Consider the following 42415-nt stretch of genomic DNA (forward strand, 5'->3'; position numbering starts at 1 on the left):
GTTCTGGCTCTGGCTCTGGCTCTGGCTCGGGATCAGGATCTGGATGAGGCGGCTCGCCGCTATCTGAACTATCCAGCGTGGTCAGCCATTGTGAAAATGCGGGACCATACTGTTCACCATAATCCTTTACCAAGTTCGACCATTTTTCAAAGTGTCCAGCTCGGCCGGCTGCGAGCAACGCATTGACAGCTTCTGGGTGCTTTTCAAACAAGAAGCGTACCGCCAAATATCCCCAGCGATAAACGCGGTTCACATCGTGCTGATAGGTGGTGGCAAATACGTCACTGAGTGAATAGCCGCCTTCTTTGCCCAAGCGTATGGCGTCGGCATAGTCATCGCCATGGGCCATGTATTCAGCAAAGCCTTCTAGCCACCATACGGTATGACCGTGGCGAAGTACGTCGTTAAAGTCGCCATACATATTAAAGCGCCCATCGAGATAATGAACGTACTCGTGCTCGAGGTTCCAAATTGAAAGCGATTGGCCATTATCATTGCGGTAAGCGATAAAACGGGCTTGGTTGTCTGGATCGGCAGGATTTCCTTCTAGGTATTGGCCGCCATTATCGGTCGAGTTACCAAACAAAAAGGCTGAATAGGTTTTGTAGTCCGATGGGTTATCAAACACCACGACTTCAACGCTGTCGTTCAGATCGTCGGTGACCGCTTGATAACCTGAGTTCACGGTTTGATGAAAGGCCACTTCTTTATCGTGCAGGCTTTCACATGCCTGCTGCGATTGCGCTTGTGTCATGCTTTGTGAACGAATAATGGCCGGGCCGTCACATTGATGGCGATAAGGCACCACTTTGGCTTCCAGTGTTGCTTTGGCATCAGACAAACCTAATTCCGTCACCTTGTCGGGGGCGTAAGCATCCACCATTTCTGCCATGCCCACCCATACGGCGTCGTTTTTGCCGCCTAGCGGGAAACGCGGTAATAGATCACGATAATGGCTAATCACACGATCTCGCACGCTGGCTTGGGGGGCCATCAATAGCCGTCCCATTTCGCGGACAGTGTTTGATACCAATAACGCCCCATGGTCGCTATTGGATAGCTGAGGATGATTAACAACGAACTGATAAAGGCGGTCAATCAAGGAGAGATCGGCGGCGAGCACATCGTAAAAGGCTTGACGAGACTGGTGACCTGCCATGGCACGGAAAAGGTTGTTGAGCGCATCGGCGTAACGGCGGTCGTCTAGGCGGTCTGGGTTGAGGTTTTCCAGCAGTTGAATTTGTAGGTCCAAAGTTTGCGGCAAGCGCTTGATGCTATCGGCCATCAGCGTTAAGCCATGCAAGGCATCAGTTTGGGCGCGACCTTTTGCCGTGGCGTAAGGCGAGCGTAAAAATGCATTGATGGTATCCGCGAGGCGATCGTCTAGCGCATCAGAAAAATCAGCGTTCGCTTTGTCACCGTAGAAGCGTACATAGTAGGCCGCGCGCACGTACTCGGCTAAATTAGCAATTTGGCGAGCTTGGCTGTCATCACCCTGATAATGGGTAATGGTCTGCGATAAACGCTGTGCCACTTTACTCACAAAGGCTTCTTGGTAGAGATTGTTATATCGAATAGACGCGGTGTCATACCAGCTAGTAAAGCAACCGCGTTCCGCATCCATAATCGCTTGGATCGGCGTGTTGTTGGCCGCCAAATCGGCAATATCACATTGAGCGCTAGCCCATGCACTGGTGCTGCTAAAGGCGGCAAGCGCAATGAGTGCCGATAGCGGTTTGGGTCGGGAAGGAAATAGTGTATACATTTCAAGCTCCTAGATGTTTTTAGGCGGAGCCGTTATAACTATTTTCCCGACACTATGGGCTTAATAAGCCTAAAAATTAGGGCTTGGTTCCGTTTTCTCTTAAAAATTTGCCAGTAATGTATCATTGCGAGTCTTTTTCGCGCAGGTGTAATTTGGCGATACGTTTTGTCACTGTATACACACGTTTCAAAGACTCAGTCCACTCCATCTCAATGCTGAATAGCTGTAGACGGTTGGCATCATGCTCGATCAAGCGCTCGGCTTGGTGAGCCAACACTTTATCTAATAGGGCGTTGAGCGCACGTTTGGTGTGCAGTACTTGTTTCGCGCGGTTATTATCGCCACGCCGAATGGCATTCACACTATCTAGCAGTGCGTGAGTGACTTTATCTTGAATCGTATCAAGGGTCTCCCGCATCTCATCGCTGATATCGATCTCGGCATGCAGTGATTTATCCATGATAGGAACCAAAGTGTCCTCAATCAGGTCAGCAATGCTCTCGAGTTTATCAGTAATGCTAATCAGGGTGATCTGTCGGTCACTCTGTGCTTGTGTGAGTGGCTCTTTACGCAATCGACCGAGATAAAAAAGCACATGTCCGTGCAAAATATCGACTTGATGCTCAAGCTCGTCGATTTTTTCTAATGCATGAGTCGCCGCATCTCGCTCTTGCTGGGAGGCTAATTGAGAAGTGAGAGGGGGGAGCGTATTCATCATATTGCAAACCCGGCGTCCGATGCGGCCAATTTCGAGCTGGGCTTGATCCATGGCGATATCGGGTGTCATCAGCAGCTCTTTAGAGAGATATTTGGGTGAAACACTCGGGCGTTCACTTGGGACAGGCTTAGGTTTTTTGGGGATGATTTTCTTGGCGAGCCAAACAAACCCGCCGACAAACGGCAACATGACCAATGTATTGACGACGTTGAATAGGGTGTTGGCATTGGCAATTTGGCGAGGCAATTCGGCGCCTAAGCGCTCAACCCCCGTGAGGTCAGGATGACTTGGCGACAGTGCGACGCTCCAATCACTCAACACACTGATCAATGGAAGCCATACCAACACCCCGATAATGTTAAACAGAATATGTACGCTGGCGGTTTGTTTAGCCTCTCGCGATTTCCCAATCGCGGCGAGAAGAGCGGTCACACAGGTGCCGACGTTGGCACCCATCGCTAATGCGATCCCGCCCTCAAGGGAGATAAAGCCTTGCCCCGCGAGGACGATGACAATCCCGGTTGTGGCAGATGAGGACTGCACTAGCGCGGTAAACAGGGCCGCCAGTAGAATGGCAAAAAAAGGATTGTGCATTTTCGCCATGGTATCAATAAACGGCTGATAATCGCGCAGCGGTGACATTGCCTCACTCATCACGTTCATCCCCGTAAAGATCAATCCCAACCCGAATAGCATTTTACCGTATTGCTTGGTTTTATCGGCCTTGGCGGTAAATTGAATAAAAAAGCCGACGGCAACCATCAGATAGGCGGCTTGAGTGATTTTAAAGGCGACAATTTGGGCGGTAATGGTTGTCCCGATATTGGCACCCATGATCACGCCTGTTGCTTGCGCGAGCGACATTAACCCCGCAGAAATAAATCCGATGAGCAGCACAGTCGTGACAGAGGAAGACTGAATGGTTGCGGTCACCCCGGCCCCTGTGAAGACACCGGCGACTCGGTTAGTGGTGAGTTTGGCTAACAAGGCTTTAAGTCGGCTTCCAGCGGCGTTTTTTAGTGCTTTGGACATTTTATCCATGCCGTATAAAAACAGCGCCAGGCCACCGAGCAGCCCCATTAACATTGTGAGGGTATGGAGCGAAGACGCGTCCGTGTTCGCTGCCCATGTGAGGGAGGGCAGCAAAAATAAGAGGGTGGCCAAAAAGCGCCACTGCCAAGTATGACTCAACGCGGTTAGTCGCATTTATCGCCTCTAGGTTGCTAGATTATGACCAATAATCATTAACATAGATGCAATAAAACTGTAATGCGAGTGGCGCAGTGACGTTAGGTGAGGCATTGACGGGAAGAATCGCTAGGGGATCACACTCTTAGAGTAACGTGAGACGGTGTTAACTCAAATAAAGCGGCCGACAAAAGGTCGGCCGCAGAGCACTTAGCTTTGGCAGCTGCCTTGATACTGCCAAACCCATTGGTTAGTGAAAGGGTCTATGCCCCAGTTGTCTTGCGTGGCCTGGAATAGATGCCCTTGATACTGAACGGTGACGCCTGCTGGATAATAGTTGTATCCACCCCAAGTCGGCATATTGGTACAGCGGTTGGTCTCAACCCCGCGATCGTCAAGGCGTGCTAATACGTTGGTCGCATAGTCACGCGCCCCCACCACTGTGACGTACAGATCCATGCCCTGAATTTGGCTAAAGCCACAGTACTCTTCGTTGCCTACATTGGTTGAGGCGCAATCGTTGTCATTGACAGTTGCAGGGCGACCTACCGCGGCATATAAGTCTACTTCGCCGTGACCACGATAGGTTTGTAGCCAAACGGTGCCGCGAGGCGCATTTTTTACCACGAACTGGTAACCAGCGCCCGCACGCCCTTGGATTTGCACCGGCTGATCGAGCGTCAGCGGCAAAATCTCTGGTTCAGGTTGTGGCTCTGGGTCTGGCTTAGGGTTTCCTTCCGTCCCTTGGCAGCCCTGAGGTTGAATGCCCACTTCGGCAAAGGCTTGGCTTACTGCTCCGGCTGGGTAGTTAAGGTCTTTAGCGGCTTCGCAAACCCCATTCGCACCTTGTTGGAAACTGGAATTCGGACGCCAATAAAGCTGATTCGCTGTCGCAAATGCTTTAAAGGCCTTTTTGATATTCCATTGGTCGCTGGTGGCGAGATGGTAAAACGCTTTGTTGAAGATACCTGAGCTAAAGTGCACGTCGATGCCAGAGTAATAGCGGTCGACATGACCAATGGAGCGTCCATCTTGGCTTGGGTTGATGAAATAACGCATGGCTTCGCTATGTTTCATCACGTCTTCACCCATTTTCCAGTTAAACTCACCAAACACGTACTGTCCCAGAGCCGCTGCGGCGACATCCGAGAATGATTCATTCATCCCACCGGACATACCACGGTACTCAAGACCTGAGTTTTGCTCGGTAAAACCATGACTCACCTCGTGAGCAATGACATCCCACGTGGTGAGGGGATACATGCTGCGATTACCGTCACCAAAGGTCATTTGCCGGCCATCCCAAAAGGCATTGCCGTAACCTTGACCGTAGTGGACGCGCATGGTGAGTTTCTGTCGAATCGGACGTATACCGAGCCAGTCTTGGTACATATCAAATACTTTCTGACCAAAAAACTGCGCATCATTCATTGGCGCATAAGCACCGTTGACTTGACGGTAGGTGTTTTGTGGGCAATTAAACTGATGAACCTCTCCGCCCCATTCGCGGTTATTCATGTTTAATGTCACCACGTTGGGGCTATCCATTTGGCAGTAGCGGTTGACCTCAAAACTGCCTAGCTGGGTATTGGGACCGAAATTAAATCGGCCTCTCTTTTGGTTACCGCCGGGGCCACCCGCCTCTAGGTGCGCGATGCCCTCCCAGCTGTCAAGGATATCGCCAGACTTCGCATCAATAATTTTGATTGGACGCGATGGGTGACCATCGTCGCTGGCGAGGTAGTCGACTTTGTAGACCAGGCGGGCTGTTTGTTGTTTATCCAGCCAGACCAAAAGCTCTGTGTTTGCATCCGCTTGGTGAAAATGCTGACTGCCTTGGTGAGTCTGGCCTTGTGCAATCGCGATAGCCTGCTGTTGATTAATCATGGGGAGTGTACCACCGATATCTTGTTCGATATCAGTGACAACGTCACCTTTAACGCTGGGCGCAAAGCCGCGTGCGGCGGTATTTTCAACCACCGAATAACCGTAAACGGGAACGCCATGATGTAGCTGCTGCTTGCGCACTAAGGCTTTGTTGCCCACTTGTAGGCGTGACTTTTCACGAAAGCTTAATGCTGGCGATGAGGCCACCATCGTGCGAGGTTGATCATCATTTAATGCCGCGCTCAAATCTAAGCTTGAGGCGTCGACCACATTGGCAGCCTGAGCAGGTATCGCTAATGGAAGGGTTAAAGCGAGTAGCGTTTTACGCATAGTGTCCTCTTCATACTACAACGAGTTAAAAATCCTTGGTTACTATCCATCGTGTGCGTCTCAAGCGGGTTTTCGAGCAGTGATAATGAGGATTTGGTTCAAAAAGTGTCTAGAAAAGTGGAACTGGTGTTCGATTTTTACGTTATGTGCACAAAATAAAAGACAGCGCTAGCGTGTGTTAAAAAATGATTTAAGCGTTGTAATTTCGTGACTATGCTAGCTAGGGGATTCGATATTGGGAGTAATGCTGTGAGTCACTTATACTCGCGCCTTTTTCTGCGGGCAGTATTATTAGGCTTTTGCCTAACCGTGACGCCTGTGATGGCAAACCAACAGGCTTGGCAGTCGCCTGATTATATTGTTGAGGCATTTTATCGTATCGCATTTCAGAGCGAGTATGTGCAAGGTGAACAAGGCGTCCGCAAGTGGGATGGCCCGATCCGCTATCATGTGGCGCATCCGATCAATGAGAGCCAGCTGCATGATGATCTTGTCACATATCATGTTGCACATCTTGAGACGCTAACCGGGATCGACTTTATCTCAACGCCGACTCCGCAGCGTGCCAATCTAACGATTATGTTCACCAATCATGAACGTTTTTTAGATGATGCGCGCAAACAGTTTAACAATGCCGATGTCTCACCATTACATGATGCCGTGTGTGCGGCTAACTTTCGAATCAATCAACATGGCGCGATTCATCATGCAGCGGTTGTTATTCCCGTTGATTTAGCACGCTCCAAAGGGAAACTCGTGGCCTGTGTGGTAGAGGAGCTGACACAAATTATGGGGCTGCCTAATGACGATGATCGGGTTTTCCCATCGATTTTTAATGACCGCACGCCACAACAGCTTTTGACTGGGCTAGATGGCTTATTGCTCAGGCTGTTATACCTCGACGAAATAGAAGCCGGGCAAGATTGGCAGACGGCACAGACCATCATTCAGCCAGTCGTTCAACAGTGGGCAAGTGACGGCACCATTGACAATGCACACCGCAGTGTCAAAACCGGTGAGCTTTATCGTTTACTGGGCTGGTAGCCGAGCGATTAACGCCATTCGTTTTCCATTGATTTGCTCAATAACACAAATTGTTTAAAGTGATTTAGACATTTCGCCATCTTCGACAACACTTAAAGAACAGGACAGCAAATTGTCATGACGGTCAAGGGAGGCGACATGGAGTCGATCACTGTTAAAGATTATATGAACAAACGCCCGGTAACCTTTTCACCGGATATGCCGCTTTCTAGTGCACTGGAAAAACTGCTTCGTAGTCAGCAAACGGGTGGGCCTGTGGTAGATGCCAATAAGCGGTTGGTCGGGTTTATCTCCGAGCAAGACATGCTGCAGCAGTTGCTACGTGACAGCTATCATTGCCAAGATTCACACGCCGTGGCGGATTGTATGACCAGCAACGCGTTGGCGGTTGAATCCGAGGACAGTATTATCAAGCTTGCGGAAATGATGGCGCCCACCAAGCCTAAACTGTACCCAGTGGTCGACGAGGGCAAATTGGTGGGTATTATCACCCGTCGAGATGTCTTAAGAGCGATCAGTATGCAAATGGGTGAATGTCTGACCCATCCAGTTTGAGGTTTTTCATTACGCGCACCTTACTATTTGGGTAAGGGGCGCTTATTTGCTATCGCCACCAAGATGGCATCGCCTTTCTTGTTTCCCCTCCCATACTGACGGCTGTCCTTCCGCGCGTTGTGGTTGGCCGCGTACAAATATTGAACGAGTTGTGGTTATTTTTCATTCAGTCTTATGTGCTGGTCAATCAATTTTAATCCTGCTTATTTAAGTAGTTACTTGCCATGGGGCAACATATAGTTCGATTATTAGTGTTCGTTTTGCGTTTTTCTGCTATTGTGCCGCCCGTTGGTAGCGGGCAGTTATCGCGAGGTTGAGGCGTACAAAAGCCCAAGCGCGGCAGCAAAACGATAAGCAGGATGCTGGAGTATCGTGACGTGTGGCTAACCCGTATTAACGTCAATGTGAATGTAAATGAGGTAACACAAAGGTCAAATTAAACAATCAGGGAGGATGAGGTGAGAGAAACAAAGAGGTTATATGTATCAACTCAATTCAATTGGTGCGCTAGAATCATTCCTGATTGCCATCGGTGTCCTTTTTTTAGGCCATTTTGTTAATTCAAAAACACCCGCATTAAGAAAATTTAATATCCCAGAGCCGATTGTGGGCGGGTTAATTATTGCGTGTGTTATTTCTATATTACACTACAACGGTATTGATTTTAAATTTAGCTTGCCGTTAAAAGATACGTTTATGCTGATGTTTTTTGCGACCGTTGGTCTGGCAGCAAATTATAAACAATTAGTAAAAGGCGGCTTAAAGGTGTTTTGGTTTCTTGCCATCGCTTCTGTGTACATCATTATACAAAACGCTATTGGTGTCAGTTTTGCGTCGATGCTTGGTTTAGATCCATTGATGGGGCTGGTCGCTGGCTCGATTACCCTGTCTGGCGGGCACGGAACCGGCGCGGCTTGGGCCCAGATATTGACCGATGAGTATGGTATTCAAAGTACCCTGGAAATTGCAATGGCGTCGGCAACACTCGGTCTGGTGATTGGTGGTATTATTGGTAGCCCAGTTGCCCAGCGTTTGATTAATAAACATCAGCTTGAGTCTGAATATGGGCGTGGCACCACAACACACGAAAAATATCCCGAACTTGTCACGTACAATGAAAATGAAGAAGATAAAGTAACCGCCAAGAAAGTCATTGAAGTCTTATTTATTTTACTGCTGTGTATTACGGGGGCTCGCCATTTATCTGAGTGGGTAAGCGGGTTTAATATTGAATGGCTAATGGTGCCTGACTTTGTTTATGCTCTCTTCTTGGGTGTAATAGTCACCAATACGCTTGAGGTTTTTAAACTCAGAAAGCTAGAGTCAGAAACCGTGGATATGGTAGGGACTGTCTCTCTATCATTATTTCTAGCGATGGCGCTAATGACGTTGAAGCTATGGAACATTCTCGATTTAGCGGTCCCATTTTTAATTATTCTGGCGATTCAATCGGTGGTTATCGGCTTATTTAGTTACTACGTCACGTTCAAGTTGATGGGGAGTAATTATACAGGGGCCGTGATTGCTGGCGGACATTGTGGTTTTGGCCTCGGCGCTACCCCGACCGCGGTGATGAATATGGGCTCAATCGTGAATCGTTTCGGCCCCGCGCCTCAAGCCTTTATGGTGGTGCCGATTGTGGGGGCTTTCTTTATCGATATCGTCAACCTGCTAATTTTACAGGGCTATATTTTTATTATCCAATAGGATCATTGCGCTCAGCCATCATTGCTGAGCGCATTTTTTCTGCTGTCGCGCAGCGTTTGGCAAACTCAATGAGCGTTGTTTTGATAAGCGCTTGACTCTGGAGTGGGCTCCAACCCTTATACTGACCACAAGTTAATGACACACCGACCAAAGAAGGAGTCGATTATGTGTAAGCATTGTGGACATCACCACTGTCATCAACCGCATCACCAAACGGTGTCTCCGTCTACGCAAACGGTAACGAATACCTGCCAAGCGTCGAGCTGCTGTTCCAGTCACCAAGAGGGTGAGGGTAGTGCGGGCGATGATGACCCCGACAGGCGACAAACCTCGTGTCACCATACCTGCCAGAGTTCGCCCTCGGCGTCATCTCCTCAGTTATCCTCCATCACCCATGAGTGGGTGGTTACTGGCATGGATTGCCCAAGCTGTGCCGCTAAACTTGAAAAAGCAATTCATGCCACGCCGGGTGTAGAGAGCGCACAAGTGCTGTTTGCCACTGAAAAGCTACGAGTCGCTTTGACTCACGATGCCCCAACGGAGACGCAATCTGCCATTGAGCAAGCGGCTAAAAAAGCCGGTTTTCCGCTCGTTACCTTGGATCAAACCGCCACTGTGCCTTCTGGTTGGCAAAAATGGCGCGATGACGCCCTGCTGTTTGGTTTAATTGGCATTATGCTGGTCGCTTGGGGGCTGCATTACTGGTCCGCTTCTTTATCTGATTGGCTGTTTACTGCAGCGACAGTCGTTGGCCTCGCTCCCATTGTGCTTAAAGCGGGTCGATTGGCGCGTCAAGGATCGCCGTTTTCGATAGAAACCTTGATGAGTATTGCGGCCATCGGTGCGTTATATCTTGGAGAGACCACCGAAGCGGCAATGGTATTAGTGTTGTTTCTCATTGGCGAGCGGTTAGAAGGGTATGCGTCCACGCGCGCCCGCGATGGCATTCAGTCGCTGATGGCATTGGTGCCAGAAACTGTGACGCGAATTGATAGCGACGGTTCACGTGAGACCGTGGCGGCCAGTGATCTACAGCCAGGTGACCGGATTGAAATCAGTGCCGGTGAGCGACTCCCCGCGGATGGGCAGCTAATGGACGCTGCGGCGAGCTTTGATCAGAGTGCACTGACAGGCGAACCGATCCCTGTCGATATCGAAGCCGGTGACACCGTGATGGCGGGCAGCCTTGCAACCGATAAAACGGTACAGCTAAATGTGACATCCGCACAGGGCGAAAATGCCATTGACCGTATTTTGCGCCTTATTGAGCAGGCCGAATCGAAAAAAGCGCCGATAGAACGGTTTATCGATAAATTCAGCCGCTGGTACACGCCTGCAATGATTGGGCTCGCCGCGCTAGTTGTGGTGATTCCACCCCTGTTCTTTGCCGCCAGCTGGCAAGAGTGGTTATATCGAGGCTTAGCACTGCTATTGATCGCCTGTCCATGTGCGCTCGTGATTTCGACACCTGCGGCGATCACCTCTGGGCTGGCCACCGCGGCCCGTCGTGGCGCTTTGATCAAAGGTGGGGCAGCACTGGAAACACTGGCGAGCGTCAATGCCGTCTCATTGGATAAGACAGGTACCTTGACCGAAGGTAAACCCATGGTGACCGATGTGCGCGCGTGGCACAGTGATGAGAGCGCTCTGCTTCAAGCGGCGACCGCCATCGAGCGTGGTAGCCATCATCCATTGGCAAAATCCTTGGTCCTGTATAGCGCCGAGCGTGGCATCTCGGTGCCGGATGCCTCGCATATCCAGGCGAATGCCGGTCGCGGCGTGCAAGGCATGGTTGAGGGACAAGCCGTCAGGTTGGTTGCGTTAGACAAGGTGGGTGAGTCGACGTTAAATCATGCGCAATATCAAGAGGCCAAATCGGTGGCCGAGCGCGGGGTGACTGTCGCGGTTGTGCTCATTGACGAGCAACCACAAGGGATAATCGGCTGGCGAGATACACTGCGACAGGATGCGCGAGAAGCCATCGAGCAATTGCGTGCGATGGGTATTCAGCCTGTGATGCTGACGGGTGATAACCCGACCTCCGCCGCTGAAATTGCCCGCGAACTGGATATTGATTACCGCGCGGGCCTATTGCCGGAGAATAAGGTTGAGGCGGTAGAAACGCTGGCGGAGCAATACCGCATCGCAATGGTTGGCGATGGCATCAATGATGCACCGGCCATGAAAGCATCGCACGTCGGGGTGGCAATGGGAAGTGGTACCGATGTGGCGTTAGAAACGGCCGAGGCGGCATTGAGTCATAACCGGCTGGTCGAGTTACCCAGAGTCCTGCAACTGGCGCGCGCGACCCAAGCGAATGTGCGGCAAAACATCACCATTGCATTAGGGCTTAAAGGGGTGTTTTTAGTGACCAGTGTACTCGGTATCACAGGACTTTGGGTCGCGGTGCTGGCTGACAGCGGTGCTACCGCGCTGGTCACGCTGAATGCGCTACGTTTACTTCGTGACTAGTGCTGAAAAACAGGGCAAAGGCTGTCTGCTTTTGCCTTTATAAAGTGATAACGATCTCTAAATTTTGAAATCTGTAATATATAATATAGTAATAGGTCGATGATGGTCACACAAAAGATGGCAAAATTGGGTATCCTAAATGCATAACCAATAACGAGTTCGGGCCTCATCAGCAAGGCCCACATTAATTCTAATGCGGATAAATGCATCCAGCGAGGAGACGAATGATGTCTGATACCCCTGTATTTCACCTTGGCGTAACAAAAGCGGATCTTCAAGGCGCAACCACGGCGATTATTCCTGGCGACCCGGCGCGCGTTGAAAAAATTGCTAACTTGATGGAAAACCCAACCTTTCTCGCCTCGCAGCGTGAATATGCTTTGTATCTTGGTTGGCTCGATGGCAAGTCAGTGGTGGTTTGCTCAACGGGTATCGGTGGCCCATCGACCTCTATCGCGGTTGAAGAGTTGGCACAACTTGGTGTGGGCACCTTCTTGCGTGTAGGCACCACGGGGGCGATTCAGCCGGACATTAATGTCGGCGATATGATTGTTACCACCGGCTCTGTACGCCTTGACGGCGCAAGCAGCCACTTTGCGCCAATGGAATTCCCAGCGGTGGCCGATTTTGACGTCGCCACGGCCATGAAAGCCGCCGTTGATGAAGATGGCGCCACGGTTCACACTGGCGTGACGGCATCCAGTGATACCTTCTATCCAGGTCAAGAGCGTTACGATACCTTTAGCGGCCGTGTAGTGCGTCGCTTCCAGGGTTCAATGCAAGAATGGCAAGACATGGGCGTGCTGAACTTTGAGATGGAATCAGCCACCTTGCTGACCATGTGTGCTAGCTCTGGCTTGCGTGCAGGTTGTGTGGCCGGTGTGATTATCAACCGTACACAAAAAGAGACCCCAGACCACGCGACCTTGAAAGAGACGGAAGCGCGCTCAATTAAAGTGGTGGTTGAGGCAGCACGTAAGCTCCTGTAAACAAGCGAGACATCGTTTTCCTACTAAAACGCGGAGCCCGAAGGCACCGCGTTTTTTAATTGTCGACCGTTTAGCGAACCTGTCCTATTGCTTCGCACAAGCGATTAACTCGTTCTTACCTCAATCGTACCGCCCGCTGCGATAAACCAGTCATAAAGATGGGTTCGCAGGTTGGCGAGTTGGTCGGGGCCAATAAGAGCCAAGCCTAAATCGGTGGCACGGGTAATATCGTGATGTCTTAATGGACGGAAGCTCACCAACATCGCGCGCGCTTGCAATCCTCCGAGTAAATCACGCAAGGACTCCAGCTTGTATAGGGTATCGTCGCCATCACTCGACATGCCTTTGGTTTTGCATTCAATAATATGCAGCTTGTTATTCACCACCATGGCGACATCTAACTCATTGCGCACCTCGCGCTCACCGATTTGGCGATAAACCTGCAAGGAAAGTGCGCTGTCTTGGATGGTGGGAAGCTCTTGTTGGATGGAGGTGACAGTATGGTGCACGTAGCTTTCTAACCACTCGCCATTGGCAAAACGTCGCGCTTCTTCACAGCTAAATGTCAGCACCCCTTGCTTATAACTGGCTAAGCCAGCATCCGAGAGATCGTCGAGTAGAATACCAAGCTCGCGATAACCTTGCTGTTTTTCACTGAGCGCGACGTCTAAACGCTGCTCTTTACGACAGGTGGTTGCGAGGTAGTTCAACGTGGCCAGGCCAGGGCCTAGCTCATAGGCATTACTGGCCCACTTTTCTCCCAGCCGATAAATGTCATTGGTTAAACACCCTGTGACTTGGTCATCTTGGTGCTCACAGCGCGCACCGAAAATCGTTAGATACTCAGTGAGACTAATATGATCTTCCACTTGTTGCTGGGGTAGGCCGTCAGGGTACAGCCAACAAAGCTCGTCGCTATAGGGCTCAATCACATAGCTGGGCCACTGATAGGTACGAAATACTTCATAGGCGGAGAGTAATTGGTGGCGCAGGCCACAGCTCGCATTAAAAAGGATGTCTTCAGAAGAGTGACTGAGCTGCTCGGCAAGACGTTTTACCTGACTTTTCACCTCGCGGATATTGATATCATCCGAGATTTCAAAAAACTCGGTTTCAATCCCCTTGGGCGCCAGCACACGCGTTAAACGCTCAAATTCCAGATCTTGCTCCAGCGTGCCAATGAGTATCAGCTTACTGACAGGCAATTGCTGATGCAAAACAGGGGTAACGAGACGGACGGGGTCAGAGTCGATGATTCCTACATGAATAGCCATAATTGCTCCAGGCGGGCTATGAGGCGGCATAAGGCCGCTTAATTATCGGTATAGTTGCCAGCCTCAACAGGTGGCGTAACTATTAATATCCGGCCTCGTGGTCAGGCTTTCAACCACTCGCTGAGTAAATAAGTGTAATTTTACACAGCGCTGACGTGATACCCGTTCTATTAACCCCGAAGTAACTCGCCCCTTTTTTGTGACAGTGCCGCGCTAACCTTTGTGTAACCGCTTTGCTTCCCTTCTAGGCGCGACTTTGCTTGAGTGCTTGCTGACGCAAGGTCTCGGTTAAACTATTTAGCTCAGGCAACATGCGTTGAATTAAGTGTAGCTGTTGTAGCACCATGCTGAGTGGCGCGTTATCAACAGGCACGTAAGTAGGAGACTGTGACTCGATGGTGGCATTGGCGTGGTGCTCATCAATGCTCACTGGCTCGCCCGTGGGCGTCTTGGTGCCGGTTGAGGGCACTTGTGCGGGTAATTCTGCAGGCAATGCTTGCCCCAAGCGCTCAGTCAACGTGTTGAGGGATTGATGAATTTCACGATGGAGCTGCGCCATCTTTTGATGATTAACCTCATCATCCATCCGGCTGCGATGCGCGCCCAAGGCCGAAATGTAACTGAGCATGGCATTGTTCAAGCACAAAAACCGGAAGGTCTCTTCAATATTGGTGCGATAGCGTCCAGGCTCCACCAGCATGTTACTGATCGCGGTGGTCAGCTCGGCATCGGCATTATGGGCATGTCGACGCGCGATCCGATAGGCAAGGTTGTCCCGCTTACCCACTCGATATTGCGCAATCACATGAGCCAAGTAGTCACGGTTAGCTTGCAGCGCTTCAGTCATGATCCCACGCAAGCGGTGGGCTTGCCAGTCGGGCAGTACATAACGGACGGCGGCGACGGCGATCAAACAGCCAATCACGGTATCGCCAAGGCGAGGAAGAATAACCGCGAAGCCTTGACCAAATTGGCTAAAGCACATCAGCACCAGCAGGGTAATAAATAAAGTGGCGAGCGTGTATTGCACGGTACGAAACGCGAAAAACAGCACCCCAGTGATCACCATTAACGCCAATTGACTGCTGGGATCAGGGAAAAGGTAGAGTGCGGGCACTCCCAAGAGTAAACCGGCGACCGTCCCTAAAATGCGCTCTTTAAGCTTACTGCGCGTCGCAGAGTAGTTGGTCTGACACACAAATTGAATGGTCATCAAAATCCAAAAGCCGTGCTCTAACCCAAGCCCTTGGATCAGTGCATAACCGGTCAGCAGTGATAAGGACAAACGCACCGCATGACGGAAACGCAGTGATTTAACCGTGAGCTGCCGGCGAATGCGGTAAGCCATTTCCCCTAACGAGTGTGCATCCGGGTCGGCCAGTTCACTTTCTTGGAGGTTGTCCGTGCTGGCTAAGTGGCTCAAGCTGGCCAGTTGTTGTTCCACTGTCTCCAAGTTTTTGTAAAGAAAATCGAGTTGTTGCAGCAGCGCGAGGCGAGTGCTGTCTTGCTCCTCTTGTGCCGACAAATAGGCCATCGACTGTTTGATTGCCATGAGGGCTTGGTGGCCTGTTTTCGGGTGATGGTAGTGTGTACCGATCGACATCGCTTGCGCAACATCCCGGCAGGCTTGCGCTTGCGCGTTTAATAAGGCTTCAAAGCGAAAGAGGATATCGGAATGAAAAAAATGCGCCGCCAGATCCTGGTAACGATAATGGGATGAACTCACACGTTCGTGAATATCTTGGGCAATGAAATAGGTTTGTAGCAAGGTTTGATGTCGCTGTGTGAGTCGACCGCGTCGAGCACGGGCCAGTAATGACGCTTTCGCTTGATTGAGCGCGGCCACCACTTGCGCATTTTGGTTGGCGGCGGCAATACGCGTCGGTTGCGGAACCAACTCGGCGACCGGATGGAACAAACTGGATTTGGTTTCCATATAAGTGGCGGTTTGACGAAACACCGCAGCCAATCGGTGCTGAACCGGGCGGTGAGGCCATATCATGATCCAAGCCAGCGACAACAGCCCATACCAGAGCGCCCCAGATAACAGCATCATCGGCTGTAACCACATATCACTGCCTTGCTCCATCCCCAGCATGGTGTAAACCGCCAAAAGTAACGAGGCAAAGGCGATGGTGCCATAGCGCTCACCGATCGCGCCCAGCATGATAAAGCCAAAGCTGGAGGTCGTCAGGCCAATCGCGAATAGCCAAGGGGTGTCGTACAGTAGCTCGACCGAGAAGGCCGCGACGGTAAAGCAAACAAGGGTGACACCGAGCGCACGCAACCGCCCCCAAAAATGATCATCCACTTCCGCCAATGCCGAGGCAATTACACCGAGCACCAGTGGCGTCACAATATCTGTGCGTCCGGCGTATCCCGCGTACAACGCCACACCCATCAGGGCAATAAGGACGCGAATACTGTCATTAATACGATGGTTCGCCCAATACTCACGCACGGCGAGCGGCAGGAAAGGTAAACGTGGCAGAGAAAAAGGCATAAGTAAGGGTGATCGGCCAACAATGTTGGCAAGATAGCAGAAATGGAACCAGAAACTAAGCCTCAATGAGGGATTTTCTCGGGGAATAAGAAAAGGGTTGCGGCAGGTCAATTTCGTGTTGTCAGCGCACTGCGTAGGCAGTGGCATCGCGCTAGTAAATTGATTTATCGAGCATTGAGAAGTAGCATGCCAAGCATCTTTTTAGGGCACGACGCGTGCGCTATTCGCTGAATAACGTTGAGATATGAAACTTACAGCCAATCGCTGGGCACAATGGCTTGTTTACGGCGATCATTATAGCTTGCAGCTTGAAGATGATGGCTTACTGCTCGAATCTCGTCATCATCGACAATACATTCCTTTCTCGGCATGGGATGGACAGCTAACGGTATCGCGTGGGTTGCTGTGGGGGACGATTTCGTTAACCGGTTATACTGACGAAGGCGAACCACTGCCATTCGAGGTCTTTGGCTTGCCATGGGATCACGCCCAACAAGCGGGACAAACGATTTACCGCCACTATCAAGCCTATATCGCCCGTTATCAAAAACGGCTAGCGATGATTCAGCCTAGTTTGTTGGCCGAGTTTGATGCACTGGTGAATGCGCCAGGTTATGCGCGTGTCGCCCAATTACGCAGCGCCCAACAAACGGTATTGAATAAGCTGGAAGGCGAGGGGATCCCTGCCTCGTTCTTGGCCAATTTGGACGAAAGCCTTGCTACCACACTATCGCCTGTGCTGCAGGCCGACTCAAGCTGGCTGAAAGCCCGCAATCAACAGTGGCAAGCGGCGATGCTTAACCAGTGGCAAACCTGGTTTGATACCATTGAATCGTCGCCATTGAATGCCGGGCAGCGCGAGGCCGTGCTTACCGATGAATCCCATACCCTGGTGGTGGCGGGCCCTGGCAGCGGCAAAACCAGCGTATTGGTGGCACGCGCCGCGTATTTAATTGAAAGTGGTCAAGCCAAGCCTGAGCAGCTTTTGTTGCTGGCCTTTGGTCGTGATGCTGCGACAGAGCTTAAAACGCGGATAAAGACCAAAACGGGCCATGAGGTGAATGTCACCACTTTTCATGGCTTTGCCCGTCAGCAACTCGCCGAGCACCAAGGACAGGCCCCGGTTATTTCGCCGCTCGCCAGTGATGAGACGGCCAAAGCGGCGTGGCTGACCCAAACACTCGCCGAACAGTGGCAACAGCCCACTACCCGCAAACGCTGGGACAAATTACATCAGCAGCAAACACTGCCGCTTGATGATAACGCTGAACTGACTGCGTGTGCCCATGACGGCCGGTTGCACACCTGGGTTCGGTCGCGTCTTTCACGGGTGATCCAAGCCAACACTACCAAGCGTGCGCTAACCGATAAACTGGCAAGCTTTGAGGCGCAGGCCGCCTTAAAAGATGAACTGGCGGTGATTTGGCCGTTATACCAAGCCTACAAACAAGCACTAAAAGCGGAGAACGCCGTTGATTTTGACAGCTTAATTACCCAAGCCACTAAGCTGTTTCAGCAGCGAAAATTCGTCACGCCCATTCAATTTGTGATGGTCGATGAATACCAAGACATTTCCCCAGCACGATTGGCGATGCTCGAGGCACTGTGTCACGGTAAAGCGGACAGTGAATCGCAAGTACCACGCGCTTCCTTGTATGCGGTGGGGGATGATTGGCAAGCCATTTATCGCTTTGCCGGTGCCGATGTCAGCTTAACCACAGAGTTTGCGCAGCGTTTCGGCGACAGTGAAATTTGCTGGCTGACCACCTGCTATCGCTATCCGTCTACCTTGGGGGATGTGGCGCAGCAGTTCATCGAACAAAACCCCAAGCAGCTGAGCAAACAATTGGATTATGCGCGCGATAAGGCATCGGCGAAAACGCCCAAAACGATCAAGGTGATCACGGACGATAAGATAGAAAAGACACTGGTAAGCCTTGCCAAAAAGCACGCTAAAGCCGAGAAAGCAGTGAGTGTGATGCTGATAGGTCGCACGCATGCCATTTGTCCTGACGCGCTAGAAAACTGGCAGAATGCTTATCCGTCATTGGCGCTTCGCTATACCACCGCACACGCCAGCAAGGGGCAAGAAGCCCACTATGTATTTATCCTCGGCATGGATGAAGGCGTATTTCCCGCCAAGCCTCGCTCGCTTTCACTCGATGAGGCCTTATTAGGGAAAAATGAAGAGCCAATTGAACACGCGGAAGAACGGCGACTGTTTTATGTCGCCCTAACGCGCGCGCAAAAACAAGTTTGGCTGGTACACCAAAAAGGCCATGCCTCACCGTTTGTGGAGGAATTGAAAGGGTACCTTTAACTACTACTCATTACGAACAATCGTACTTATATCTCGGCTTTTATTCTTCGACCCATTTAGTATATGAAGCAGGTTTTCTGATAGGAAGGATCCTAGGGCGAGCGCATGAGTGTTTATTTTTCAACCACCGCTGGTATGCCTGCAGCTAAGACCTTCTCAAAGAAGCTGGGATTCATGAGACAACGCTTCTGTTTTGATACCACGCTGATCTTGGTCGGCTCAGCCCGCACCATGTTTGAGGCCATGTGTCGCAGACAGGCAACATTCTCTGCGCCATTGTCTTTATAAATTAGGCAGGCGTCTTCACCATGTTGACATCCAATACCCAGTGCATGGATTCAATGCGAGCGGATAGCACGGCTTGCCTCATCGGCAGTCAGTGATTTTGAGCCAATATAGTAACGATACTCCAGCGACATCGGACGCCTTTTTTCAACACGCAAAGATTCAACCGTGACAAGGCTTTGTAGTGATGGCCAGCGGGTAAAGTCGCCTGATAAACATTATTTATCAAGCACATAGCACTGACGTGATTCAATACGACCGTGGCTATGTTCAAACACAGCATCGTCATTGAAGGTTCGGTGCTGCTCACTGAATGCTGCGGTGATCGCATTCGCTAACTTGCCTTGATTTTGTTTCACCGCTAATAAGTAATCGCCACCCTGCTCAACAATTGTCTTGGCACTCTGGCGGTTATCATCAACGGCACTGAAGTAGTCTTCAAATGTATCGATGTCCACGGTATCTATCCCTAACTATTTTAGAATCGGCCTATATGATCACAGCCAAAGGTGAGCGTCAAACCGATCCTTTTTTGGTCGAAAAACGTTCGCGATTTCGCCCTGGGTTATCGGCACCTTTATTGAGCGAGAGTATTACCATTAACCAACAGGTTGGAGTCACGACCGATAATTTATAATGGCTCTTCTTGATGCGACATTGAGTTGATCAGGCCGGCCAATAGATTATCAAGAGACTCGCGCTCTTTATTGTCTAATAACTCTAGAATCTTCTCTTGGCCTCTGACGTGATCTTGGAGGATGTGGTCAATCTTTTTTATTCCCATTTCAGTTAGTTCGACAATGATTGCCCTTCTATCTTCGCGGTTCCGTCGCCGCTGAACAAGGCCTGCTTTTTCTAACCTATCAAGTCTATTGGTCATACCACCAGATGAGACCATCATAGATCTGTAAAGCTCGGTTGGAGACAAAGCGTAGGGTTCTCCGGAGCGCCGTAACGTTGCAAGGACATCAAATTCCCCACGACGTAGATCCAATAGGTCCAGGTGAAGCCGGCTAAGCATTTCATTGGCTTCGATCAAGCGACCGAATAGGGCCATGACAGAAGCGTCAAGCTCAGGACACTCATGCTGCCATTGCTGCCGTGCCGAGTCAGCACGACTCGTGGTTGTAAAATTATGTCTTGACATAAAGATTCTTTGTGTGGAGTATGTAATGGTTAAGTTAAACGATTGTTGGGGGATGCTTATGACAAAAGTCAATGAACGAAATTATGCGCTATTCGCTGTCACAACGGTGCTAGTGGGGCTCAACCTGCGACCCATAATGGCTTCTGTTGGACCAGTTCTCGATTTAATTCAGGCTGATACCGGTGTAGGCGATACGTCAGCTGGTCTGTTGACAACCTTTCCCGTCCTTGCTATGGGGGTTTTTGCTTTTTTCGGCGGGGTGTTGCAAAGGAAGTTTGGCGTTGAGAAAACCGTACTATGGAGCTTGATTGCGCTGTGTGCCGCCACCCTAAGTAGGTTTTACTTTCATGGTGAAATGGCATTGATTGCTACAGCCGTATTGGGGGGTACCGGCATTGCTGTTATACAAGCTGTTTTACCGGGTATGATTAAGCGAGATTATGGTGATAAGGTCGGCCAGTTGATGGCCTTGTATACTGTAGGGATCATGGGCGGTGCGATGTTGTCCTCATCTTTGACTGCTCCTGTTTCCAATCTGAGTAGCTGGCCACTATCACTCTCTCTCTGGGGTATTCTTGCAATTATTGCATTGCTTTCCTGGAAAAAGATTAGTGCTGATAGTGCTGGAGCTGGTGGGCAGGAGAATGCTCAATTACCTTTAACATCAAAGCGTGCTTGGTTTCTCCTGCTCTTCTTTGGTGTTGGAACATCGGCATACACCTTGGTTTTAGCATGGTTGCCGCCTTTTTATGTTCAGCTAGGCTGGTCTGGGACAGCAAGTGGTTTACTCTTGGGAGGAGTAACTCTTTGCCAAGTGATCGCAGCTGTAAGTCTCTCTTCTGTCGTAGATCGTTTTTCAGACCGGCGCCCGATCCTTTATTCGATTCTCGGAGTCATTATTTTAGGACTTATGTGCCTGGTGGTTTCTCCAGAGTCATTGTTCATCCCTGCATTGCTTCTGCTTGGTTTTGGTATTGGAGGATTATTCCCAATGTCGCTCATCATTATTGTAGACCATCTTCAAGCGGCTAGTCAGGCTGGATCTCTTATGGGGTTTGTACAAGGCGGTGGATATGTGGTGGCTAGTATTATGCCTTTCGCTGCAGGTGTGATAAACGATTATTTTAATGATCTATCTATGGCTTGGGTGGTTATGCTCGTAGCAATGGTAGTTCAGCTTATGATGGTACCCTTCCTGTCGCCCAAGTATTCACTTTCCACTGATGACTGGAGCCTTCAAAAAGCCTCTTAATTAAAGATGGTTTGGAATGGCTCGCATTTTTGGTTGCTGATCTTTGGCTTTTCTTATGGATTACAATTACGAATATTCATGTGTAGTGGTATGGTGTACGAAAATCTATACAAAGAAAAGTTGGGCTCTCGAGTAGTTGGTTTAAATAGTAACTAATGCATTTAAAATGGAGCAAAGGAGAAACACCTTTGCTCCTAATGATCTATCAGTTGCTGTGATAAGTTGTACTCATAAACGCTCGTCTAAGTACGCTTGGTAATCAGGGATTTGAACATCCACCTCTTGGCCAAATAGCGGCGACGTGATCAGAAAGCGTGCGGTTGAGCGATTGGTGGCAACGGGAATATTCCAAACCGTGCTTACGCGGAGTAGCGCTTTGACATCCGGGTCGTGTGGCACGGCATTGAGCGGATCCCAAAAGAAAATCATCGCATCAATTTTTTGTTCAGAAATCATCGCCCCGAGTTGCTGGTCACCGCCCATGGGGCCACTGATTAACGGGGTGATTTTTAATCCGGTTTCTCGCGCAAGAATATGCCCGGTGGTGCCGGTGGCATACAGCTCATGCTGACTCAGTATCTCTTTATTTTCTTGTACCCACTCGCTCAAGGCGTTTTTGTAGTGATCGTGCGCCACTAACGCGACGTGTTTACGCGCAAGCATGGTCCGAGACGTTTGCTTCATACCCATTATCCCTCGTTAACAAGGTGGTTGTTATCAAACTGCCCACCGCAGCATTTACCGAAGACTAAATCAATCCGGCGATGAAATATAGCGCCTAACTGACAAACTCCGACGGTCACTTGTCAGAATTATCACATTATCAATAAAAAAATAGCCAAGCACATGAAATAAAATCTATTTTTTCACCCACTTGTTAATCAAGCACGCAAAAGTAGCGCGACAACCCATCCAAGTAGCAACAAAAAGGCTACAGTTAGGTAATCAGGCAATGGAAGTGCCTAGTCATGCAGGAGTGTTTATGAGCAAGGAGTACGCGTATGTGGGTGACACTGGATTTTGAAGCATCCGGTTTGTCGTTAGTGTCTTACCCGATTGAGGTCGGGTACGTGTTACCAAGTGGTGACAGCCATAGTTTTTTGATTGACCCTTCCACCGCCAGTGGACATTGGCACCACTGGGACAATGAAGCCGAAACCCGAATTCATGGGATCTCGCGTGAACGTCTTTTTAGCGAAGGGATCAGTGTTCTTGAAGTATGCCAGCATCTCAACCAGACCCTCGCGCCTTTTGAACATGTATTGTGCGATAGCCAATGGGATTTGTTCTGGATGGGGCGACTTTATAAAGCCTGCTATATGCGTCCTTCATTCACCTTAATGGAGGTGAATCAATGGCTAAAAAAGCACAGCGATCTGGATCGGCGCGATTTTAGTCGCGAAATGGAGGCACTGGGGCCGACGCCGCATCGAGCAGAGGACGATGCGCGGCAAATTCGTCGCGCCCTTGATAGCTTGTTAAAATAGCTCGCCTTTTAGCTTACTCGTGGGATGTCATGACAACACCTTTTACCCTTAGGTTCGCGCAATTCAACCTCTCTCTAGCCGGGCGTCAGGCCGGTGACATTAAAGCAAAGATGCTTGCGCCTGCCCCCAGCCGACAAATTAAAAATCTCGCCGCAACCTTACAGCGGGTGCGTCCTGATGTGGTGGTGCTTTGCGAATTCGATCATCCAGGCGATGGCGGTGATGATGGGGCGCTCGCTGCATTTTGTGAGCGTCACTTGGCCGAATCGCAACACGGTGACACGCCGATTGATTATCCGTATCGCTACTTGCCTGCCACCAACACGGGGTTAACACTCACGGTGCCGGTCAGCATGCATCAACGCTTAACGAATGCCCAGCAATGCCATGGCTTTGGCGACTATCATGGCCAGTTTGGTTATGTGATTTTATCGCGTTACCCTCTCGACGATGCGGCGATTCGCACGTGGCAAGACTTCGCGTGGTATCAGCTTCCTCAGCATCAAATTCCCGCGGAGTACTACACCGAACAGGCACAAACGGCGTTACGCCTCGCCTCGAAAAACTTGGTGTCAGTGCCGATTTTGGTTGGTGATAAACGAATACAGGTGGTGGCCTGTCATCCCACGCCGCCGGTGTTTGATGGGCCAGAAAAGCGTAACTGGCGGCGCAACAGTGATGAAATTCACCAACTGATTGGCCTTTTGGATAATGCCGATTGGCTGGTGGACGACAAGGGCGCTCACGGCGGGCTTTCTCCTGAGACACCGTTTGTGGTGATTGGCGATTTAAATGCGGATCCGAGCTATGGTGATGGGGACAAGCAAGCCATTGGCGCCTTGCTTCACCATCCGCGGGTGCATCCAGAGGTTGCAGTTGGGGCGCAGGTACCAAAAAGTGACGCGGCACAGTTTCATGCGTTCCGCTTTATCGAAGGGAAAGGGCGGGCCATCGCTACCCATAACGGTGGGTTACGCCTCGATTACGTCCTACCTTCGCGAGAGCTAGCGGTGCAAGCCTCTGGCGTATTTTGGCCGGCGTCTGATGATGCCGACTACCCACTGATTTGTGATAAAAACGGCCAAGAAAACGCGCGTGCTCACTCCGATCATCGTCTTGTCTGGGTCGATGTGGCACTGAGTTAGCGAGGCTGCGAGTCCAGCGCCACGCCTTCACGCTGACACGCGACTTCCGCGAGGCGTTTAGCTTGTTCGTCCGGCTTTAAAAAGCAGCAGGTTGAGCAATAACTGTGATCATCGACGGTAAAAATCCGACAGCAGCCACCGCGCAAACGGAAGCTGTGGGTTTGCAGCACAGTTTGGGTGTCATTCGGATCGTAGACGGTGACATCGTGAAAGCCACTGCGCTTGCTATAAAGTGGGGTGCCGCGTTGATGGACGATCGACAGCGCGGCTTCACGCGCGGCCTGCTCACAATCACGATGTTTACCCACCATCAAAAAGGCAATACAGATTGAATCGGCAACCACTTTCCAAAGTGGCCCTTCACGCATACCACTTTGCTCGGCAACCGCATCGACGATCGGCGAAAAGTGGCGTAACAACGCGCCGTGCAAAATAGCCTGCCAATCTTCTGCCGCTGGCTGTTTCCAGCCAATCAAGGCATTGAGGTAAAAATGTGGTTTGTGATAAACCAGCTCCTCGCCATTCGGTTTGGTGACGCGGGTAGGCTGGTATTTGACCTGCCAATTATCTAAATCTAGCGAGGGGAGTTGTCCGCCCAGGAGCCAGCTAGCCAGCACGGGCAGCAAAAATTCATAGGCATAAGCGCCGATAAAGAGCGTGCCTTGGGCGCGGTTATCTGCGTCGCCATAGGTGGCGTTGACGGCGGAAAAACACTGCGTCAATCCGTGCTCAGTCGTGAGCTGTTCTTGAAGTGACGTGCCCACTACATCATCAGGGATCACTGACAAGCCTAAAGCAGAAGGGAAAGGGGCGAGTGCAACCGTGGTGGGCAGGCTTAACACATCAACGCTAGGATCGGCCGCGTTCATCAACACTCCTTTATGATAGGCAATCAAAACGCGAAATTTAGCATGTGCAGCAATCAATTGTAAGAGTGATTCGCATTTAGATGTCGATGCACTATCGTCACGATTGGGAACAAGGTGTCGCAGAGGAAGTGGTTGAAAAGAGAGGCGGACATCCACCTCTCAAAGGTCGACGCTATTATGCTGTTGAAGGAGGCTGGACTTGATAGCGTCCAGGCTTGTGATTCATCGCCAGCACGAGGTTGGTAGTAATCGCCGCGGCGACAGATAAGGCAATCAGCCATGGGTCAACGATCATCAGCGACAACACCACAATCGAGCAATCCAGTGCCATTTGTACTTTGCCGGCGCGGATGCCAAACCGTTGCTGTAAGAACAACGCCAAGGTGTTAAATCCACCCAAGCTACACTGATGGCGGAACATCACTAACATGCCCATGCCAATTAACCCACCGCCAAACAGCGCCGCATACACAGGGTGGATGCTATTGATGGTTAATACGGCGCTCAAGTGATCCGCGCCGAATGAGACGATGCTGACCGCAACCAAGGTACTTAAGGTAAAGCGTTTCCCCATTTGAGTGTAGGCGAGCCAATAAAAAGGCAGGTTAATCACGAAGAAAAGCTCACCAAAACTGAAGTCAGTGACTCGTTGTAAAAACAGTGCCAACCCAGCAGTGCCGCCGGTCAGTAATCCCACTTGGTTGAAAAAGAAGATGCCGAGTGACACCAAACTGCTACCGATAAGCAGCGCGAGTGCGTTTTCACGCTTGGAATGATTTTTATCCATATTTGCGTTCTATCCCTATTAAAACGACCGCTACACCATACGCTGTTGGTTGAATAGGTCGAGTCAAACACCTGTTTGATAACAAGTGAATAACAATCCAATGCGTACATTATCATTTACGTTGTGGTTTTGATCACGATAAAAGTGCGTCGCTACAGACCAAAGTCTAATCTACATTGTCTACAATCTTATTCTATTCTGGCTTTATTAAAGTTCTTAAGCGGTTTTTTATGTCTTTATTGTCGACAAATGACCAGGTTCACGATCAGTACACGCAATCGGCGCCAGCTGAGTCACGTGAGCCCACCAAGTCAGCCAGCCTGACTGAACAGCTTATCGAGGCGATTGTCACCGGCAGCTATCCAGCCGGCACCAAAGTATCGGAAGCGGGATTAGCTGCTGCATTTGGCGTCAGCCGAGGCCCATTGCGCGAGGCGATGATGCGGGTCGAAGCCTTGGGATTGGTCGAGCGCGTCCCTCATGTCGGTGCGAGAGTCGTGACACTCACGCATCGACAATTGGCTGAGATTTACGCGGTGCGAGAAGCGTTAGAGGGCATGGCGGCAAGACTGGCGTGCGCGCACATCACCGATGCGGAAATTGAGCAGCTCAGTGCGGTGCTCGACACCCACCATGCCTATATCGAACGGGTGGAGGGGGCGGCTTACTTTCATCAACAAGGGGACTTTGATTTTCACTATTGCATCATCAAAGCCAGCCATAACCAGAAATTGATCAATCTGTTGTGTGGTGAGTTGTACCACCTGTTGCGAATGTACCGCTTTCAATCGCCCCGAGCGCATTCTCGCCCCCAGCAAGCGCTGCAAGAGCACATGCAAATTTTAGCGGCAATTCGTGAGCGCGATGCCGAGTTGGCGGAAATGCTGATGCGTCGTCATATTCAGCGCAGCCGCCAACTGATTGAACAGCAAATAGCAGATTGAATAGCAACTGACGAATTAAAAATAGTGCGGTGGTGAGCCCCGCTAAGCCACGAATTTACAAGGAGAATACGATGAGTGCAGGTGCACGTTTTCGCCAAGCGGTACGCAGCAATATTCCGCTGCAAGTCGTCGGCACCATTAACCCCTATTGCGCCATGATGGCAGAGCGAGTAGGGCATCAAGCCATTTACCTGTCAGGAGGCGGGATTGCTAATGCCTCTTATGGCTTACCGGATTTGGGGATCACCACGCTTAACGATGTGTTGGAAGATGTGCGCCGGATCACCGCAGCAACCGACGTGCCCTTGCTGGTGGACATTGATACCGGTTTTGGCGGTGCGCTCAACATTGCCCGTACCATTCGTGAAATGGAACGGGCCGGTGCGGGTGCGGTGCATATGGAAGATCAAGTAGCGCAAAAGCGCTGCGGTCATCGTCCTAACAAAGAAATTGTCAGCCAAGCTGAAATGATCGACCGCATTAAAGCGGCGGTGGACGCGCGCACCGATCCTGAGTTTGTGATCATGGCGCGCACCGATGCCTTGGCAGTGGAAGGCATGGACAGTGCTGTTGTCCGCGCCAGAGCGTACGTAGAAGCAGGGGCGGACATGATTTTCCCCGAAGCCATGCAAACGCTCGAACAGTACCAAGCCTTTGTCGAGCAAGTAGAGGTGCCGATACTGGCCAATATCACCGAGTTTGGGCAAACCCCTCTGTTTACCAGCCAAGAGCTGGCGGGCGTCGGGGTCAGCATGGTGCTGTATCCACTCTCTGCGTTTCGCGCCATGAACCAAGCCGCCCTCAATGTGTATCAACACCTACTGGATGATGGCCACCAAAAAAACGTGGTCGACACCATGCAAACACGTGATGCGCTCTATGACTTCTTGGGGTATCACGCCTACGAACAGCAATTGGATCGCCTATTTGGAAAAGAGTGATCACGGACGCACACCCACGGTGTGAAAACGTCGGTTACACCACTGGAATTATCATCACGTTCACGGATTCATGCAGCGGTTGAATCTGATGGCATCAAAGGAAAGGAGCCAATCATGACAAATGTCGCCGTCGCACCTAACGAGAAACCAACCTCTGGCGCAGGCCTGCGTGGCCAAAGTGCCGGCACCACCGCCTTGTGTACGGTCGGGCAAACCGGCACTGGATTAACCTACCGGGGTTATGACATTACCGATTTAGCCAATCACGCCCAATTTGAGGAAGTGGCTTACCTGCTACTCAAAGGCCAACTCCCCAATTGCCAAGCACTGGCTGACTACACAGAAACCTTGGTGGGTAAGCGGGGATTACCTGACGCCTTAAAAGCGGTACTGGAACGGATCCCGGCCAATGCGCACCCCATGGATGTGATGCGTACGGGTTGCTCGATGTTGGGGAACTTGGATCAAGAAACTGACTTCAGTGAGCAAGCGGATAAAACCGATACGCTGTTGGCAATGTTGCCAGCCATTATCTGCTATTGGTATCGCTATTCGCATGATGGCATGCGAGTCGATACCTATCAGCCAGAGGTGAAAAGCATTGGTGGTTACTTCCTCAAAATGCTCACTGATGAAACCCCGTCGCCACTGCATGAATCTGTGATGCATTGCTCGCTGGTGCTGTATGCCGAGCATGAGTTTAATGCTTCGACCTTTACCGCCCGAGTGTGCGCGTCCACCTTGTCCGATTTGCACTCTTGCATTACTGCGGCCATCGGCAGTTTGCGCGGCCCATTACATGGCGGTGCCAACGAAGCGGCAATGGCGATGCTGGAACAGTGGCGCACACCTGACGAAGCCGAAGCCGGATTAATGCAAATGCTCGCCAATAAAGACAAGGTGATGGGCTTTGGCCATGCAATTTACCGTGAGTCAGATCCCCGCAATACCCTTATTAAGCATTGGTCGAAACAGCTGGCGGAAAACGCACCAGACGCTTGGCTTTATGACGTGTCTGAGCGGGTTGAGCAAGTGATGAAACGCGAAAAAGGCTTGTTCCCCAATGCCGATTTTTATCACGCATCGGCCTATCACTTTATGGGAATCCCAACCAAATTGTTTACCCCGATTTTTGTGATGAGCCGAGTAACGGGCTGGGCGGCGCATGTGTTTGAGCAGCGCGCCAATAACCGCATTATTCGTCCAAGTGCCGATTACGACGGCCCTGAACACCAAGATTGGCTACCCATCGAGCAGCGCCCCTAATCGGCGCGCATTCACCCGATTGAAATTACAGAAGGAATTGACCATGAGCAACAACGTAGAACTGAACCAGCGCCCCGACCCCGATGCCTTATTGGTGCAAATTGCTGACTATGTCGATAGCACGCCGATTGCTTCGGCAGAAGCCTATAACACTGCCCGTAACTGTTTGATGGATACCCTTGGCTGTGGCTTGCTGGCGCTACGTTTCCCTGAATGCACCAAACACCTGGGTCCACTGGTGCCGGGTACTACAGTGCAACATGGTGCGCGTGTGCCGGGCACCTCTCATGAGCTTGATCCGGTCACTGCCGCGTTTAACATCGGTTGTATTATTCGCTGGCTCGATTTTAACGATACTTGGCTCGCCGCCGAGTGGGGCCATCCGTCCGATAACCTAGGTGGAATTTTGGCCACCGCCGATTACTTAAGCCGTGTGGCCGTGTCCGAAGGCAAACCGCCGCTTACCATGCGCGATGTGCTGACTGCGATGATCAAAGCGCATGAGATCCAAGGCGTACTTGCACTCGAGAATAGCTTTAACCGTGTCGGGCTCGATCACGTTTTACTGGTGCGCGTGGCGTCGACGGCGGTGGTCACCAAAATGCTGGGCGGTAATCGTGACCAGATCATTGATGCCGTCTCACAAGCTTGGGTGGATGGCTGCGCGCTGCGCACCTACCGCCATGCCCCGAACGCCGGTTCACGCAAATCGTGGGCGGCGGGCGATGCCACCTCCCGCGCGGTGCGTCTGGCGATGATCACCATGAAAGGCGAAATGGGAATGCCGTCGGTACTCAGCGCGCCAAAATGGGGCTATTACGATGTGCTGTTTAACGGTAATCCCTTTAGTATCAAACAAGACTTTGCCAGCTACGTGATGGAAAACGTGCTGTTTAAGATTTCCTTCCCTGCTGAGTTTCATGCTCAAACCGCGGTGGAAGCGGCCGTTACCTTGCATGCACAGGTTAAAGACCGGGCTGACGAGATTGAACGTATTGAAATCACCACCCATGAATCGGCCATTCGCATCATTTCTAAAGAAGGGGAGTTGGCCAACCCGGCCGACCGTGACCACTGCCTGCAATATATGGTGGCGGTGCCGCTGTTATACGGCAATCTGGTGGCCGAGCACTATGAAGATGCCTTCCATCACGCCGACCCGCGTATTGACGCGCTACGGCAAAAAATGGTGATCAAAGAAGACCCACGCTATAGCGCGGAATACCTAGAAGATGACAAGCGATCGATTGCCAATGCGATCCAAATCTTCTTTACCGATGGCAGCCACACTGAACAAGTCGCAGTGGAATACCCGATTGGTCATCGCCGCCGCCGTGAAAAAGGGATCCCCGTACTGGAGCAAAAATTCCGCTCCAACTTGGCGACCCGTTTCCCGCAAGCACAGAGCGATAAAATTGCCGCCTTGTGTAGCGATCAGGCCGCGCTGGAAAAAACCCCGGTGCACGAATTTATGTCGCTGTTTGTGATTAACTAAGCACGTTATCAACACGTTGCTTGCTAACTCATCGCTCGCTGATAGCGGGCGATAAGGAGCCGCTTATGCAAGAAGCCAGTTACCAACACCATGCGGATTGGGCCAGCCGCGATCCCGAGGGGTTTTGGCAGGCGCAGGCCAAACAGCTTGATTGGTTTACCTTTCCACAAACCATTCTCAGCAAAGACGATAATGGCATTGAGCGCTGGTTTGCCGATGGCACCATGAACACCGCGTATATGGCGCTTGATGCCCATGTCGAACAAGGCCGGGGCGAGCAAACCGCGCTGATTTACGACTCACCGGTTACCGATAAAAAAACCACTTATACCTATGCGGCGCTGCGTGACTACGTGGCGAAAGTGGCGGGCATGCTGGCAGGGCTAGGGGTTGAAAAGGGGGATCGCGTGGTGATTTATATGCCCATGATCCCAGAAGCAACCGTAGCGATGCTCGCTTGCGCACGGCTTGGTGCTATTCATTCGGTGGTGTTTGGAGGTTTTGCCCCGAACGAGCTGGCGGTACGGATTGAAGATGCGGAGCCCAAAGTAGTGCTCACCGCTTCGTGCGGCATTGAGGGCGCGAAAACCTTGGCTTATAAGCCGATGATCGATCAAGCCATCATGGACAGTCGCTACAAACCCGACCATGTGGTGGTCTATCAGCGGGCGATGTGTCGTGCCCATTTAGACAACCCGCGTGATGCTGATTGGGCGGCGCTATTAGCTGAAGCCACACCTGCGCCGCCGGTGCCGGTCAACGCCACCGATCCCTTGTATATCCTCTATACCTCCGGCACCACGGGTAAACCCAAAGGCGTAGTGCGTGATAATGGCGGCCATGCGGTAGCGATGAAGTACAGCATGAGCGCGATTTATAACGTCAAACCCGGCGAGGTGTTTTGGGCCGCGTCGGATGTCGGCTGGGTAGTAGGGCACTCGTATATTGTCTATGCTCCTTTGCTACATGGCTGCACCACGGTGATGTTTGAAGGCAAGCCCGTCGGCACACCGGATGCAGGTGCGTTTTGGCGCGTGTGTGATGAGTATAACGTCAGCATTTTATTCTCTGCACCCACCGCCTTTCGGGCGATTAAAAAGCAAGACCCAAACGGTGAGCATCTTGCGCGTTATCCGATGACATCCTTACGCACGGTGTTTATGGCGGGTGAGCGGCTTGACCCGCCCACATTGGAATGGGTGGAAGAAAAGACCCAGCGACCCGTGGTGGATCACTGGTGGCAAACCGAAACTGGCTGGGCGATTGCGGGCAATCCATTGGGATTAACCTGCTTTGCGACCAAGCCCGGCTCGGCAACCATGCCAAGCCCTGGCTATCAAGTGCAGATCCTTGATGAAATGGGCGAACTGGCGGCGCCAAACCAGCAAGGATACATTGCCGTAAAGCGCCCCCTGCCACCTAGCTGCCTGCCGACGGTGTGGCGCAACCACGATCGTTTTGAAGCCGGCTACCTCAGCCAGTTCCCCGGTTATTATGTCTCCGGTGATGGCGGCTACATGGACGAAGATGGCTACGTGTTTGTGATGGGACGGATTGATGATGTGATTAACGTCGCGGGTCATCGTTTATCGACCGGCGAAATGGAGGAGGTACTAGGCAGTCATGAAGCGGTCGCCGAGTGTGCGGTAGTAGGCATGCACGATGAGCTTAAAGGCCAATTACCGATTGGTTTGGTGGTACTGAAAGACGGTTTTGTCTCTGTGAGTGGCGAGATCGAACAGGCATTGGTGCAGCGTGTGCGGGATCAAATTGGCGCGATTGCTTGCTTTAAACAGGCGGTTATCGTCGATAAGTTACCCAAAACACGCTCAGGTAAAATCTTGCGTCGCATTATTCGCCAAATGGCGGATGGTGAATCTTATCAAGTGCCCTCGACGATCGATGATCCGAGCAGTTTGGAGGCCATTGCCTCTGCACTATCCGCTTCGTAGTCGGTCAGACTTTTAGTAAACGATGAGCATGGCTCAACGCAAAGCAAGGTGAGGCAATCAGTACCGCCTGTGGCCTACACCTTGGCATTTTTTTGTTGAGACATCTTGGTATCCGCTTCATCCAACAAGTCATCTAAACTGCGGTGCGAGGTGGCCGAGCTGTTAGCAATCCCTTGGCTAAACGAAAGGGGGTAGGTATGGCGATTAATCCGATTAAATCGATCAACCACGCCCGCAAAGCGCTCGAGTGCGTTTTTTGCTTCTTGGCGGCCAGCACCGTAAAGAAATAGCACAAACTCATCGCCACCAAACCGCGCAAACACATCCGACTCGCGCATATTGGCACGCAGCAAGTTAGCCAAATGGGATAAGGCGCTATCCCCTTCGGCATGGCCGTAGGTATCATTAATCGCTTTAAAGTTATTTAAGTCCAAAAACGCCAATGAATAGGGGGCATTAATCGACTGACAATGCTGCACTGCTCGGCTAGCCAGTTGCATAAAACCGCGTCGATTAGAGATACCGGTAAGACTATCGGTATAGGCTGTCTGAGCCGATGACAACTCGCTTTCCGCCAGTAGCGCCAGATCGTTTAAAAAGCGCAAGTCTTCTTGGCTAAAGCGCCTAGGTTGAGTATCAATGACACACAGTGTGCCGACATTGGTGCCATCACTGAGAGAAAGCGGATGTCCCGCATAAAAGCGAATATGCGGATCGCCCGCAACGAGGGGATTGTCGGCGAAACGTGGATCGAGGCTGGCGTCTTTCACCACAAAGGGTTGATCCCCCAAAATGGTATGGCCGCAAAAAGAAATATCGCGTGAGGTTTCGCGCACAGTCAGGCCAAAACAGGATTTAAACCACTGACGATCGTTGTCGATTAAACTCACGAGGGAGATCGGGACGTTGAATAAACGTTTCGCTAAACGTGTGATGCGGTCAAAACGCTCTTCGTCTTCGCTATCGAGCAGGCCTGTTTCTTCCAGCCTTTTTAAACGTTGCTTTTCATCTTGTGGTTTAATGGGACTGAGCATTCACACACTCCTGTTGCTCGCTCTACAAATGCTGACTCTCTAAATACAGTAGAGGGGCTAGACAAAAGTGTCTAGGGCAGAAGACGACATAAGTCGCCTACTGCCACAAAATGTGCGATACCGCTTGCGGCTTATTGCACCAGACAAGCAAAGCCTTTCAGATAGAACCCTTCTGGGTAGGCACTGTGAGTGGGGTGGTCGGCAGCTTGTGCAAAGCGCTCGATAAATTGCACGTTTTTACCCGCATCCAAGGCGGCATCTGCCAGTATCTTTTGGAACAGACCCGTGTCCATTAAGCCCGAGCAAGAGTAGCTGAGCAGCACACCGCCTGGATTCAGCAGCTGCATGGCAAGCATGTTAATATCTTTGTAACCACGACACGCACCGTTCAGTTGCGATTTCGACTCGGCAAACTTCGGTGGGTCCATTACTATCACATCAAAGCGTTCACCTTGTTCGCGATAAGTGCGCAGCAGCTTAAACACATCGGCATTAATAAACTCAGCACGCGTGAGATCAAAGCCGTTTCGCGCCGCATTGGCTTTGGCTTTGTCGAGTGCGGGCTGGGAAACATCGACATTGATAATCTGTTTGGCATTGCCTTTTTGCGCATACAAGCCAAAACCGCCCGTATAGCAAAAGCAGTTTAAGACGCGTTTGCCATCCATGTATTTCACCGCTTGTTCGCGGCTATCACGTTGGTCGAGGTAAAAACCGGTTTTATGGCCGTTAGCAATATCAACCTCAATCGCCACGCCGTTTTCTTCTATGGTGACAGTGGCCGGCGGCTTCTCACCGTGTAACACTCCCACGCGAGGCTTGAGGCCTTCTTTCTTACGAATCGCCACATCCGAGCGCTCGTAGATATGAGAATCTGGGAACTCGGTGCGTAGCGCGGTGACCAGGTTATCACGCTGAACTTCCGCCCCGGCGCTGAGCAATTGGCACACCAAGTAGTTATCGTATTTATCCACGGTAATACCGGGCACACCGTCTGACTCAGCGGCCAAGAGGCGGTATCCGGTTAAGCCATCACGTTTAGCGAGCTTGGTACGTAGCGATTTTGCCGCACGAATACGGGCAAGGAAAAAGTCACTGTCGATGGCGGTTTTTTCAAAGCACCACATGCGTACCCGAATTTGTGATTGCGGCGAAAATGCCCCCATGCCTAAAAACTCGCCTTGATGGTCACAAACCGTGACAGTGTCACCTAGTCCGGGCTTGCCTTCAACGCGGGTGATCCCGCGTGAGAAAATCCAAGGATGGCGGCGTTTGATGGATTTATCGCGGCCTTTGGCGAGATACACAGTGGCAGTCATGATGGTTCCTAACAATGGGTGGTGCAAAACACGTCAAAATGCTGAGTGGGGCACCTGCATCATGACGTGACTTGCGGCTCAAGAAAAAAAGGGCGGGTATTGTCGAGCAAGGTGAGTGACATTGCAATAAAAACGCGCCCAGAGAAGGGCGCGTGATAACAAGCGTGAGGGGGGTAGACCAAGGAATTAGGTGCGAAGCCCTGCCACTAAAGTTTTTAATTGATGCGCCTGTGCGCCCAGCTCGCTCACTTCAGTGGCGGAGTCACGCAGCATTTGGGCAACCTGGGTAGACTGGCTGCGTACTTGCTCCACATCTTGCGAAATCGTACCCGCGACATTGCCTTGCTGTTCAGCAGCGGCAGCAATCTCGGTACTGCGATCGGCAATGGTGCCACTGCGCTCAGCGATTTGGCTAATTTCGGTATCAATTTCCTGCACCGCCGCTTCATTGGACGACGCATTTTCAACTGTGCCTTCCATCACCTGGCGCAGCTCCGCGGTATGCGTTTGCAGTGATTCAATCATCGACTGAATATCTACCGTGGACTCTTGGGTACGACTGGCCAGTGTGCGTACTTCATCGGCCACCACGGCAAAGCCGCGGCCTTGCTCACCGGCACGTGCTGCTTCAATTGCGGCGTTAAGGGCCAACAAGTTGGTTTGTTCACTGATGCCATTGATGGTGGTTACCACGGTACCAATTTGCTCGGCGTTTTTGCTCAGCTCGCTGACTTTATCTGCCGCTTGGGCAATTTCAGCGGCAAGGCCGTTAATCGCGCTCATGGTTTGTTGAACTTGCTGACGCCCCTGGTTTGCCGCCTCGGTGGCCTCTTGCGTTTGGGTCGAGGTGTCCGTGGCATGGCTGGCTACTTCGCGAATCGAGCCGGCCATTTCTTCGGTGGCACTGGCCAGTGAATCAAGATACTGGCGCTGACTCTCACCCAAGGCTTCACTTTCATCGCTACGCTGCTGCAGACTGGAGGACAGACCATCCATCATTTCCGCGCTTTCCTGGATCGCCTTCACCAAGTTTTGCTCGCGCTCGAGCACTTGATCGATAGTAACGGCAATTTGGCTAAACTCATCACGAACAGGAATGAAGTTCATTCGGTAACTCAGTTCACCCTCTGCTAGCTTTAATAAAGCTTGGTTCATGGTGTACATCGCACCGCCAATAAAGGTCATGATGTAGTAAATCAGCACCGCAATCACTAGCACCATACCAAGGAGCAGGCTCCAATCGGTGGCGCTCATATGGCTAAACAGCGAGCCGTCGACTTGGTAGGCAAGCTCATTGCCATTAAAGGTAAAACCGGTTTGCTGGTTATTGAGTAAGGTTTGCACCTCGCCTTTCGGGAGGTCGTATTTTTCAACCATGGCTTGAATGGCTTGACCTTCCGCTTCCATTTTGTGTGCCACACGGGTATCCGAAGCAGCATCCAAGGTAAGCGCAATCACAACCATTGCGAGCAAGGGGAGGAAAAAGATAAGGTAAAATTTTTCTTGTAGCCGAAGGTGGATAAAGTATTTATCAATCCATCGAAACGCAACTTCTTTCATGACGCCATCCTGTCAAACGACTTGTCTCATGTAGCGTTATACAGGTGTCGTTTTGCAATGGGAATATAGCAGAGGTGACAGATGTCTCAAAAATGTGTCAAAGCCTATGTCACAGGTCACGTTCAGGGGGTTGGCTTTCGTTATCACACCGCCCATGAAGCGTTAAAGCTTTCATTGACCGGATACGCGAAAAATCTGCCGGATGGTCGCGTTGAGGTATTGGCCTGTGGCCGCGAGGAGTCAGTGGACGCGTTAATGACGTGGTTAGATAAAGGGCCACCGACAGCAGGCGTCGATCAGGTTGACAAAGAAGGAGCGGAATGGCGCGCCGTTGATGGGTTCGCCATCTTATAGCGTCTTAATAACAGGTCTCAATAACATAGAGCCTAGTGCCAATCGTTACATGCGCCGCGAGGGTGTGGCGGCGCTTGATTTATCGGCCTCGGGACTTGTCGGCCTCGATCACTAGAGGCATTTAGCGGGCTTGGGTAAGCCTGCCAGCTTGGTGGCCTGTTTGGCTGGGCCTTTCGGGAACAGCTTAAACAAGTACTTGCTGTTGCCTTTTTCTGGGCCGTATTCTTTTTCCATCGACTTAACCAACAAACGCACCGCTGGTGAAGTGTTGTACTCTTGATAAAAATGGCGGACAAAGTGAATCACTTCCCAGTGTCCCTCGGTCAGCGCAATGTTTTCTTGTTCGGCAAGCAGCGGCACCAGGGCTTCGTGCCAATCGTCCACATTTTTTAAATACCCTTGCGCATCCGTCGCAATGGTTTCACCTTCATACACCAGCATAGTCTTACCTTTGTTCGTCATCTGACCGGACGTTATCGCTTTGATTAAGGCTGCAAAGCATAGCGAGCAGGGAGGGCGAGTGCAACTGGCGCTCACTGTGCGGGATGTGGCGCGCCGCACTGAGTGGGCGCGCTTTGCAATCACCCGCTTTTAGGGATAAAAAACGCAGCCATAAAAAAAAGCCGGCGTGTGCCGGCTCTTTGTGTTTGTGACTGACTAAACCTTGGGGCTTAGTCGTCGTTCATAAAGCCAAGAATGCTTAGCATGTGAACGAAGATGTTGAAGATGTTCAAATACAGCGACACGGTGGCGCGGATGTAGTTGGTCTCGCCGCCATTAATGATGTTGCTGGTGTCATACAGAATAAAGGCTGAGAAAATCAGTACCGCGATAGTGCTGATTGCCAGACTCAGCGCTGGGATCTGCAAGAAGATGTTCGCGACCATTGCCACCAGAAGGGCAATCACACCGGCAACCAAGAAACCACCCATGAAAGAGAAGTCTTTCTTAGAGGTAATGGCATACGCCGATAGGCCTAAGAACACCATACCTGTGGTGGCGAGAGCCTGCATCACAATCCCTGGGCCGCTAGACAGGCTCAAGTAGTAGGTCAGCGTTGGGCCTAACGAGGCACCTAAAAGGCCGGTGAACACGAAGGTCCATACAATACCGGCAGAGGAGTTCATGGTGCGTGGTAGCACAAAGAACACGATCGCCAACGCACCTAGGGTCATACCTAGCGACATCATTGGGCCGATGCCGACAGCGATAGCGATAAAGGCCGCGATAGCACTGGTGATCAGTGTCATCGATAGCAGTGCATACGTGTTACGTAGCACTTTGTTTGTAGATAACGCACTCTGCTGTGACTGGCTGTGCGAAACGATACGATCGTTCATAACGTTCTCCCGGTTGGGTTAACAATCCATTTTTATATACGACAGTTATGTGGGCAGTCGTTCACTTTTTCAAGCCGCCCACGTCCTTAACCTAAACCACGACTGGCTTTTATAAAGTCAATAATACCTTATCCACGCCCAACACCGTTGCTGAAGTTGTAAAAGGATGTTAACCCAGCCCCTTAAGCGTGAACAAGGTAAAGTTTGTTACATCAACCACTTCCACCAGACGAATACGGCCAAAAAGCCGAACAAATACACTAATCCGGTGATTGCCAATGCGCGCATCGCTTTGCTCATGGTCACTTCAGGCGGCAAGCGGTGTTTGGTCACCAAAATATAGTTGAGCAATGCAAAGAAAGGCGTGGTGACAAATGCCGCGACCATGGCGAAATCAAGCATGGTCAGCAGTGCGCCGGTCCAAAACGCCACAATCGCCAGTGCCAACACCGAGATCAGCATCATCCAGCCTTGTGCGATACCCGGGGGCGCCTCGGCTTCTGTTTGTTCACGCAACAAGCGTTGTGATTCAGACACCACGCGCGCATAGCCATCAATCACGGTAATGGTGCTGCCAAAAATACAGAAAAAGGCCACCACCGCAATCAAATAGCGCGACCATTCACCAATGGTGGCGGCATACAGGCCCACTAACTGATGCGAAAAGCCAATACCCGATTGCTTTAGTTCAACCCCGCTGCCATGCAGAAGCAAGGCACCGAGTGATAAGAACACAATCGCCAACAGCGCGGTACCGATGTAACCGACGTTAAAATCAAACAGCGCCGCTTTGGCGTTAATCGGATCAGATTGCGCTTTACGCTTGAGCCACACCGAGGTGATGCTAGAAATTTCAATCGGAGCCGGCATCCAACCCATGGTCACCACAATAAAGCCGATGGCGGCGACAGACCAAATCGAGGGTGCATTGAAGTTGGGTTCAACCGCGACAGGATTCCCCACGGCAATCGTCACTGCCACCAAGGTGGCGCAAGTCAGCGTCGCCATGATCACTTTTGATAAGGTATCCAGCGCTTTGTAATGTCCCGCAATCAAGATGACTAAGCAGGTAGCCACAATAATGCTCGAGAGCACCGTCAGTGAGAGATCAAACGGCACAAAATAGCTGAGCAAGCTGGCACTAAATAAGGTCAAGGCCGCGGTGTTAATCACCCCAGATACGGCACTCAGTGCGACAAACAGCCACAGGTAAGGGCGACCTAAACGCGCATAGCCCTCGACCAAGGTTTCACCGGTTCCCGCAGTATATTGTACGCCTGCTCGAAAAAAGGGGTATTTAAACAAGTTAACGAGCAGGATCAATGCCGCAAGCTGCCAGCCATAAATGGCTCCGGCTTTGGTTGAAGCAACAAGGTGAGAGCCGCCTACAGCTGCCGCGGCCATCATGATTCCTGGCCCCAATGCGCGTAGACGTTGCATCACCGACAAGCTAGGTCCTGTCTGATGCGAAGAGACGGTTTGCATGTGTGTTTCCTTTATTGTGGTTGCGTTGTTGTGTTTGCTTTGTTGTATTTTTTAGCGCTATTGCTTTTGTTTTTTCCATTGAGGCTTATTTTTATCACTTTACCTTCAATAATTTTGTCAATAGCCACCCATGAATATCATATGAGCCAAACGAGTCAACCAATCTTGCCAAATTTGTTAAACGTAGGCGTGATGCCGAGTGTGAATGATAGACACTGACAACGTGACACAAAAAGAGAGGGATAAACATCCGACCATTGTCTGAGGGACAAGACAAAGCCAAAAGGGCCGTTTGCAATGGTCAACAACCACTCAATAAGTGTGATCGAGCGTCAAATTATGCTGGAAATGAGAGCTTAATCACAATAGAATGCTCGCCCAACATGTGCTCTTTGCACAGCGATAGCCAAAGAGTGACTGTGTCGCGATTCGCGGCTGAAGAAAAAGCGTCCAAGGTCGGGCCCACCTTCACCGAACCCGCGGTACGATGTAACGCATGATGGAACCTCTTGCCACCCCGGCAGCGTGTCGTACTCATCCGTACCGCAAGTGCAACACAACGGCAAGGTAATCTATTTATGCAACTTCTCTATAGTGCGGCAGGTCTGGTCGCTCTGTTTCTGTGCGCGTGCGCATTTTCCACCAATCGCAAAGCCATCAACTGGCGAACAGTGCTAGGCGCGTTTGGCTTGCAAGCTGGGTTTGCTGCCCTGGTGCTCTATATTCCCTTTGGTCAAGCCATGCTTGGGGCAATGAGTAATGGCGCGGCTAAACTACTCTCATTTGCCAACGAAGGCATCGAGTTTGTGTTTGGGCCACTGGCGAACGATGGGTTTATTTTCGCTGTTAAAGTACTGCCGTTAATCATTTTTATCAGTGCGCTGATTTCTCTCCTTTATCATCTCGGCATCATGCAGTGGGTTATTAAACTCCTCGGCGGCGGCATACAGCGATTACTCGGCACCAGCCGCGCAGAATCCTTGGTCGCGACCAGCAACATCTTTCTTTCTCAGGGCGAATCTCCTTTGGTAGTTCGCCCTTTTCTTAGCAAAATGACCCGCTCTGAACTCTTCGCCGTTATGGTCGGCGGCATGGCCTCGGTGGCCGGCAGTGTGTTAGGCGGATATGCGGCGATGGGTGTGGATTTGAAATATCTGATTGCTGCCAGCTTTATGGCCGCACCGGGCGGGCTATTGATGGCCAAAATCATCGTCCCTGAGACGGAAACACCGGCGGAGCAAAACCAGGTTGAAATCAGCGATAGCGATCAAGCGAACGCGATTGACGCCTTAGCCAGCGGCGCGATGAACGGTATGAAAGTCGCGGTGGCCGTCGGCACCATGCTAGTGGCCTTTATCAGCGTGATTGCGATGCTAAACGCTGGGCTCGGGAGTATTGGTGAGCTGTTTGAGCTCGAAGGCTTAAGCCTAGAAACCCTGTTCGGCTATTTATTCTCACCCCTAGCATTGCTTACTGGTGTGCCGGTGCACGAAGTGTTTGCCGTCGGCAACCTGTTAGGGCAGAAAATCGCACTCAACGAGTTTGTGGCCTTCTTATCCTTTGCCGATATCAAAGCGAACTTGTCGGTGCAAAGCCAGGTGATTGTGACTTTTGCCTTGTGTGGCTTTGCCAACATTGGCTCAATTGCCATTCAACTGGGCTCTATTGGTGCGATGGTGCCCGAACGCCGCAAAGATGTGGCAAGCTTGGGCGTGCGCGCAGTGATTGCCGCCACCTTTGCCAACCTAATGAGTGCGGCACTGGCGGGTATTTTTATCGCGCTATAATTACTGCGCGGTAAAGAGACTCAGCTAACGTCTCTCAGTTAAAAGCAGGGCGGTTGGCGGCAAGCTAATCGCTTTTTGCTACCAATATCGCCAACCTGATCACGGCTTGAGCGAGCAGACAAAAAGCGGCAAATAAAGGGTTTACAAGCCACAGCGAACCCAATATTATACGCCGCGTTCCGGAGAGATGGCTGAGTGGTTGAAAGCACCGGTCTTGAAAACCGGCAAGGGTTAATAGCCCTTCTAGGGTTCAAATCCCTATCTCTCCGCCACATACCGAAAAGCCGCTGCCCAGTCAGCGGCTTTTTTGCGTTTATCCCCCCCCACAAACTCCCAAACCCTGACCGCGCCAACATTTTAGACCCCTTTGCCTAAACACACTGCCCAGCATCTGATAACCTAGCCCGCAAAAAATCGCCCTGTAAGGCCTTTTGGACGCCGCCAACCAAAGGGCGGTAGCGTGGGCGCTAGAGCGCATTCCACTAAACTGCCAAGCTGTATATTTACGGCTCTTCATCGTTCATGGTGGAAAGTCATATCAAGTCCCCCAAAATAGAACAGTATCGCTGTCTTGAACCGTTGTTTGTTTCTAAAGCCTTTGGCTCTAAGCTTCATGTACTGGATTTTGGCATTTATAGCTTCCGCCAGGCCATTCGATGCCTTCAGCCGCATTGCATTAAGGATCGCTGGTAAGTGCTTTTTCACTGTCGCCGCTGCTGTTATCAATGGTTTAATTCCACTTGCTTTAACTAAAGCAAGCCACTCTAGCCATTGATTCCTTGCGCTTCTGATCGAACCTCCGTACCAGATTAGTCTTGCTTGCTCTTTGAGCAACCAGCTAAGGCTTGTATCTATCATGAGCTTGGCCAATTTGTTTATACGCTCCCTCAAGCGACCGGTGAGGTTTCTATTTCTTTTGAGCCAGCCATAACGCGTTCTGTAGCACTCTCGTTTAAGGTATGGCGGTAGACGGTTAACCTCTTGCTTGCGAACATCGTCAACAGCTTTGGTGAGCACTTTTGCCACGTGGAAATGATCAACTCAGGGAAAACGCATGAAGATCCGCGGCATGCCTGGGCTAGCGATTTAATGACTTAGTTGTCAATTAAGGCTGAAAATCGTGCGTTGAACCATGTTTATTAATTAAAATGAGTGAAAATAAAGGATCAATTTGTTGATCATTTTCAGTGCGATTTAATGGTCTCCTAATGTTT

General features: G+C 51.0%; 32 protein-coding genes, 1 tRNA gene and 2 pseudogenes. 18 read left to right on the forward strand and 17 right to left on the reverse strand.

Features of this window, described 5'->3' with window-relative positions; genetic code table 11:
- The 3 genes from BGL48_RS11695 to BGL48_RS11705 form a co-directional block, all read right to left on the reverse strand.
- Positions 1-1765: collagenase (locus BGL48_RS11695; RefSeq protein WP_069362808.1), on the reverse strand; the 1765-nt coding region annotated here is incomplete at its 3' end.
- A 121-nt stretch (positions 1766-1886) separates the two neighbouring features.
- Positions 1887-3689 (reverse strand): Na/Pi cotransporter family protein, encoded by a 1803-nt coding sequence (locus BGL48_RS11700; protein ID WP_069362809.1) that lies wholly within the window; start codon positions 3687-3689, stop codon positions 1887-1889.
- A gap of 192 nt (positions 3690-3881) precedes the next feature.
- Positions 3882-5888, reverse strand: a complete 2007-nt coding sequence (locus tag BGL48_RS11705) for a M4 family metallopeptidase (protein WP_069362810.1) — start codon at positions 5886-5888, stop codon at positions 3882-3884.
- A 249-nt stretch (positions 5889-6137) separates the two neighbouring features.
- On the opposite strand from BGL48_RS11705, the gene BGL48_RS11710 reads away from it, so the two are divergent.
- From BGL48_RS11710 to udp, 5 genes are all read left to right on the forward strand, one after another.
- Positions 6138-6932 carry a DUF2927 domain-containing protein gene (locus BGL48_RS11710; RefSeq protein WP_176719666.1) on the forward strand — a complete coding sequence of 265 codons (795 nt, stop codon included), beginning with the start codon at positions 6138-6140 and terminating at the stop codon, positions 6930-6932.
- A 138-nt stretch (positions 6933-7070) separates the two neighbouring features.
- On the forward strand, positions 7071-7487 hold the full coding sequence (locus BGL48_RS11715; RefSeq protein WP_046073384.1) for a CBS domain-containing protein: 417 nt from the start codon (positions 7071-7073) through the stop codon (positions 7485-7487).
- A 480-nt stretch (positions 7488-7967) separates the two neighbouring features.
- A complete protein-coding gene (gene gltS / locus BGL48_RS11720) occupies positions 7968-9194 on the forward strand; it encodes a sodium/glutamate symporter (RefSeq protein ID WP_069362811.1) in 1227 nt (408 codons plus the stop codon).
- A gap of 165 nt (positions 9195-9359) precedes the next feature.
- Positions 9360-11666 (forward strand): zinc/cadmium/mercury/lead-transporting ATPase, encoded by a 2307-nt coding sequence (locus BGL48_RS11725; protein WP_083238587.1) that lies wholly within the window; start codon positions 9360-9362, stop codon positions 11664-11666.
- 227 nt (positions 11667-11893) lie between these two features.
- On the forward strand, positions 11894-12655 hold the full coding sequence (gene udp, locus BGL48_RS11730; RefSeq protein ID WP_069362813.1) for a uridine phosphorylase: 762 nt from the start codon (positions 11894-11896) through the stop codon (positions 12653-12655).
- Positions 12656-12759: 104 nt separating this feature from the next.
- On the opposite strand, the gene BGL48_RS11735 is transcribed toward udp, so the two are convergent.
- Positions 12760-13929: a Card1-like endonuclease domain-containing protein gene (locus tag BGL48_RS11735; protein WP_069362814.1), complete on the reverse strand. Its 1170-nt coding sequence runs from the start codon at positions 13927-13929 to the stop codon at positions 12760-12762.
- A gap of 244 nt (positions 13930-14173) precedes the next feature.
- Entirely contained in the window at positions 14174-16432 is a 2259-nt protein-coding gene (gene yccS, locus BGL48_RS11740) for a YccS family putative transporter (RefSeq protein ID WP_069362815.1), read from the reverse strand.
- A 244-nt stretch (positions 16433-16676) separates the two neighbouring features.
- Between yccS and helD the strand changes: the two genes are divergently transcribed.
- Positions 16677-18752 carry a DNA helicase IV gene (gene helD / locus BGL48_RS11745; RefSeq protein ID WP_069362816.1) on the forward strand — a complete coding sequence of 692 codons (2076 nt, stop codon included), beginning with the start codon at positions 16677-16679 and terminating at the stop codon, positions 18750-18752.
- A 113-nt stretch (positions 18753-18865) separates the two neighbouring features.
- Here the strand turns inward: helD and BGL48_RS16515 are convergent.
- Positions 18866-19438 (reverse strand): annotated as a pseudogene (locus tag BGL48_RS16515) (ISAs1 family transposase); the annotation flags it as partial.
- A 92-nt stretch (positions 19439-19530) separates the two neighbouring features.
- Between BGL48_RS16515 and BGL48_RS16280 the strand changes: the two are divergent.
- Complete coding sequence (locus tag BGL48_RS16280; protein ID WP_176719667.1) at positions 19531-19674, forward strand: hypothetical protein; 144 nt, start codon at positions 19531-19533, stop codon at positions 19672-19674.
- On the opposite strand, the gene BGL48_RS11755 is transcribed toward BGL48_RS16280, so the two are convergent.
- Positions 19669-20184 carry a MarR family winged helix-turn-helix transcriptional regulator gene (locus BGL48_RS11755; protein ID WP_069362818.1) on the reverse strand — a complete coding sequence of 172 codons (516 nt, stop codon included), beginning with the start codon at positions 20182-20184 and terminating at the stop codon, positions 19669-19671. The two genes, BGL48_RS16280 and BGL48_RS11755, sit on opposite strands and share 6 nt — an antisense overlap.
- A 25-nt stretch (positions 20185-20209) precedes the next feature.
- Here BGL48_RS11755 and BGL48_RS11760 point away from each other — a divergent pair, with 25 nt between their 5' ends.
- Entirely contained in the window at positions 20210-21436 is a 1227-nt protein-coding gene (locus BGL48_RS11760; RefSeq protein ID WP_218089812.1) for a CynX/NimT family MFS transporter, read from the forward strand.
- A 228-nt stretch (positions 21437-21664) separates the two neighbouring features.
- Here BGL48_RS11760 and BGL48_RS11765 read toward each other — a convergent pair whose 3' ends face one another.
- Positions 21665-22120: a methylglyoxal synthase gene (locus BGL48_RS11765; RefSeq protein ID WP_046073377.1), complete on the reverse strand. Its 456-nt coding sequence runs from the start codon at positions 22118-22120 to the stop codon at positions 21665-21667.
- Positions 22121-22437: 317 nt separating this feature from the next.
- Between BGL48_RS11765 and BGL48_RS11770 the strand changes: the two genes are divergently transcribed.
- Together BGL48_RS11770 and BGL48_RS11775 are read left to right on the forward strand one after the other, a co-directional pair.
- Positions 22438-22923: a hypothetical protein gene (locus tag BGL48_RS11770; protein ID WP_069362819.1), complete on the forward strand. Its 486-nt coding sequence runs from the start codon at positions 22438-22440 to the stop codon at positions 22921-22923.
- A gap of 29 nt (positions 22924-22952) precedes the next feature.
- On the forward strand, positions 22953-24068 hold the full coding sequence (locus BGL48_RS11775) for an endonuclease/exonuclease/phosphatase family protein (protein ID WP_069362820.1): 1116 nt from the start codon (positions 22953-22955) through the stop codon (positions 24066-24068).
- Here the strand turns inward: BGL48_RS11775 and BGL48_RS11780 are convergent.
- Both BGL48_RS11780 and BGL48_RS11785 read right to left on the reverse strand, forming a co-directional pair.
- Positions 24065-24937, reverse strand: coding sequence for a (2Fe-2S)-binding protein (locus tag BGL48_RS11780; protein ID WP_069362821.1), 873 nt, complete (start codon positions 24935-24937; stop codon positions 24065-24067). The genes BGL48_RS11775 and BGL48_RS11780 overlap by 4 nt on opposite strands.
- A 175-nt stretch (positions 24938-25112) precedes the next feature.
- Positions 25113-25724: a YitT family protein gene (locus BGL48_RS11785; protein ID WP_069362822.1), complete on the reverse strand. Its 612-nt coding sequence runs from the start codon at positions 25722-25724 to the stop codon at positions 25113-25115.
- Between the two features lie 230 nt (positions 25725-25954).
- Between BGL48_RS11785 and BGL48_RS11790 the strand changes: the two genes are divergently transcribed.
- The 5 genes from BGL48_RS11790 to BGL48_RS11810 all read left to right on the forward strand — a co-directional run bounded on the left by BGL48_RS11790 (position 25955) and on the right by BGL48_RS11810 (position 32322).
- A complete protein-coding gene (locus tag BGL48_RS11790; RefSeq protein WP_069362823.1) occupies positions 25955-26668 on the forward strand; it encodes a GntR family transcriptional regulator in 714 nt (237 codons plus the stop codon).
- Positions 26669-26739: 71 nt separating this feature from the next.
- Positions 26740-27609, forward strand: a complete 870-nt coding sequence (prpB, locus tag BGL48_RS11795) for a methylisocitrate lyase (protein ID WP_069362824.1) — start codon at positions 26740-26742, stop codon at positions 27607-27609.
- A 114-nt stretch (positions 27610-27723) separates the two neighbouring features.
- Entirely contained in the window at positions 27724-28875 is a 1152-nt protein-coding gene (gene prpC / locus BGL48_RS11800) for a bifunctional 2-methylcitrate synthase/citrate synthase (RefSeq protein ID WP_069362825.1), read from the forward strand.
- 43 nt (positions 28876-28918) lie between these two features.
- The gene (locus BGL48_RS11805; protein ID WP_069362826.1) at positions 28919-30370 is read left to right on the forward strand and encodes a bifunctional 2-methylcitrate dehydratase/aconitate hydratase; all 1452 of its coding nucleotides are present in this window, start codon (positions 28919-28921) and stop codon (positions 30368-30370) included.
- 65 nt (positions 30371-30435) lie between these two features.
- A complete protein-coding gene (locus BGL48_RS11810) occupies positions 30436-32322 on the forward strand; it encodes a propionyl-CoA synthetase (RefSeq protein WP_069362827.1) in 1887 nt (628 codons plus the stop codon).
- Between the two features lie 74 nt (positions 32323-32396).
- Here the strand turns inward: BGL48_RS11810 and BGL48_RS11815 are convergent, their stop codons facing one another.
- From BGL48_RS11815 to BGL48_RS11825, 3 genes are all read right to left on the reverse strand, one after another.
- The gene (locus tag BGL48_RS11815; RefSeq protein WP_069362828.1) at positions 32397-33356 is read right to left on the reverse strand and encodes a sensor domain-containing diguanylate cyclase; all 960 of its coding nucleotides are present in this window, start codon (positions 33354-33356) and stop codon (positions 32397-32399) included.
- A gap of 131 nt (positions 33357-33487) precedes the next feature.
- Positions 33488-34675: a class I SAM-dependent methyltransferase gene (locus BGL48_RS11820; protein ID WP_069362829.1), complete on the reverse strand. Its 1188-nt coding sequence runs from the start codon at positions 34673-34675 to the stop codon at positions 33488-33490.
- A 186-nt stretch (positions 34676-34861) separates the two neighbouring features.
- Entirely contained in the window at positions 34862-36235 is a 1374-nt protein-coding gene (locus BGL48_RS11825; protein WP_069362830.1) for a methyl-accepting chemotaxis protein, read from the reverse strand.
- A gap of 81 nt (positions 36236-36316) precedes the next feature.
- On the opposite strand from BGL48_RS11825, the gene yccX reads away from it, so the two are divergent.
- Positions 36317-36589 carry an acylphosphatase gene (gene yccX / locus BGL48_RS11830; RefSeq protein ID WP_069362831.1) on the forward strand — a complete coding sequence of 91 codons (273 nt, stop codon included), beginning with the start codon at positions 36317-36319 and terminating at the stop codon, positions 36587-36589.
- A gap of 111 nt (positions 36590-36700) precedes the next feature.
- Here yccX and BGL48_RS11835 read toward each other — a convergent pair whose 3' ends face one another.
- The 3 genes from BGL48_RS11835 to BGL48_RS11845 all read right to left on the reverse strand — a co-directional run bounded on the left by BGL48_RS11835 (position 36701) and on the right by BGL48_RS11845 (position 39414).
- A complete protein-coding gene (locus BGL48_RS11835) occupies positions 36701-37030 on the reverse strand; it encodes a TusE/DsrC/DsvC family sulfur relay protein (RefSeq protein ID WP_069362832.1) in 330 nt (109 codons plus the stop codon).
- Between the two features lie 230 nt (positions 37031-37260).
- Entirely contained in the window at positions 37261-37929 is a 669-nt protein-coding gene (locus BGL48_RS11840; RefSeq protein WP_046073363.1) for a Bax inhibitor-1/YccA family protein, read from the reverse strand.
- A 207-nt stretch (positions 37930-38136) separates the two neighbouring features.
- On the reverse strand, positions 38137-39414 hold the full coding sequence (locus tag BGL48_RS11845) for an NRAMP family divalent metal transporter (protein ID WP_069362833.1): 1278 nt from the start codon (positions 39412-39414) through the stop codon (positions 38137-38139).
- A gap of 578 nt (positions 39415-39992) precedes the next feature.
- Between BGL48_RS11845 and BGL48_RS11850 the strand changes: the two genes are divergently transcribed.
- Both BGL48_RS11850 and BGL48_RS11855 read left to right on the forward strand, forming a co-directional pair.
- Entirely contained in the window at positions 39993-41201 is a 1209-nt protein-coding gene (locus BGL48_RS11850; protein ID WP_069362752.1) for a NupC/NupG family nucleoside CNT transporter, read from the forward strand.
- A 181-nt stretch (positions 41202-41382) separates the two neighbouring features.
- A tRNA-Ser gene (locus tag BGL48_RS11855) sits at positions 41383-41473 on the forward strand.
- A gap of 241 nt (positions 41474-41714) precedes the next feature.
- Here the strand turns inward: BGL48_RS11855 and BGL48_RS11860 are convergent.
- A pseudogene (locus BGL48_RS11860) lies at positions 41715-42230 on the reverse strand (transposase); the annotation flags it as partial.
- Positions 42231-42415: the final 185 nt, after the last annotated feature.

The sequence above is a fragment of the Salinivibrio sp. SS3 genome, from assembly GCF_001722105.1.
In the GTDB taxonomy this organism is placed as follows: domain Bacteria; phylum Pseudomonadota; class Gammaproteobacteria; order Enterobacterales; family Vibrionaceae; genus Salinivibrio; species Salinivibrio kushneri.

Bases quoted from the DNA above. Each gene is read 5' to 3' on its own strand.
- prpB (WP_069362824.1), top strand. From the start codon at position 26,740: ATGAGTGCAGGTGCACGTTTTCGCCAAGCGGTACGCAGCAATATTCCG.
- BGL48_RS11835 (WP_069362832.1), bottom strand. From the start codon at position 37,030: ATGCTGGTGTATGAAGGTGAAACCATTGCGACGGATGCGCAAGGGTAT.
- BGL48_RS11815 (WP_069362828.1), bottom strand. From the start codon at position 33,356: ATGCTCAGTCCCATTAAACCACAAGATGAAAAGCAACGTTTAAAAAGG.
- BGL48_RS11790 (WP_069362823.1), top strand. From the start codon at position 25,955: ATGTCTTTATTGTCGACAAATGACCAGGTTCACGATCAGTACACGCAA.
- BGL48_RS16280 (WP_176719667.1), top strand. From the start codon at position 19,531: ATGATCACAGCCAAAGGTGAGCGTCAAACCGATCCTTTTTTGGTCGAA.
- BGL48_RS11775 (WP_069362820.1), top strand. From the start codon at position 22,953: ATGACAACACCTTTTACCCTTAGGTTCGCGCAATTCAACCTCTCTCTA.
- BGL48_RS11850 (WP_069362752.1), top strand. From the start codon at position 39,993: ATGCAACTTCTCTATAGTGCGGCAGGTCTGGTCGCTCTGTTTCTGTGC.
- BGL48_RS11705 (WP_069362810.1), bottom strand. From the start codon at position 5,888: ATGCGTAAAACGCTACTCGCTTTAACCCTTCCATTAGCGATACCTGCT.
- BGL48_RS11725 (WP_083238587.1), top strand. From the start codon at position 9,360: ATGTGTAAGCATTGTGGACATCACCACTGTCATCAACCGCATCACCAA.
- BGL48_RS11845 (WP_069362833.1), bottom strand. From the start codon at position 39,414: ATGCAAACCGTCTCTTCGCATCAGACAGGACCTAGCTTGTCGGTGATG.
- BGL48_RS11765 (WP_046073377.1), bottom strand. From the start codon at position 22,120: ATGAAGCAAACGTCTCGGACCATGCTTGCGCGTAAACACGTCGCGTTA.
- BGL48_RS11760 (WP_218089812.1), top strand. From the start codon at position 20,210: ATGGTTAAGTTAAACGATTGTTGGGGGATGCTTATGACAAAAGTCAAT.
- BGL48_RS11735 (WP_069362814.1), bottom strand. From the start codon at position 13,929: ATGGCTATTCATGTAGGAATCATCGACTCTGACCCCGTCCGTCTCGTT.
- BGL48_RS11755 (WP_069362818.1), bottom strand. From the start codon at position 20,184: ATGTCAAGACATAATTTTACAACCACGAGTCGTGCTGACTCGGCACGG.
- BGL48_RS11810 (WP_069362827.1), top strand. From the start codon at position 30,436: ATGCAAGAAGCCAGTTACCAACACCATGCGGATTGGGCCAGCCGCGAT.
- BGL48_RS11715 (WP_046073384.1), top strand. From the start codon at position 7,071: ATGGAGTCGATCACTGTTAAAGATTATATGAACAAACGCCCGGTAACC.
- BGL48_RS11820 (WP_069362829.1), bottom strand. From the start codon at position 34,675: ATGACTGCCACTGTGTATCTCGCCAAAGGCCGCGATAAATCCATCAAA.
- BGL48_RS11780 (WP_069362821.1), bottom strand. From the start codon at position 24,937: ATGAACGCGGCCGATCCTAGCGTTGATGTGTTAAGCCTGCCCACCACG.
- yccS (WP_069362815.1), bottom strand. From the start codon at position 16,432: ATGCCTTTTTCTCTGCCACGTTTACCTTTCCTGCCGCTCGCCGTGCGT.
- BGL48_RS11840 (WP_046073363.1), bottom strand. From the start codon at position 37,929: ATGAACGATCGTATCGTTTCGCACAGCCAGTCACAGCAGAGTGCGTTA.
- BGL48_RS11770 (WP_069362819.1), top strand. From the start codon at position 22,438: ATGTGGGTGACACTGGATTTTGAAGCATCCGGTTTGTCGTTAGTGTCT.
- prpC (WP_069362825.1), top strand. From the start codon at position 27,724: ATGACAAATGTCGCCGTCGCACCTAACGAGAAACCAACCTCTGGCGCA.
- yccX (WP_069362831.1), top strand. From the start codon at position 36,317: ATGTCTCAAAAATGTGTCAAAGCCTATGTCACAGGTCACGTTCAGGGG.
- BGL48_RS11700 (WP_069362809.1), bottom strand. From the start codon at position 3,689: ATGCGACTAACCGCGTTGAGTCATACTTGGCAGTGGCGCTTTTTGGCC.
- gltS (WP_069362811.1), top strand. From the start codon at position 7,968: ATGTATCAACTCAATTCAATTGGTGCGCTAGAATCATTCCTGATTGCC.
- helD (WP_069362816.1), top strand. From the start codon at position 16,677: ATGAAACTTACAGCCAATCGCTGGGCACAATGGCTTGTTTACGGCGAT.
- udp (WP_069362813.1), top strand. From the start codon at position 11,894: ATGTCTGATACCCCTGTATTTCACCTTGGCGTAACAAAAGCGGATCTT.
- BGL48_RS11805 (WP_069362826.1), top strand. From the start codon at position 28,919: ATGAGCAACAACGTAGAACTGAACCAGCGCCCCGACCCCGATGCCTTA.
- BGL48_RS11825 (WP_069362830.1), bottom strand. From the start codon at position 36,235: ATGAAAGAAGTTGCGTTTCGATGGATTGATAAATACTTTATCCACCTT.
- BGL48_RS11785 (WP_069362822.1), bottom strand. From the start codon at position 25,724: ATGGATAAAAATCATTCCAAGCGTGAAAACGCACTCGCGCTGCTTATC.